The sequence below is a fragment of the Mesorhizobium alhagi CCNWXJ12-2 genome, from assembly GCF_000236565.1.
GTDB classification, from domain to species: domain Bacteria; phylum Pseudomonadota; class Alphaproteobacteria; order Rhizobiales; family Rhizobiaceae; genus Allomesorhizobium; species Allomesorhizobium alhagi.
In genome coordinates, this window is record NZ_AHAM01000297.1 from 1 (window position 1) to 57,375 (window position 57,375).

Consider the following 57,375-nt stretch of genomic DNA (forward strand, 5'->3'; position numbering starts at 1 on the left):
GGAGTTTGAACAATCAGGAGCGGCCCGGCGCAAGAAGGAAATGGTGAAGAACCCCCTCGACGAGATCAGCGGCATCGGGCCGGGCGGCAAGCGCGCTGCCTCCATTTCGGAACAGCCAAGGCGGTGAGCCGCGCCGCGGTGGACGATCTGATGGCCGTCGACGGAATTTCGGAATCGATTGCGAAGTTGGTCTACAATCACTTCCACGAAAATTGACACAATTGCGCTGGCTCATCACTTTTCGATGATTGACCCCGCACGGAGGCATCTGATTTGAGTATCTCTGGATCTGGAGAATTGCGGAAAGACATGGGCAAGCGCGCATTCAATCTTCCCAACATGCTGACCTATGCGCGAATCCTTGCCGTGCCTATGGTGGTGCTGTGCTTTTTCCTGGAAGGCCGGCTGCAGTCGAGCGACTTCGCGCGCTGGACCGCACTTGCGATTTTCATCGCCGCCAGCGTGACCGATTATCTCGACGGCTATCTCGCCCGCGCCTGGCAGCAGACTTCCAATATCGGGCGCATGCTCGATCCGATCGCCGACAAGCTTCTGGTCGCGACCTGCCTGCTGCTGCTTGCAGCCGACACCGACAGGACGATCGCCGGCTGGTCGCTGTGGGCGGCGATCATCATACTGTGCCGCGAAATTCTCGTGTCGGGGCTGCGTTAATACCTCGCTTCGCTGAAAGTCAGCGTACCGGTGACGCAGCTCGCCAAATGGAAGACAGCGATCCAGATGGTCGCCATCGCGTTCCTGCTGCTCGGCCCGGCGGGCGACAAGATGGTTCCCTACTGGACGCAGATCGGCATATTCCTGCTCTGGGTTTCCGCCATAGTGACGCTCTACTCCGGCTATGACTATTTTCGCGCCGGCGCCAAGCATATCATGGAAGAATGACAGAGCCCCTGTCTATTTCGCCTGGGTGCGGGAACGGATAGACGCGTCGTTTCGATCAGCTGCAAACTACGCGATCCACAATCTGACATTCCGGACAATCTGCACTATTTAAAGTGGGGCTACAAATGGAGGCCACCGTTGCTCGCTTTGAACACTCGCAATTCGGCGTCCAGCGTCGATCGAGAGACGGTCGCGGGTATACTCCGACGTCCTGTCGCGACGCCATCCCAGGATTTCCAAATCCGCTCGCGAGGTGACCGGTAAGGCGCCCTGACGGAGGCGACGTCTCATCTCCCCCGACCCATCAGCGCCGGATCGCAACCAACGAACGAGCCTTGGCGAGAGTCCGGGGTTTTTCCGCCGTCTTGACAAAGTCCGTAAGTTCTTGATGCTGCATGGGAGAATAGATGTTTGACAGCGCACGGAGTGTTTCATGGCCGACCTCAAGGAAATCGACCCAACCCAGGCACCAGCCGAGACGCCGGCGAAGGAACAGACACCAGAAGTGAAGGAAAAGGCGCCGAAGCCGAGGAAGAAAACCGGGCAGCAGCGACGCCCTCTACGACCTGGAGCCAAGTCGGCCCCACAGGCGTCTTCATCTAAAGCGGTCACTTCCCCTACAGCCCGGACAGCGCGGAAAATATACTCTGAGAAAGAGCGGGCCCAAAAGCTCGGCGAGATCGAAAAGCAGATCGGACGGGGAGAGAGCATCAAGGCCGCTGTACAGAAAGCCGGAATATCGGAACAGACATACTATCAGTGGAAGAAGGCTGCCGGGCAGACAACGCAGAGCGACGGGCTCAAGGATCTAGTGAAGCTTGAAGAAGAGAATGCCCGCCTAAAGAAGCTGCTCGCCGATCGGCTCCGGAACGAAAACGCCGAACTCAGGAAAAAGCTAGGGCTTGCTTGAGCCGGTCAGGACCCATCGCCAGGCCGCATCGGGCTGATGCTCTTGTGTGCCATGTTTCGGAGCCGCTCTCTAGTAGCCTCGCTCCGAGTTGGGGGGCAGCTCTCAGCTCGCGAGGCGACGAGCTATCCGTCATCGCAGCGGCAGTGCTCGGTGGCACCAGCCGGTTCGGCGTCATTGGCACGGTGATCGGCGCGCTGATGATCGGCCTGATCCTGATGGGGCAGGAGTTCAGTTAGCAACACATAGCCCGCGGCGGAATAGTCATCTTGGCGGTCGCGCTCAGCCAGTCGGCGAATGGCCCGAAGCGAGGTTGCAGTTCCAGACCGCAATCACGCGACTTGACCTTATACTGATTGGTCATCCCGCCCAGGACATTCCGAAACGGCACAATGCGCCATCGCCGGTCGCGGCGTTGACAAACGGGGCAGACAACAATCGCGTCCGCTATCTACATTGTCGCGGGATCGCCGCGGAGTGGAGAGCCAAACCTCTGGCGGCATCCAACATTACCAATGCAGCACACGTCAGTATGAAACACCCGCCAGAGCTATTCCTCAATTGACTGCAAACAGAGGAACTTGCCGTTGCGATCGGCTATTGCAACGAGCAATCAGCGGCAAAAATGTCGGCGTTGGGCAGAAGACGTTGACGGAGGGTGTCATGCTGCGAATCCTCGACGAAGCGCCCGTTTTCTTGAAGAAGGCAGTTCCCCGGCGCGATTCCCGATCTGAATGAGAACGGCGTCGATGACGCGATCGACATCGATACGGGTGTCTGTTCCGACACCAATGCGAACGGTGTATGCGATGTCGAGCCGCCGCGTTACAGATACTCCGCCAAGCTGATGCGGTCTCCAGCCCGAACCAAGCGACGGACGGCTGGTGAAGGGCCGCTACGCGACGACAATCAACATGCTGAATATTTCCGACGAGCCGGCGGGGATCACCAAGACACTGTCTCTGACCTACCCGCTGAGGAGCAGCGCCCCGACCGGGTGCCCGCATCGGCGGGACGCTGAAGCGCCACCAGGCGCTCAAGGTCGATTGCGCCGATGTGGAATGGCGCATCTTCCCGCCGGGCCTGCCCGCCTCCTATGTAGAGGGTTACGTGACGATCGAAAGCGCGCCGAGCCTCGATGTTAGGGCAGGATTTCGTCCCCATCGCAAACGACCCCCGTCATGGCCGACGTCTCACAGAACGCAACCGTACAATCGCAGGTGCCAGCGCGGAGGGTCGAAGGACAGCGGCCAACGCTCGTGCTCCGCTTACGCAATGCAGGACGATTGCGCGCGTTCTACTGATTGGCAGAGCCATGGCCGAACTCACAGACGGCCTCGCGCGGCGACAAAAGCGGAGCAACCAGGATGTCTAAGTTCAAAGAAGCCCTTGAGCGCGGCAAGGAAGCTCGCCGTCAGCATGTAGAACGCGGCCGCGATGAGAAGACGGAGCGAGATGCTCCGATGGCGAACTTCGACGCGCAAGCCAGGGCCTGGCTGAACGACGTCGTGGTTGCGTCATTGGAAGCGGCCAAGGCTGACGTGGCGGGCGAGGTGACCGTCGACATAGACACCCCGCCTCGCCGCCGGGTCAAATCGTCAATCCCATCCGTTCGGTTCCAAATCTACCGGAAGCGAGGATCGGACAAGAGGGTCAGAAGAACGTTCACGGTTAGCGTTCAGCTGGGTGGGGAGGTGTCAGTCTCTGCGCGCGGGATCGTGGCGAAAGAAGTAGGAAACATAGGGGATAGGTCTGACACGCGGTTCCGTAACTTGGTAGCCAAGTTAATCGAGGACGCCGCTAAGGGCACTTAGATGCCAAAACCCGAACCAAGCCAAACTGGCACATTCTTGCAACTAGCTTCTTCTGCCAAGAACCATCCATGCGGCGCGCGCGATTGCGCGATGATCAGGGTCCCGTCGAACGCCTGGTTTTCGGGCACCTCGAAAGCCATCAGCAGCGGATCGTGCGCAAGATGCATCCCGAGGCGGTCGACAAGCCGCTGCAGCACAACCCAGTTCGAAACCCCAACCCAGGGCAGCCGGACAAAAATGGCCGAAACCTTCATCCGTGCCGGGGACGTCGGACTCGAGCCCGAGGGCGTAGGACGATCTTGTTGATCTGGGTATGCGTGAGCGCTTCCGCGGCGACGAACTCATTGGCGGCGATGATTGTGGGCCGGGTGAAGGGTTTGTCGCGCATTGTCAGTTCCAGGGCATCGGCAAGTCGCTTCAAGGTCCATCAGACCCAGAAGTCCTTCTCGATGATCGTATTGGCGACGCCGCGGCCGGCGCGGGTCTCGCCGAAGAGCGCTGCTCGGTCGCTCGAGGGTAGAAGCGCGACCTTATCCATTCACTGCGTCCGAGGCGGTCCTGCCGATCGAAATGAGTGTGGGGCGCATCCACGCGGGGGCTTGGATAACGCGGGACGCTAGGACCCTCTTGTCGCTGGCGGACAGCCGACGCGTGGCAACCTGGGCTACGTCCGCGGCCCGGACGGGTCCGACGTGGCGAAGGGCTTGAACAACTGTTCCGGCAGGACTGCCCGGCGCGACCAGATGCTTGGGCGAGGCGTGACGCAAATCGACCACCCTCTTGCCCAGCACGATCCGCCGCGAGGGACCGTCCGTGAGATAGAGGCTCTTGGCGGGAACCTGCATTGAGAGACCAAGAGCGTTCGCAGCGTGCGCGCCGGCGATCTGCGCTTGCGAGCCAGTCTCCCGTGCCAGCGCGCGGGCAACATCATCGGGAGCGGGCGAAAGCGCACCGAGCTTCGGATGAAGCTTCGGATAGTCGTAAAGACCACGGGCCACGCGGCGCAGCTTTCCGTTCTTGACCAGACGGGAAAGGGCCTGATCGACTGCAGCGCGCGCCGCCAGGTCGAGAAAGTCGGTGGGCGTGAACACGCCGCCGCGCCCGCCAGCGCGGGCACGTCGCATGATCCGATCGGGAACCGATGTCGTAGCCGTTTTCATGTGTCAGAAAATAGCATATGTTTTTCTGACATTCAAGGCCGACTCGGATCGTTCGAGCTGTGGAGAGCACGAGCAGCGCTCACCTCAAAAGTTGCGGCGGTTGAAGCGGTAGAACATAATGTGAACGATCACTGCTACCGACCGCATTTTCAGCTCAACGCCAACAAGGGGGAGCAGGCTTGGACGAAGACCGAGACAACCTTCTTGAGCGAATTCGGGCCGAGGAGGTGCAACGACTCGGCCGCGAAATCGGCCAGACCACTTACCGTACGCTGATGTGGATCTCGATCCCTGTTGCACTTTTCATCGGCGGCATCGGGGCGGTGTCGGTGTTTAAGGCCGCCTATCGACCGGCGGGAATTCAAGTGCGCCTGCGTTGGCAAAAGCCTCCTAATTTCCCGTTCCCGGATGCACAGCTACGCCATTCAGCGCACTGTGAATCGGGGTGGCTCTCGGCGCCGATCGGCACAATGAATCACTGAAATTTCAATCTGTGGACCGTTGCCGAAAGTTGTCTCCTCGACATGTGGGCGTGAACCTTGATTTGCAGAGGCATTCTTGAAAACGGGTAGGGTCACGATCGGCGCCGAAGATGACCCCCGGGGCAATAGTCCCAGTAAGCTTAGACACTTGATGGCGGTCGACCCCATAGGCTCCGGTCGATGCTGGTTCACAGCATGCGCGCCAAAAGCTCGCGACTCGCGGGCAAGGCAGTCACGTTGGATACAGGCCTTGCATTGATGCATGACCCCGAAAACCGTGATCGGTTTTCGGATCATGCGCCAAGCGGGAGCGCGGCCGGTCGCTATTCGCTTGCTACATCCCCGATTCCGCCGCGATCAGCGCCTTGGCTTTTTCATAGAGAGCCTTGCCGTCGACGTCTTTCGCCTGCATGTCGGCGAACCACTGGTCGACGGTTGGCTGCGCGGCTGCCTTCCAGCGCTCGGTTTCGGCCTCATCCAGGGTGATGATGTTGTTGCCGAGATCGGTCGCGATCTTGAGGCCGCGCACATCGCCTTCGTCCATCACCTTGCCGAAGGCGCGGGCCACCTCGACCCCTGAATTGGCGTCGATCACGGCCTTCAAGTCGTCGGGCAGCGCGTCATACGCGCCCTGGTTCATCACGATCGCGAATGTCTGGGTGTAGAGTCCGTTATCGCCCGAAAAGCCCGTGTGGTTTTTGACCAGTTCGGCGACTTTCAGAGCCGGGGTTACCTCCCAGGGAATGGTCGTGCCATTGATGACGCCCTTGGAAAGCGCCTCGGTGACCTGCGGTACCGGCATGCCGACCGGTTCGGCCCCGAGCCGGCCAAGCATGTCGGAAATCACGCGCGAACCTCCGCGGATCTTCATGCCTTTCAGATCCTCGAGCTTGGTCACCGGCGTCGCGGTGTGGAACAGGCCGGGACCATGGGTGTGCACGGCGATCAAATGAACACCGGCGAACTCGTCCATGGCGTTTTCCTCGACATATTTCTGGAACGCCACCGAGCTTGCTTCGCCGGTCGTCACGAGGAAGGGCAGTTCGAAGACTTCCGACTTCGGGAACCGCCCGGGCGTGTAGCCGAGCACCGTCCAGATGACGTCGACCACTCCGTCCTTGGCCTGGTCATACAGCGCCGGCGGCGTGCCGCCGAGCTGCATAGCGGGATAGAGCTCGAATTTGAGCCGGCCGCCCGACTGTTCCTCGACGGCCTTGGCCCAGGGTGTGATTGCCTTGGCGGGAATGGTCGCCTGCGCCGGAAGCATCTGGTGGACGCGTAGCGTCACCTCCTGCGCGAGCGCTGCGCCCGAGAAAATCACGGCAGCAAGCGCGCTGCCGAGCATCATGCCTAGCTTGTTCATAGTCTCTCTCCCTTTCTTGCACGCTTCCCGTGCTTTGCCCGGTTGAACTCGAGGAATGCTCCGTTTTGTTGCGCCGCGCCAAAGTTACCTCTTTTTAATAGAGCAGGCGGACGAGAAACAGGCTGATGATGGGAAATGCCGCCAGTATCGCCGTGCGAATGAGGTCGCTTGCAACGAACGGAACGACGCCCCGGTAGGTCTGGCCAAGCGAAACCCCTTTCGCCATCGAGTTGATGACGAAAAGATTCATCCCCACTGGCGGCGTGATCAGGCCCACCTCCACCACGATGAGAATGAGAATGCCGAACCAGATGGCAAATTCCTCTGGCGGCAGGCCGAAATCAAGCGCCGTGACCATCGGGAAGATGATCGGCACGGTCAGAAGGATCATCGAAAGCGAGTCCATCACGCAGCCGAGGATAAGGTAGAGGATCAGGATTGCCACGAGCACTATCCAGGGATTGTAGCCCTGGGCGGTGACGAAATCGGCGGCGAACTGGGGCAGTTGCGACATGGCAAGGAACCCGTTCAGCGCGCCGGCGCCCAGGACGATCAGGAAGATCATGGCCGTGGACGAAGCCGTCGAAAGGATGGCCTCGATGAAGTTCTCGCGCGTCAGCCCGCGATTGAGAAGCGAGATGATGCCGGTGCCGGCGGCCCCGATCGCGGCCGCCTCGGTGGGGGTAAAGACGCCGGTGTAAATGCCGCCGATGACCACGATGAAGACAATCATGACCGGCCACACGCCGGCCAGTGCTTCGAAGCGCTCCCGGTAGGGAGTCCGCTCGCGATGGCCTGCCGCGTGGGGGTTCACGCGCACGTAAATGGCTATGGCGATCATGTAGCCGATGGCCGCGAGGATACCCGGCACGAACGCGGCAACGAAGAGCTTGGCGATGTTCTGCTCTGTCAGGATCGCATAGATCACCAGGATAACCGACGGCGGAATGAGGATGCCAAGCGTGCCGCCAGCAGCGAGCGTCGCGGTGGCCAGCGCGCCGGAATAGCCGTACTTCCTGAGTTCGGGCAGCGTGACCTGTCCCATCGTCGCGGCCGTCGCAAGCGATGAGCCGCAGATGGCGCCGAACCCGGCGCAGGCGCCAACCGCGGCCATGGCGACGCCGCCCTTGCGGTGGCCGAGCCAGGTGGCCGCCGCCTTGAACAGTGCGGCCGACATGCCGCCAAGCGAGGCGAACTGCCCCATCAGAAGGAAGAGCGGAACGACCGAGAGCGAGTAGTTGGCGAAGGTGCCGTGCGTCAGGTTCTTGAACTGGGCCATCACCGGGTTGAGGGAACCGGTGACGAGCCATGAACCGCCGATGCCGACGGCCAGCATAGCCAGCCCGATTGGAATGCGCAGGAAAATCAGCGCCAGAATAACCGGAAAGGCCCAGAATCCGAGTTCGATGTTGGTCAATGGACCATTCCCTGGGTCGGGTGGGGAGGATTGGCGGAAAGAGCCTCGCGAACGCTCCGCACCAGGACATAAACGGCGACGACCACGAAGACGGCGGCGCCGACCAGCCCCGCGGCATAGACCCACCAGAGCGGCATGCGCAAAAGCAGCGTCGTCTCGCCATAGTTGAACTTGTCGACCGTGCCGAGCCAATGCCGCCACGTGATAAAGGCGGCGATCACCAGCATCAGGGCGTCGGACACGACCATGATCCAGGCATTGGCGCGCGCGCTGAGGAAGTCGGTAAAGATGGAAACGACCGCGTGGCCGCGGGTCAGGTGCGTCCAGGGCAAGAAGGCGAAGATGGCGAAGCCGACGCCAGCCTCCACGAGTTCATAGTCCCCGGGGATGCCACTGAGCCCGGCCCAGACAAAGGCGCGGCCGACAACGCTCAGCACGGTAATGGCAACGATTGCCGTCAGCACCACGCCGCCGGCGATGGCCACATATCTGGCGAGCCGGTGCACAAACCGGCCCAGCTTCGTATCGTCCATTCTTGCGGTTTTCCTCCCAAGGATCGATGGCGCCTTTCATGCCGCGTCAAACAAAATGCGACCTGTCCAACTCCAAACCACCCGGCTTGCCTCTAAGCAAATCTCGGCTTGCGCTTTTCCAGAAAGGCCTTGAGCCCCTCCTCCGCATCGGGCCCGGTCTGGCTCAGGGCAGCCGCAAGGCTTTCGGCATAGAGACCGTCTTCGGTAGACATTTTGGAGATCCTGGCGATCGACTGAATGATCAGATAGTTGACCGCGCTGGAGTTCTGCGCCACTTGCAAGGCGAGTGCGACGGCTTTCGCCAAACCCTTGCCGGACGGCGCGAGATAGTGGGCGAGGCCGAGGCGGTAGCCCTCTTCGGCCGAATAGGTCCGGCCCGTAAGCATCATTTCCGTCAGCCTGTCGGCGCCAATGATGGCGCCAAGGCGAACGGTTGCGCCTCCGCCCACAAATATGCCCCGCTGGCCCTCAGGCATGCGAAACAACGTGCCCTCCTCGGCCACGCGAACATGGCAGGCGGAAGCGATCTCCAGCCCGCCGCCCATCACCGCTCCGTTCATGGCCGCGATCACCGGCACGCCGCCGAATTGGATCAGCCCCATTACCGAATGCCAGTTGCGGGAATGCCGCATCACCTCCTGCGGCGCGCGTTCGACCTGCTCGCTCAAATCGAGTCCGGAACAGAAGTGGCCGCCGTTGCCTGACAGCACGACCGCTCTGACACCCTCCGGCACATGCGCGAAAAACCTGCGCAGGGCTTCGATCATGGCATCGTTGACGGCGTTGCGCTTGGCTGGACGGTCGAATGTCAGGTAAGCCAGCGGGCCCTCGCGCCGCACGTCAAGAACCGCCTCCGCCATGCTCGCCATGCTCCCTTTCGTGTCAGCCGGAGTCGGCATTCGATACTCCATCCTCAGCAAAATGTTCTATCATATAACAATTGTGGACGCTATAGCGGTTGCACACTATGTGCAGGCCCCTCGCCTCTCCCTTGCTCCGCAGTGGGGACTTGGCGATAAGGAATGCCGCAACCGGCAAAGAGCAACGATGGACAATCCCGACCAGACGAGGCCCCCGAAACCACGGCGCCAGCGCTTCGACCCCAGTTCCGTCAACGAGATCATCGGATATCGGTTGCGCCGGACACAGCTCCGCATCTTCCAGCAATTCATCGCGCGTTTCGCGGAGTACGACCTGCGGCCGGCAGAATATTCGGTGCTGACGCTCATCGCGGCCAATCCGGGCAGCAAGCAGACCGAGATAGCCGAGGCGCTGGGGATCAAGCGGGCCAACTTCGTGGCGCTGATCAACGGGCTCGAAAAGCGCGGCCTAACCGAACGCCGCCAGCCGGCGGGCGACCGCCGCTCCAATGCGCTGTTCCTGACGCCCTCCGGAGAAAAATTCGTCGCCAAGGCCAATGCGGCGCAAGCCGATTTCGAGGCCGAATGCGTGGCGAAGCTCGGCGGGCGGAGGGCGCGGGACCAGTTAATGGCGCTACTCGACCTGCTGGCCGACTAACGAAAACGCCGCGATCACCTCGTCGGGGATCGGCTGCGACCTGAGCCTGTGCGGGTCCGCCTCGTCCTTGCCGACCCAGACGCGGGTTTCACGGCCTTCGACGGCGAGTTCACCGCCGTTGAAAAGCCTGTGCTCGACATCGAAGCTCGAGCGCCTGAACGCCTGGACGGCGCTCTCGATCCTCACCACATCCCCGAACCGCGCGGGCTTGATGAACTTGGCACTGGTGTCGACCATCGGGATGCCCACAATTCCGAAACGCCTGGTCCAGGCAATCTTCTTCATCCCGAGCGCGGCTTCGAAAAGGCGGGCCGTCGCGGCATCGAACATGCGGAAATAGTTTGGATAGAATACGATGCCTGCCGGGTCGCAGTCACCGAACTCGATCTCAACCTCATGCGTGTTGACCAGCATGGCGGCATTCTCCCACATCGCGTATTCCAACCGATAGCGGCCCGGAACGGTCCTATTTCGGCTGCATCCTGAGCGCGCCGTCGAGACGCACGATTTCGCCGTTCAGATAATCGTCCTCGACCATGGCCACGACCAGATGCGCGAATTCGGCGGGCGAGATCGGCGCGTGCGGGATAGGGGATCGCCCCTCCGAGCGCGCCCTGGGCCTCTTGCGGCAGCTCGGCAAGCAGCGGCGTTTTGAAAAGGCCCGGCGCGATCGTCAGTACGCGGATTCCAAAACGGGCGAGTTCGCGCGTCACCGGCAGCGTCAGCGCGGCTATGCCGCCTTTTGACGCGGCATAGCCGGCCTGCCCGATCTGACCTTCAAATGCCGTTACGGAAGCAGTGGACATTATTGCGCCGCGGGCGCCGCCGACACCCGGCTCAGCCGCACTCATTCCAGCGGCAGCAAGGCGCATCATGTTGAATGTCCCGGGCAGGTTGACTCGGATAACGCGCTCGAAAGCCTCGTGTGGCAAGGCCCCTCGCGCCACGGCGCGCGCCGCGGTGCCTATTGCGGCACAATTGACCAGAATGGCCGGGGCACTGTGCGCAGCACGGCTCGCGGCCAATGCCTCGGCCGCGCTCACCGGGTCCGCGACATCGCAATGGGCGAAAATGCCGCCGGCCTCGCGGGCGGCCGCCTCGCCTTTTTCGGCATCGATGTCGAGAATGGCGACGCGAGCACCCTTTTTCGCAAGCGCCCGCGCCGTGGCGGCGTCAAGCTTCGAGCCTTCGCCCGTCACCATCACCAACAACGCCTGATCCTGGACGTCCATGTCAGGCCTCCGAATTTTCGATGAGAAGGGCAATGCCCTGCCCGCCGCCGATGCAAGCCGAGGCAACGCCGTAACGGAGCTTTGAGCGTTTCAATTCGCGAGCCAGCGTCAAGGCGAGCCGGACGCCGGTCGCGCCCAGCGGGTGGCCAATAGCGATGGCGCCGCCATTGATGTTGAGCTTCGCCTCGTCGAGCTGGAGTTCGCGGACGCACGCGAGCACTTGCGCGCCGAACGCCTCGTTGATCTCGGTGCGGTCGATCTGGTCCAGTGTCAGGCCGGCCGTATCCAGCACGGCACGGATGGCCGGTGCGGGACCGATGCCCATAATGTGCGGCGGCACGCCGATCGAGACGCCGGCAAGAAGGCGGGCGAGCGGCGCCTTGTCCATGGACCTCACATAGTCCGAAGAGCCGACCAGCACCGCGGCCGCGCCATCGACGATGGCCGAGGAATTGCCGCCCGTCTGCACGCCGCCGAAGGCGGGGCGCAGCCCGACGAGCACTTCGTAGGGCGACGGGCGGAGGTGACTGTCGGCATCGACCGTTTCGACGCCCCTTGGCAGCTTGACGCCGCGTGCCTGCAATCCCGCCACCTCGAAGCGCTCGGATATGACTGGAACGATCTCGCCGGCGAAGAAGCCGGCATCGCGCGACGCGATCGCGCGCTCGAAACTGCGCGCGGCGAAGCGGTCCACCTCCTCGCGGGTGATGCCGTACTGCTTAGCCAGGTTTTCCGCAGTATCGCCCATGTTGACGCAGGCGGCCGGGTCGAAAAGCGCCTCCCAGAGGAAATCCTTGAACTCGACAGCGCCCATGGCGAAGCCATTGCGATGCGTATAGGCGGCGACCGGGTTGCGGCTCATCGACTCGGTACCCACTCCGAGCGCGAGATCGACACGGCCGAGCGAGACGGCGTCGGCCGCCTGCACCAGCACCTCGAGCCCAGTGCCGCAGATACGCTGGACCAAGTGCGCCGGGCGTTCGGTCGGTACGCCAGCGTAAAGCCCGATATGGCGCGGAGTGACATAGGCGTCGAAGGAGGCCTGGGCCATGGAGCCGGCAATGGTTGTGCCTATATCCGCGGGATCGACACTGGCCTTGGCGATCGCTGCACGGGCGGCCTTGATGCCGAGATCGATCGGGGAAACGGCCGAAAGCGCTCCGCGATAGTCGACAAAGGGAGTGCGCACGCCGTCTATCAGATAGGCGTCCTCGAAGGTGGCCCTCAGGCCCTTTTCCTTTGCGGTCACTCAGTGGGCCTTTCGTTCGAAGATCATGACGTGGTGGGGGACAGGTTCGGCATAGAGGTCCTCGACCAAACCAGCGCGCGCGGCCATCACGGCTCTAACGTTGATCGACCCCTTGTCGGTGACTTCGCCGGCGTCGATCGAAGGCGGCGCGGTCAGCAGGATCGCGCGGGCGATGTGGCTGGCGCTGCCTGTCGCCGTCGACGCCAGCGCGTCGAGTCTGGCCTGGAAGGCGGCGCGGACTGCCGGGTGCGCCACCACCTCGTCTGCGTCGGCGCCGATCTCGTGGCCGGCCACGTTCCGGCAAGCGTCAAGATCGGGAAAGATCAGCGCACCGATATGGTTGCGGTCGAGCCCGGTCAGCACGATGTCGCGAACGAGCGGAGCGCAGGCGGAGATGGCTCCCAGCCGGACGCCGCTCACATTGACCCAGGTTCCTGTCGAGAGCTTGAAATCTTCGGTGACGCGTCCATCGAAGACGAAGCCGCGCCCAATATCGTCCGGATCGGCGAACTTCAACGCATCGCCGATCTTGTAATAGCCTTCCTCGTCGAAGGACTCGGCGGTCTTGCCTGGTTGCTTCCAATAGCCAGGCGTGACGTTCGGGCCGCGCAAGCGCAGTTCCAGTTTTTCGCCGTTCGGCACGAGCTTGACCTCCAGCCCCGCGGCCGGCAACCCGACAAGCCCGGGCCTATCGACCGCCCATGTGGTGGTGAAGGCGAAGGGCGCGGTTTCGGTCGAGCCGTAGCCGGTGATGATCATGATACGTCCGCCGGTCGCCGCACGGGCCGCCTGATCGAGCCCGTCCCATGTGTGCTGGGACAGGCTTGCGCCGGCATACTGCATGAGCTTGAGGCGCTGGAAAAAATTGCTGCGAAGAGCATGGTTGGCGGCCAGGTGTTCGACCAGCAGCTCGTAGCCTTTGGGCACGTTGAAATAGAGTGTGGGCGAAATCTCCTCGAGATTGCGCACGGTGCGCTTGATACCCTCAGGCGTCGCCATACCGTCGTCGATATAGAAACTGCCGCCATTGTAGAGCGCTATACCGAGATTATGGCTGCCCCCAGCGACGTGATTCCACGGCATCCAGTCAAGCATGACCGGCGGCTCGTCGGCGAGAAATGCGAGCGCGGAACGGATCATCTCCTGATTGCAGGTGAGCATGCGCTGTGTGGTGATCACGCCCTTCGGCATTCCGGTCGAGCCGGAGGTGAAAAGAAATTTGGCGATGGTGTCGGGACCGATCGCTGCATTGGCGGCGGCGACCGCGTCGGTGGGAGCGGTCGCGGCGAGATCGTCGAAGAGCCGGATCGCGCGGCCGGCGGGCGGGCTCTTGCGGACCGTCAGCGGAGTTGCGGGATCGATCGCTGCGTCTATGGCGGAGGCGAACTTGGCGCCGTCGTTCACATAGACCATGCCCGGTTCGAGAAGGCCCACGATATGCCTGAGCTTGGCATGGTCCTTCGAAACAAGCGAATAAGCGGGCGAGATCGGCGCGTGCGGGATCCCAACGAGCATCGCAGCATAGCCCATAAGGGCATGCTCTATCTCATTGCCGGACAGTATGACCAACGGGTGCTCCGCCGAGAGGTCGGCGTCGAGCAGCGCCTGGGCGAGGCTGCGGATGACCCGGCTAGCCTCTGCATATGTGACCGCGCGCCAGGCGCCGTCCATGCCGCGGTCGGCGATGAAAATGGCGTCGGGAGTGTTTGCCGCCCATTCGTCAAGGCGGTCGGTCATGGTGCGCGGGTGCGGTCCAAGCGGATCGAGCGCCCGTATGCAGATCGTGCCATCCGGCCGCCTGATGGACTCGGCGCGCATCGTGCCCATGCGAACGGGGCGAAGGCGCAAACCCTGCTCCGTGTTCATATGCTCCTCCCATTGGTTATACGCTATAACAATATTAAGAGCCGGGCTCAAGAGGAACGGATCGGCGGCGAGTCGACATGCGGCGCGGCCTGCTGGAGGCGTTCGCCGCAAACGACGACATCGTGGTGATCGAGGCTGCGGGCAACGCAAGGTCGGCGGTGGCGGTGATCGAGCCGCAGGTGGAGAAGGTCGTCATCGCCAACCCAAAGCAAGCACGAGCGATCGTCCAAGCCAAAATCAAGACCGACTCGATCAACGCCGGCGTACCGGGGCAGCTTCATGCAGACAGATCGTCCGGTGGAGATCACGGCTGATGAACATCATCTGGTCGATCCGTCACAGCCGCCTTATCCCGTCCTGCCCGGCTGCCGACCTGTGCGACCTAAAATCGATGTTCGACATTCAACCCCATCGGCAGCCATTTCCCCCAACCGTCGTGATGCGAACCAGAAAGGCGTCCGAGCTGGAGCATGCCCGTCGCCTTGGTTGTCCATCGTCCCTCCGGACCTTCGTGACGACATAGCTCACTCGGACACGCGCGCGATGATCTGCTTGAAGAACTCGATGTTTTCCTCGTCGCGGCCCACAGGTTGATCGGTGTGGCTCGCCTTTACGATTACGACATTGCTGGCTGGATCGATGTAGATGAACTGGTGGTGCAGTCCCATCGCGGCATAGGCATCGTTATCCGGGAAGGTCCACCACTGGTACTGGTATCCGAAATCCTCGCCCGGTCCCGTTGGTTCGTAGCCCTCGTCGGGAACGGTGGCTTCCCTGACCCAGTCGGCGGGCACCACCTGCTTGCCATTGGCCACGCCGCCGTTAAGGAACATGAGGCCGAACCGGGCATGATCGCGAGCGGTGGCGTTGAAACCGGCACCGTAGAACTCGCGGCCAACCGAGTCCGGCCCGTCCATGATCCAGTACGCGTCGGTCTCCATGCCCGCCGGTTTCCAGAGCTTTTCAGACATATATTCGGCCCCGGTCTCCCCGACGGCCCGTTCGAGGATGCAGCCGAGCACACTTGTATCGAGTGTGGCGTAGTTGAACACCACGCCCGGCTTGTTGGGCCCGGGCTTCGATTCGTTGGCGGCATAGTCGCACCAACGGTACTTGTAGGCGACGAGGGAATTGTCATGCACAGTGGTGAGCTGGGTATCGCTGCCGAACTCGTATACCTCAAGCCAATTCACGCCTGAACGCATCCGCAACAGGTCACGGATGGTCGCGCCTTCGTAACCGCTTCCCTTTGTTTCCGGCAGGTAGTCGATCACCTGGTCATCGAGGCTCTTTATGGCCCCGTCCGCGAGCGCCAGGCCAATCAGAGTCGAGACGTAGGATTTTGCCACTGAGAACGTTAAGAAGCGGGTGTTCTCGTCGCTTCCGTTCCGATAGGATTCGAAGACAATGTTGCCATCCTTCACGACGACCAAGGCATTGGTGGCGGTCGCTTCGAGCGCCTCCTCGAGGCCCACAGTCCGTTCTCCGAGCGTGTAATCGCCTTCAATCGAAATCGGCTTGGCAGGCAGTTGCCACATCCGGCCGCCTGCTGCGACCGTCCGCGTCGCGAACATCTGGTCCATGTGCTGGAAGGTCAGATAGTTGAGCGCCGGATCGAACATATGCGCCCGGGCGTTGATCATCGTCGGCGTGAGCCAACGTGTGTCCTCGTCGGCCCAAGCAGCCATCGGCTGGTTGCTTGCCGCCAGAACCAAGGCAGCGATGCCCGCCAATTTGGAGAACCGTCTCTGCATAAATACCTCCCAATAGTTATGTAGTATAACTATTAATGCTACATAACGTTGAACCCGTCAAGCGGGCGAGGTTCAGCGAGAGAACGATTGGTTCGTCGACCTACGCTCGCCGTGACGAGTCACACGTGTATCGCAAAGACGGCAGTATCGGCCTTAGCCAGGATCATCCAAAAGTGTGTTGGCCTACCTAAACGGTTGAGGGCTGCCAACAGGACTTCCTCCCGGTTCGCATGCTAGCAATGGGCGGACAGGAGGGTGGAATGTCGTCCTTGCGCCTTGCCGCGATAGCGGCACTGGCAATTGCTCTCAACAGTCCGACGCTGACATCAGCCGCCGAGCAGGTGGGGCAGGCCGTTCTGATCAAGACCGCTGTAACGGGCGCGAACGGCCCGCTGTCCGTCAGAGCGCCGGTCCACAGGGACGAGCGAATTCGAACGTCCAATTCCGGACTTGGCCAGTTTGTATTTCGGGACGGCACGAAATTGGCGGTGGGATGGGGTTCATCCGTCGTCATCGACAAGTTCGTTTTCGATGACACAAAGTCAGTGAAGAAGCTGACGATCAAAGCCGCGAAGGGAACGTTCCGCTGGATCAGCGGAAACTCGAGTTCCTCGGCTTACGAAATCGTGACGCCTGCCGGGACCATTGGAGTTCGCGGCACTGCTTTCGACGTCTTTGTTGGAGCAAACGGGACAACGGCAGTCGTTCTGCTGAATGGCGCCGCCCGTTTTTGTGGCAGCAATGGATGTCGGCAACTTACGCGGCGATGCGACTGCGTCATTGCCACGCGGTCCGGCGGTGTGAGCGATCCCCGGCGGGTCAACCCCGGCATGCTCCGGACGCTTGGAAGCGCGCGCGCATTGCCATTCCTTTCCGGCAACCAGCAGCTTTCGGGCGGATTTCAAACGAGCAGCGGCAGCTGCGGGCTTTCAATGGCGACTCTGAGTGACCCACAAAGGAGCCAGCCACCAGCTCAGAATCCGACTAAGCCCGGAAAGCCAGACAAGCCCAGCAAACCCGACAAACCTGATAAGCCTGATAAGCCTGGTAAGCCCGACAAACCGAGCAAACCTGACAAGCCCGACAGACCGAGCAAACCTGACAAGCCAGATAGTCCTGGTAAACCGGGGAAGGGCAAGGGGAACAACGGCCACGGAAACGACCCTGATGGGCACGACTCCTCAAATCCCGGGAAGGGGAAAGCCGGCCGTGACAATACAGACCAGGACGGGAAGCCGGGCCGTGGTGGCAAGGGTCACGGCAAGGGCCGCCATTGATCGTTTTGAGACAAAGCCCGTGGAGACCGCGAAAGTCGTTCTCCAAAGGGCGCTGCTTCAATTCATCCGTGACCGGCTCCCGCACCGTGGATTGAGCAGGAATAGTCTGGCGGCCAGCGCCTGACCGGAGCTTCGTTCCACAGGCTCCGTTACAATTCTTTTTCGGCAAGTTCACGAACTTCGTCGCGAACGGATCGACAAATCTCCAGCGCCGCCGACCCATAGCCGACCGCCTGCCAAGCGAACCGTTCGCGGATCCGGATGAGCGGCAGCTCAAATTTATTCAGCGTGCGTGCGACGTCGGTGTAAGAATGCTGGTCAAATGCACCAACGCTCTGCAGACAATGCTTTCACTTTCCACATCCAATCTTCCAGCGCACGCTGCCGATCTTGACGACGATGCGTTGCTCGACATCGTGCAGCGGCAAACGGCTGGCTATTTCTGGGAAGGCGCGCATCCGGTCAGCGGACTTGCCCGGGATCGCCAGAAGACGACGGGCGACCCCGCCAACGATCTCGTGGCGATCGGCGGCTCGGGCTTCGGCATCATGGCCGTCATCGTTGCGGTCGATCGGGGTTGGGTCGATCGCGGCGCAGCGTTGTTCCGGTTGCATGGGATGCTCGATTTGTTGGAACGTTCGCCGCGTTACCACGGCATGCTTCCGCACTTCATCAACGGCCGCACTGGCGAGACCATTCCCTTCCGCCGAAAAGATGACGGCGCCGACCTGGTCGAGACAACGTTCCTGTTTCAAGGACTGATTTGCGCTCGCGAGTATTTTGCCGAGAACGCGCCCGAAGAGCATCGTCTGCAGGATCGCGTGAACGCGCTCCTTTCAAAGGCCGAATGGGGCTGGTTCACACGCGGGAACCGGGAACTCATGTGGCACTGGAGCCCCAAGCATGGCTTGGCGATGAACAGTCCGATCGAGGGTTGGAACGAATGCCTGCTCAGTTTCGTACTGGCTGCGGGATCGCCGCACCACGCCATTGATCCGGAAATCTACCACCAGGGCTTTGCCGCCGGCCCGGGCTTTCGAAACGGGCGCGAGTACTATGGCATTTCATTGCCGCTCGGCATGAATTTCGGCGGTCCGCTTTTCTTCGCCCACTATTCCTTCTGCGGGCTTGATCCGCGTGGGCTCATCGATCGTCATACCGATTATTGGGACCAGAACGTTCGGCACACGCAGATCAATCATCGGCATTGCGTCCTCAATCCCCACAGTCACCACGGCTATGGACCCGATTGCTGGGGCCTGACCGCGAGCCATGGGCCTTGCGGCTACGTCGCTCACGCGCCAGACAGGGATTTGGGCGTTGTTGCGCCGAGCGCCGCACTGTCGAGCTTTCCTTATGCGCCTGCAGAGGCCATGCACGCGCTGCGCGGCTTCCTCACCAAGCCCCGAAACCGCATGTGGGGACGTTTTGGCTTTGTCGACGCGTTTTGCGAAAGTCGCAATTGGTATTCCCGAACCTACCTCGCGATCAATCAAGGTCCGATCGTGGTGATGATGGAGAACCATCGAACCGCGCTCCTGTGGAGGCTATTCATGGGTGCTCCGGAGGTTCGCCGTGGCCTGGCTCGGCTCGGCTTCACCAGCCCACATCTCAATCGTGATTTGGCTCGGGCAGGACCGCAGTGATTTGATACTCTTGCGGTACGCACCTCGTTAGCAGGCAGACGTGGGCGCCGAGGACCCAGGCTGTGGCGGAGGAGATCGTGCGCTCAATCCCTGGCCAGGCCACGGCAACGGCCCGGCCAGGAAAATGCCCTTGCTGACATCCCTGCTCCGCTCCGCAGCCGACCCATCAGCGCAAAATCGGCTCACCGTTGAGACCAGACGCGATCTGCGGGACCATTTCCTCCAGGATGGTATGACGCGGTTGGCGCTCCTTAAAGGCGGGAACGGAACGCATGAGGTCACGTTCTCCAACCATGGAAACTGCCGGGCCTGTCGAGGACGCCGGGCACAATGGAAAGCAAAGCCGCAATGTCCTATCGGTATTTCTCGCATGAAATCGATTCCGAAACCCATTACTGCGTCAAATGCGGACGTTTCCTGATGGAGCTTCAGGAGAGCAAGCAATGGGTCGGAAACGAAGTCCTCCCCGCCTGCGTTGAAGCCTCGAATGTTTGCGCAATCAGCCACATCGTACGGAACCCACAGGTTGATGGCGTCCAAGGAGGTTCTCCCATGCGGCCGCGTTCCAACCTGCGATAGGTCGCCGTCCGCGAGTGACCGACTTTCAGGCGTGCACATAACAGGCGCGAACCCGTTGATTGCGATTCTCTCGCATTTTCAAGCTCTTCTACAGATTACGTGAAGTAATGATCGTTATTGATGGCGTTTATTGCGCAATGATTCTGCCGATTGTCAGATCGACGCAAATAGATTATCCTGGGTTATATGGCTGCATGTTCTGCCAGCATGCCTGCTATTAGGAAATGAAATTGAGCAACCGGTGGGTTTCGACTCCGGCCGGTAGAGCATGTCTTGATTATCTAGGGCCGGGGGGCTTTCAACGTGTCAAGCGTCAGCTTCGATACGCGTCCAGGAGTCTCTTCATGTCCCTAAAACCAAAATCATCCTCCGCCGCGGCGCTATTTGCCGCGAAAGTCACCAATCTTGAATCCACGCCTGCCGTCGTCTCGAACGCGATCAAGACGACTCCGGGCCACGGCGTCGCCGGACGTCATGCCACCCGCGAACTGCTCGATGCCCTGTCCGGGCACAAGGACCCGGGCATGTTCGGCCGCATGTTCCCAAAACTTGCCCCGCTCAATGTTGCAGACGCGAAGCTTCAGGTTCTCGCAGATGCGATGAAGGACACGGATCCGGGCAGCCAGACCGGCAACAATCCCAACATTCCGTCCGGCTTTACCTATTTCGGCCAGTTCGTCGACCATGACATCACGCTCGATCTGACGTCGCTGGGTGACAAGGAAAAGGATCCACTGGGCATCGAGAACTTCCGCACCCCGAGCGTCGACCTCGATTGCGTCTACGGCCTTGGCCCGGATGGCAGCCCGCATCTTTATGCGCGCAACCCAGCCGCAGGGAACAAGCACGGACCCAAGCTGCTGATCGGCAAGAACATCACTGTCGGCTTCGGCGGCGTCACGGGAGACTTCCGCAACGACCTGCCGCGCAGCCCTGAGGGCTTTGCCCTCATCGGCGACCACCGCAACGACGAGAACCTGCTCGTCGCGCAGACGCACCTGGCCTTCCTGAAGTTCCACAACGCCATCTGCGACATGCTGGCCGGTTCCGCGAACCCGCCTGCCGACATCTTCAAGGAAGCCCGCAGACTTGCCACCTGGCACTACCAATGGATGGTGCTGCACGATTGGGTGGAGCGCCTGACCGAAAAGGGGACTGTGGCCAAAATTCTCCACAACGGCCGCAAGCACTACCGCTTCAAGAAGGTGCCCTATATGCCGGTCGAATTCTCGGCCGCTGCCTACCGCCTTGGGCACAGTATGGTCCGCGAGAAATATCCTCACAACAAGGTGTTCACGCTTGCAGACTTCAGCCAGCTGTTCGACTTCAGCGGCCTGTCAGGGTCCATCATCGGCGATCTCGCACCGAATCCGCCGACCGGACCCGTTCCGGTTTCGGCCTTGCCCAGCAACTGGATCATCGACTGGCGGCGGTTTTACGAGTTGGGCGACAGCGGTGGCGCCCCCGTCAACATGACCCCAACGAGGAAGATTGATCCGCAACTGGCACCGGTCCTGCACAGCCTGCCCGGCGGCGGTGGCAATCTCGCCTTCCGCAACTTGAAGCGGGGCGTCAATCTCGGTCTGCCGTCAGGCCAGGACGTCGCCGAACACATGAAGATCAAGAACCCGCTCTCTCCCGACGAAATTGCATCCGACAGCAACGGATCGACGGACGGGCAGGCGGCGAAGTCGCAAGGACTGCACACGAAAACGCCGCTTTGGTACTACATCCTCAAGGAAGCCAAGGTACGGCACGACGGCCTCAGGCTCGGTCCCGTGGGGTCGGTCATCGTGTCGGAGGTCTTTGTGGGCCTCGTGCACGGCGACCAGAACTCGTTCCTTTGGAGGGAAAAGAACTGGAAGCCGTCGCTACCTTCGGCATCACCCGGCGACTTCAAGATGGCCGACATGCTCCGGTTCGTGAATGACATCAATCCGATAGGAGACTGACACGTCGGCCGATGGTTGCGGCGCTTCTCGCCGCCGCAGCCATTCCGGACCGCCACCGCGCAATGCACGAGGCGCCGATGAAGCAGCGGCGAAACCAGTTCCACCCCCTGCGCAAGCGAGATGAGGAGAGCGATGCCGAGAAACATCGTTATTTTCGCTGACGGAACGGGACAACGCGGCGGAATTTTCTTCGACGAGAACCGCAGCAACATCTACAAGCTTTACCGAGCCACCCGATGCGGGCCGGAATCTTCGGTCAATCCCGCCGAACAGCTGACCTTTTACGACCCCGGCATCGGCACGGAACCGGTCGAAGGCAATTTCTTCTTCAGGCTGTACCGTCGCCTCCACAACCTCGTCAGCCAGGCAACTGGACTGGGTCTGACGCTGAACATGATCGAGTGCTATGCCGCCATCATCAGGATGTGGAAGCCCGGAGACAGGATATTCCTGTTCGGTTTCAGCCGCGGGGCCTACACGGTCCGCGCGATTGGCGGCGTTCTTTCCTATTGCGGCGTCCCTACACATATGGATGACGGATCGCCTCTACTTCGCGACGAAGCCTCGACGATCCGGATCGCGAAAGCGGCAATCAAGGACGTCTACCAGTTCACCAGTTCCAGAAGGCGCGACACTGCCACTGCCAAACAGCTGATGCGCATGAAACAGCGCGATCTGCTCGCCGCCCGGTTCAGGGAGAAATTCGGTTCCGGTGACGGGGAGGTGTCGAACACGGTTCCGCACTTCATAGGCGTCTTCGACACGGTTGCTTCACTGGCCAATCCTCAGGCTGTCGCGATGTTCGCCGCCTTGCTGGCCTTAGTGCTTGTGGCCGTTTCCTGGGCGCTGTCGTACCTTGCCTTCTCGTTTCTTTGGTGGGCTGGTGTTCTGGGAGCCGTTGCGGTTGTCCTTGCCGCCGCCTGGTATGCAGGCGAACACCTGAAGGCTCCCGGCCCCTTGCCGGGCTACGGCGCCCGACAGACCCGGCACTGGACCGAATTCCGCATGCGGTTCCACGACCTGAAATTATCGCCGAGCGTCCCCTATGCCCGCCATGCGATATCGATCGACGAGAACCGTGCCGAATTCGACCGGGTGCGGTGGTTCGGCGACCCGGGGGTTGACGAAAACGGGGTCAACAAGTTCGAGCAGGTCTGGTTCGCTGGCAACCATTCCGATGTCGGGGGCAGCTACCCGGAGAACGATTCGCGTCTTTCCGACACGGCGCTCCAATGGATGCTGGACGCCGCGACAAGCGTCGGGCTGGTGCACGATCAATCCTGGCTGAGGCTTTTCCAGGATGCCGCCGGGCCGCAGCATGACGAGAAAAGGATTGGCGTGTACCGGCACACCCGAACGCTGGTCCGCAAAGTTCCCCCGGACGCCGTACTGCACCAATCCGTGTTTGACCGCTTCGAGGTGCCCGAAGTGCTGCAGTACAACATGCTCAAGCCGTATCGGCCCGAAGCTTTGCGGGATCATGGGCTGGTGAAGCATTATTTCGAAGGTTCAAAATTGCCAATTTCCGAAGACAATCCCCAAAGATTGGAGTCGGTTCGCAGACGCCCGGACAAGGAGATCGATGGCTTCCGTTAAAAGCGATGCGGGATTGCCAACTCACCTGGATTGAGAACCTGCCCGACTGCTTCCCACGTGTGGTTTGCCAATTCGACGCCAAACAACCTCGAATTCATTGTTATTCATCCCGCGACTATGGTATTTTGCAGGTTCCGCTCAATTGGGTTGGTTGGGGGGCGGAGTATGTCATGAAGTACTACTGCGCTTTCTTGTTTGGCCTTCTTATATGGGCCCCGCCAGCTATCGCTGGCCCGTTGCACGACGCGGCAACACAAGGTGACGTCGCCCAAGCAACTCGGTTGCTTGGAGGCGGAGCCGATCCCGCGAAGCCGGACACTGCGGGCGAACCACCCTTGCTGCTTGCCGCGCTGAAGGGACATGCGAACGTTGTCGCTCTGCTTCTCGAACACGGGGCGGACATCAACGTTCGTAACAAGAAAGGGCTGACCGCGCTGCACGCGGCGGCATACGCCGGAAACCTTCAGGTGACAGAGCTGCTTTTGTCCAAAGGCGCTTTGGTCAACGACAGCAACAACCTCTTCAAGATGTCGCCGCTGCATGCGGCGGCGGAAGAAGGGCACGCAGACGTCGTCAAAGTCCTGCTGGAAACCAAGGCGGATATCGAGGCCAAGGAGCGGAACGGCTATACGCCGCTTACCCAGGCAGGCTGGCGAGAACATTGGGATGCCGCGCACCTGCTGATGAAAGCAGGTGCAGAATGCCAGAAGGCCGATCTGGTCGGCGACTGGCTCTACAAGGAATGCTCCAAGCGGCAGTGACTCTCGTCGGATCGATGGCGATGGCCGCCTCCCTGGAGCAAAGGAGGAATGGAATGAACATGATAGGGAAAGCCACTGTCCGGGCGGCTGGCGTCGCCTTCGCGCTTCTGGCGTTCACGCCTTTGTCGCACGCCCAAGACGCGGAAGTCGTGAACACCGGCTACTTCGGTGACGTCGCCATAAGAGGCTACGATCCGGTGGCGTACTTTACCGAGAACAAGGCCGTTGAAGGGTCCGAGAAGTTCTCCCACAACTGGCTGGGCGCTACCTGGCATTTTGCCAGCGCGCAGAACCGTGACCTCTTCGTCCGGGAACCCCTGAAATACGCCCCTCAATATGGGGGCCTTTGCGCAGACGGGGTTTCGCTCGGAACCGTCACCACCAACATCGATCCAAAAGCCTGGCGCATCATCGATGGCAAGCTGTACCTAAATTACGATCCAGGTGCGGCCGACGGTTTCGCGAAGAACCCCACGAAGGTCATCGACTCACAAAAATACTGGCCAGAGGTGAAACAGACCCTGGTGACCGAGAAGCGTCAGCTGGCCAGGCGGTGACTGCTGTTCTTCTTCCTGCTCAGGGCTTTTGCGGGGAGAAGAATTTCAGGGCTTGCGGCGACACGTGGACGTAGGCGAGGTTGCCATCGCGGTCATCCCGATTGCGGTAAACATGCCCGCACGTCCACCTGTCCATGAAGTATCCGGCAAAATTCTCGCAGAGCTGACCGGCGCGCACTTCCACGACGCCGGTGATGTTGGTGTGCTCGCTTCGGTAGGCAGTGTTTCCGGCGCTGTCGAAATACTGGAAGAACTCGGTCCCGTTCTTGTGCTTGCCGACCCAACTCCGGTTTGCGACGATTTCCTTTAGCTGCTCTCCCTGGAGCTGGTCAGCATCACGGCCCTCGAAGCCGAACGGCCATTGCATAATACCGGCCCGACGGAGGCCGTCCAGATGGTACTTCCGATCCTCTTCGCGCCAGTAGTCGTAGAGATAGCCGTAATAAGTGAGATTTGTGTCCGGGAACAGCGCCAGCAGTTCGGCAGCTGACAAGGCCGCCTTCTTCAGATCGCCTTGATGCGCGTATGCGGCCGCCCGATACTCTGCAATCGGCTCGTTGTCGGGCAGATCCCCGGGAGCCGATTCCAGGAGTTCGATAGCCCGTTCGTTCTCGCGCGCCGTATACAGCGTCACCCCTGCCAGCAGCTGGAAATTGGCCGATGGCGCCGGGTCGAACCGCATTGCTTTTTCGATCTCCCGCTTTGCCGCCTCGCGGTCTCCCGTATGGGCCAGGACCAAGGCCAGGTTGCCGATCGCCTCCGGATCGTTCGGTTGCGCGGTGACGGCGCGTTTTGCGGAGTCGATCGCTTCGACCGGCCGACCGTCCACAAGCTGGATCAGGGCCAGCACTGTATGCGCACGCGCATTCTTGGGATCGAGTCTAAGGGCCTGCCCGGCAGCGTCGTAGGCGATCTTTCGCGCCACCGCCGCCGACCAGATCAGATTGTAGTCGTTTCGCCATACGTCAACGGCCACTCTGGCGATCCCCGCATGGGCCGATGCGAAGCGGGGGTCGAGATCGATCGCCCGCTGATAGAAGGAAAGGCTGCGGCGGTAAGTATGGACATCGCTGTACAGGAACCCTTCCGTCTCAGCCCGCAGATAGTAGTCGTAGGCTTCGAGGTTCTCGGTGGGAAGTTGGGCCAGCAGTTCGCTTTCGCCCTCGCTAAGTTCCACGGCAAGGGCCGAGATGATGTGCCTGACGACGTCGTCCCTGACCACAAATATATCCGCATGCTGACGGTCGTAACGTTCCGCCCACATGGAGGATCCTGTGATCGCATCGATGAGGCTGACATTGATCCGAACCCTGGAGTCGGTCCTCTGCAATGTTCCTTCAAGGACGAAATGCACGCCAAGTTCGGTTGCCACCTCCCGAATGTTCCGGGCGGTGTCGCCGAGGGCGAACACGGAATGGCGGGCTATGACGAACAGTCCGCCTACCTTGGACAATTCCGTTATAAGATCATCCGTCATTCCCATGGCCAGATGATCCTGCTCTTCCTTGCCGCCGACGTTGATGAAGGGAAGGACCGCGATCGATGGTTTGTCCGGAAGGGGATATGCGAAGCGTTCCAACGGCGGCGGCGCTTCGGCTTCCCGAGATCCCCAGAACCAGACTCCTGCCACCGTCGCAACAAGCAGCACGATTGCCGTGGCGACCGCCGCCGCCAACTTGCCCTTTACAGGCCGGGCGGGCGAAACGAGCGATGTAACGAGTGCCCCTGCCTTCTCGTCAAGCGCCACTTTGAAGATGGCAAGGGGTTCGGCGATGTTCTTTACCTGCTTGACTCCCAAAGGCTGGATCGACAGGTCGAGCTTGCCTCTAACGTGTTCAAGGGTTGATCCCGCCACGCAGATGCCGCCCGGTTCGGCGAATTCCTGCAGGCGCGAGGCAATGTTCACGCTGTCGCCGTAGATGTCTCCGTCCTTAAGGACGATGTCCCCGACATTGATCCCGATCCGGTAGCGAAACTGCCTGTCCGGTTCCCTCCCTGCGTTGTCCCGCTCCAGATCGGTCTGGACTTCGACCGCAAACCGTATGGCATCGACGACACTGGAGAACTCAACCAGGGCACCGTCGCCCGTGGTCTTGACGATGCGGCCGCTATATTGGCGGGCTCGGGGGGCAAAGATCGTATGGCGATGCCGATCGAACGCGGCCAGCGTTGCTTGCTCGTCCGCGCCCATTAGGCGGGAATACCCAACCATGTCGAATGCAAGGACCGCGGCCAACCGGCGTTCCATGCTGAACTCCCCATGAGGTGCAAAGTTTAGCCGAGCGAGGAAACGAAATCCATCAAATGCAGGTAATCATGGCGCACGCACCAACTTGGGTCAGATAAATCCGGTTCGCTCCGCGAGCAATCGATTGATTACTGCCCGTGCACGGCGGAGTCTTCGATCGAAATTCAGATGGCGCTTTGGATCTTGGGCGATTGTGTCAAGATAGGCTCAAAACCAGAGACCTTATGTTCATTTTTCAACCAGTATCGCGGTACTGGTCGAAACTGTATACAGGGCCCCTTGCGAAAGACAGGTTATTGCGTTCGCTCGGAGAGACACAACAATCTTGATGTAGCGGGCGTGAATGCGACGCGCCTCAAACAGCGCCCCGCAGCGCGTTGCCGATGCCGAGAAGCGCCGTCCACGATGGCATCGTGCGACTGATGATGTCACGATTGAGGGGAGGCCGTCACAGCCGCCCTTCGGCGGCGTCAGATCATTCGGCAGCTATCGCGAGCGCCCTGTCCCCGGCGATTCGACTGGCCTGACAAACGGATATCTTGCTCGCCTCAAGCTCTCCGGGAGGATCATTCAGCGTGGCGCCGGCCCAGCGATACCGGCCCATTCAGCCTTGCGCAGCCGAAGACCGCACAGCTGCTGCAGGAACGGCAAATGGGTGTGCCGTCAGAGCGGATACCAACGACGCATATTCTGAACCCCCCAGCCGGAGGCTTTTGCGGCCATGCCGAGAACGATCGTTTTTGTTCTCGCGGTTTCGCGCGCCCACGGCCCGCCAGTCGCCTCCCGCAGTGCCGCTTGCATCGGACCTCAGGTTGGCGCCAGCCGAAAGCGGAATATGTTGGCCAAACCGTTTCGCCAGAGGTCCGGCCAACAATGCTTTGCCTCGCTTCATCGATCACGCCCCGTCTGAGAGCCTGCAACTGTACCTTGCAGCAGGGCGACAGCTTTCTCGGACATGCCAGCCGAAAGTTCCAGAACCGCACCGCGATCTTCCTCCATGTACAGGTCAGTTCACCGCCGTCAGCCGCGCAACGCGAACGGTAGCTGGCCAGGCCCTTCCAGAATACCCGAGGGGAATGCGAGCGGCTTCAGCAAGCGCAACGCCGCTGCGCAAGCTAATCTGAGTTGAGGCTTCGATATTCAGGATTAACAGGGTTGCATCCTGCCCAATAAGCAATATCTACCCGCCGGGCGATCTTCTTTGCGAAAAACGAGAGAATTCTGACAATGACCAACGATTTTAACAACACCGAAACCATCGAACTGACCGCAGATGTGATTGCAGCTTACGTCTCAAACAATCCGGTTCCATTGTCTGAGTTGCCTTCCCTGATTGCGCAGGTTCACCAATCCTTGGCCGGCCTCTCGACTGCTTCAGCGACAACACCGACGGAAGTCCTCACACCCGCCGTTCCCATCAAAAAATCGGTTACCCCAGATTACATCGTTTGCCTCGATGACGGGAAGAAGTTCAAATCCTTGAAGCGGCATTTGAAGACAACGTTTGGGATGACACCTGAGGAATACAGGGCGAAGTGGAACTTGCCTGCCGACTACCCGATGGTAGCACCTGCTTACTCAGCTCAACGATCGACGCTTGCCAAGAAACTGGGGCTCGGCCGCAAGCAATTGGAACCGGTAAGGCGCACACAGAAGAAGGCGGCCTAGTCGGCACAAAGGAAGGGGCGGGTTGTTCACCCGCCTCTGGAGCGCGGCTATATGTCACCGTGCCGGTGGTTGGCTATTGCAACCAGGGGGCCACGCGGCCCATCAGTCGTACGGATCAATGAAGTTCGATGTGACGCGCTGGGCTCGGCACGGCGCGCTCAGTTTTTGCTGAAGCCTCAGGGCCTTGACGATCGCCCGATCGCCGCCGCGTGGCTCTGAAGCACCGTGACCTCGCAGCAGGCATGCACCACCCGAGTTCGATCGCCATGTTCCTTGATCATGACCAGATGTGTTGCGTTCAAGGAAACGGCCTGTCCGTCGGAGTCGGCAAGCTGGCTCCACATCATTTCGTGCCCGTATGATGATCCCTCGTCACAACCCTGCCCCGGCGAACCTTGAACGGCAATTTTCAACCGCTACCGTCGACACGCCGCGGAAATCCGCATCCATGGGATATCACTGATCAGTTGGTCCTGGCGTCCTGCACCATGTCGAGAAATTGCTGCAGGTTCTCGATCATCGCCTCGGCGCCATCTTCGTTGACAGCAAATTCAAAGGCCAATTCACCGCTTTCAACAGTGAGCAGAGCAACCATGGTCCGACCATCTTCGGACATGGCCATGTCGAGCGCGAAGCCGGTAACTGGCATTGGGGTATCACTCATCGTGGGTTTCCTTTGCGCCTCGCCTGAAGAAGAAATTCAGGGCGGATGACGTCAAGCAAACTCCCATCGCCGATCCTCGGAATGTTTCCCGGACGAATCCCGGAACGTTGACGCACGATCAAATTGATATCGACTTCTCCGCGTGCCCGTCAACGCTGATCTTGATCTGCTATGACGTTCCGGCGGGGGCCTCAGTGGAGACCCGCCACGGCAGCGCACGGCATCAGAAGGTAGATCACTGCATCAGCAGAAAACCTACGAGTTCAGCCGGTCCCAGTTGTAGTTGTCCCGCGCCTGGTACCCACACTTGAGGCAGGTCGCATACAGCCCGGTCGTGACCGCGTCCTCCGTCCTTAGCCAATTGTCCTTACTGGCCTCGGCGTGCCGCGGTACCCCACAAACCCCGCGGCAGAGAATTCGCACCCGTCGGTGTGGCAGCACGTTTCGGGCATATTCAGGAATGGCCACCCTTTGCTCTCCGTTGTTCGCGCAAGGTCCGCACAAACCACAAAGATTGGGGCATTGCCATGGCCACGATGCTGCAGCCGGCGCTACGCACCCTGGCTGCGCCGAGAGACCATGGGAGAAGGAGGGCAGATGCCGAGCCGCTGACCCCGAAGCATCGCCCATAGCGAGCTACTGTCCTGAGGCGCGGCGCGTTTCAGATGCGAGGTTGTCGATGTGATAGCCGCTGCACGGTCCCTCACCGTCATGCCTCTTCGCCGCTCATGTCCGGGAGCGGAGGACGGCGGCGATCCGTTCGACCCCGCCAACGGTCGTTGCCGCTCTGCGGTCGCCATCGTCCTGAAGACGGCACGAGCCAGAGAGGATGGCTGAGCGGTATGGATCGAAAGATCGTCCAGCGCAAAACTTAGGTCCAGCCGGGATGAATGTAGCGATCGTCGATTTCGACACGTCGACGATCGCAACGAACGGCGGGGCTACTGGGAGTGGCCGAAAATCGTCTAGGCAGCTTTGATAGCTGCGTCCGCCTCGGTGTGACTATTGGCAGCGAACTGATTGGCGCTTTCCAGCTTGATCAGCGAGTTCATCGAGTTCATCGTGTCTGTGATTTGCCGGGGGCTCCCTCGATAAGGTTCGAAGCAGCAGCGTTTGGCGTTCAGCCAGATCGGCAAATTCTGGTGCGCTGAAGACATTCGGCGAGGGCCTTCTGCTCCAGCTTGACTGTCGCGGTCTCGACCGGCTGGAGCGCGATGGCCGTCTCTGAAATGAGTTCGATGAAATCAGCCTTGGGAAACCCGGCCCTGATGCGCCTAGATGCGCCGGCTCCCGGCCAGCCATGGCATGCGGGTGAGGCTGGCGCTCCGGCTGCATTAAAAGCTGCAGAGTGATATGTTTGGTGGATAAATTCGTTCGCCAGACGGGAATGGGGAAATGGCCGACCAAACGAGCGAGCTCATCGAGCATTTCAATGCCATCGGTGAGGATGGGACGGTGCACCAGGTTTTCTGCCACCATGCCATCATCGCCAAGATTTTTATTGGCTCCTCTGTAGTGGCAAGACATCAAAAGCTGATGCTGTCGGACGGCCGTGCCGTGAACAGCGTCACCAACCGAATATTTACGATCGCGAATACAGACGAGGTCATCATCCGAGTGCCTGAGAGAGGATTTGACGAGCTTTGAGCTGCATCGCACGGTCGCTAACGCCGTCGAGCACCGCGTCAGCGAGGCCGCGGACGCGCCTCACCGCACTACGGTAGTCTAGTTGGCTACGGCGGATTGAGCACCTGGATGCAGTGTCGCCTTCGTATTTCGACGAGTTCACCTGGCGGGCGACGAGATCGCCAGTCGATCGGTGTGGCCAAATGGCGCCACAACTCGCGCAAGCTCCGCTAGCCCCAAGAAAGCCCGGCAAGAGGGCGGGTTCCTGCCGGGCTCTCCTCGCGAGGCCAGTCCTGAGCCCGGCAGATGCGGGTGACGTGCTGGCTAAAGATCGGACGAGGTACTCGGAGGCAGCCTTCTCGGCCGAGGTAATGGAATGTGGCCTTTGGGGCCACTTTCCTATTTCCCCACGGCGACGCGGAAATTTGGTCAATCCAACAGAATTCTATCAGGATCGCGCTTATACACCCGACGCTGGTCGAATCTCGGCGTCTGCATCCAGGACGCTTTGTCGCCGGTGACAGCCTCGCTCGCCGTCAAGATGGCCGAGTTTTCAGTTTCTACCAGCGCGCGGGAATGGTCGCACTGAGGGACCTGATCAGATCGCAGATCGCAGAAGGCGGCGAAGAGCCAAGCCGGTATCGATGGCCTCCAGAGCGCGTAGGCCAGCAAGGCAACGAGCAACGCTACACCCACAATTGGCTTCCCCCGTCCGTCAGGGCAACAAGCGCCCCTGCGCCGAGTATCGCGATGCGCATCAAGCCTTCGACCAGGCTCTGTATGCCGGGCTTGCTCCGGACATCAACGGCGAGGGTGATTACTGTTGCTGTCGCCCCGCTGAGTACCGTGACCGTTGCAACTGAAAGGAAAACGAGCTGCGATTCCATTGGGACCTCCTGTTTCAATAGGAGGATTTTCTCATCGACTTTGATGGTGTGGATAAAATCGACGCAATAATCGACGAAACCGCAATGTCTGGGACCTGCGGCGCAAAATCTATTCACGCCCTCAACGACGCAAACATTGGCCAACGACACCGGTAGGCAGGAAAACCCATTTGGCATGAACCAACAGCAGAATCGCTGCCGCAACAAATGGTTCGGGAGAATTGTTGATGCAACGGAATGGATCAGCGGCCCAGGGCTTTGCGTTCATTAGCTTTTCCGGAGCTCTAAAGAGCGCGGCTATTAGGCAGCAAGCTTCGTGCGAAGAAATTGAGCAGGGGCCATGTTCATCCGCGCACCCATCCTGGCCCGCGTTCTCGTTGGTCGCGTCCCCAAGGATACAGGATGGCCGCGCGGTCTGATCTGGTTAGAGGCGGCCCGTCCAACCGAGGCGCACCATGATGGCGCGGCGAGCAGCGTCCTTGCCGGCAAAGAATAGACTTGTGCGCGGCCACCGCATCGACAAGGCCGCGGTCGGCGATTGACGCCGCCTCCAAACCGGCGTCGCCGAGCCGCGCAAGGTCGTGCCAATGGCGGGCAAATCGCTCTCCGCGTAGGCGGCCTGCGCACAGTAGACATGGACAGCCGTCGCCTTTTCCCAGAAGGTGCGTTCCGCGCGCATCAAACGTGGCGGAGCGATTGGGAAAGGCAGACCGTTCAAGATCTCGGCTGCGGCGCACAAGACGTCGAACGAGGCACATGGCTCGCCAGTAGAACGTGCACCGAACTTGAGCATGACGATTGGACTGACACAGCCGGTGCCGGTCGCGATGGCGTTGTGAGCGATGAGTATCCTGTCTCCGTCAGCAGAAGTCTTCGCACGTGTTGCAGTCTCGTCGAGCCCACGCTAGATTACCGGCAACCCCTGATCGATAACCCACTGCGGCAACCGGTTCGTATCTCGCTCGTCCAGCGTTTCTCTTCACTGCGCGTGCCGGGAAGGCTATGTTGGGCGCCGCCGACAAGTTAGGGCGCCAGAGCGCGGATGTATGCGGCTTTCGGCTACGACCGGCTGGCTTTGAAAACGTTTTTCATGATCCGGCTGCCTGATAATCGAAGACGGTGACGGTGATCCAATCCGTCCTGGTTCCGCAATTAACCCATCCAACCGTCGTCCCCTTGATGCGGCACAGTACGTCGTCACTCGTCGTCGATGTCGGGGCACTGCGGGGGAGCCCTGCCGATCTTGCCGACAATTCTCGGGTAATTGGCTTCGGGCAGCGCCTGCCCTGTCCCAATAACTTCAGCGCGGAAGCGCCACTCGTCACCGTAGTCGTACAAGAAGGTCATTGCCGAGCCCACCTTCTGGAAGGCTGTGGTGACACGCGTGCCCTTCACGCTGCGAAAGCCGCCCCCCGCTATGTCGGCGAAGAGCTCGAACCGCTGGGGCGAATCGAACAGCTTTCCCGTCAGCTTTGAATAGAAGCCGTAGGTGTGGTCCATGTCGAATCCAAATGCCGCGCAGATGGCTTCGGCCAGATCCGCTAGCGTGCTCGAACTCGACACCTCAATGTCCCGATAAAGCCGTGCGCGAAGAGAGGCTCGGAAGATCAAGGTCGCGGGCTCAGTCATGGCGGATTTTCAGGTGCTGACGGTTTGAAGGATGATTTTGAAGGGGTTCGCGCCAAGCCGAGACGAGCCGTGCCGAAGACGGTTCGAATGTCGGGTTCGCTTCGGGCGGCGATAGCCGTTGGTGATCTTCCGTTGAACGACGGCCGGTCTGAGAGCGCGTCCGAAGGGGTGTTCGTCCGTGGAAGCGCAGTCGTGCTCGCTGACGGTTTCGGCAGCAAGATCACTCGACAGGCTGGCGCAGCAGCCAGGTCAATTTCAATGTCGTGATGGATGAATTGATCCCCTTCCCGACTTCGAAAAACACTTCGGTATGCACATCTGCAGAAAGTGGCATGTGCGCGAATGTCTACTCGCTGCCCGATACAACTGCTTCTTGCCCCTTGATGTGAAGGAAGGTCGCATCGAAGTCGCCGACCATAACCAGCTTGGCCCATTCGCGAACGTGCAGGCGATTGTCGGTTAGTGAGATCAGGCCGGCCGTCCGAAGTTCCTGAAGCGTGCGGTTAACATGGACCACTGAAAAGCCCAGTGCATCTGCGAACTCCTTTTGCGTAATCGGAAGTTCGCAAGTGAGATCATCCCGGACCAATCCGACGGCTTTCAAACGGAGGACGATCTCGCACAACAGGTGCGCCATTCGGGCAGGAGCATTTCGCTGCCCAATGTTGGTCATCCACTCGCGGGCGATTGAAGCGTCGATAAGGGTAGCGCGCCAAAGTGCGGAGGCGACCCGATGGTGACGTTCGCACAACGCCCGAATGTCGACATGCTTTACAAAACCCAGTTTGCAAGGCGTCATCGTGGCAAGGCCGTTGTCCATGATAGTGAGATGCAGGCTCTGGAGGTCAGGAAAATCGCCCGCTAGATACAACCCGGTGATCTGGCGTTTGCCATCGCCGGTCACCTTGTATGCATAAACGAAGCCTTCCACCAGCACGAACGAGCGCGAAGGATGATCGTGTTCCCGCACAATGTCCCGGTCTGCTTCGAAGTTCGACTCCTGGATCGGAAGCGCCGCGAGTGTTCTCCTATCCTCCTCCGAAAGTGAGGCAATGCTCTCCAGCCTCCGGAGCAGCATCGTATGTGACACACTCAATCCGGTAGGTTGTGAGCGGCGGGGGGCGTTCATGCGCCCATCCTTATGCAAATGGCAAATTCATGGCAAATTCAGCCCCAAACAGCCAGAGCCGTAGGTTGTTCCGCCGAAGGAGATCACATTGGACGAGCGGCGACATTCCAGACACGTCTGGCTGGACATAGCGGCATGTGAAAACGCGATAGGCCCAGAGGCAGAAATCTGCCGCTTTGACCGAAATCTATATACATCCCAAGGCGCATCGGAAACTCCCTTTAACGTTGGCAGATCGATGGAATTCCAGCTCTATTCTTATCGGTCGCAGCAGCTATCGTGCTGAGCGCTGCTACTGCCACAGCGATCACGTTACAGTGGATACGCGCAACCCGCCGCAAGAAGCTTTTGTGCACGATGTCTTTGCGGCACCATCGTTCCGGCTTAGGACGCGACCTGAATCCCATAGCCCGTGGAATCCGGACGGCGGCTCTTACCCCCCTGTAACCCGGAGTTTGCCAAACTCTAATCTGGCGTGCTCCAAAATCTAGCCAGACTCCCGCGAAGCTTTAGCCGGCTAGCTTCATAAAGCTGTCATCGGACTGTCACACTTCCGAATGCGCTCCGGCAAGTCGTTGATCCTGGAAGCCTAAGCGACGCCGCCGCATTCGGCAGTTTCCGACTTTTCCGGCCGGAATGGAAGCGGGATTGTCCCGTTTTCTAATCGGCGCCGCCTATGGCGTCACGACAAGCAGGAGTTGAGATGTCCCCCGTTCCATATGTCCCGGCAGCATCGCCAGGCGCGCCTATGACGAGCGCGCGATGAACTCGTTTCTCATGCAAGCCCTTCAGGATCCGCTGGCGGCTCAGGCGATCAGGTTCGCGCTGAACCTCGTCGGAATGATGCTCCTTATCTTCGCCATGTATTACCGGCGCTACCGGGACAAGGAGCTGGTGACGGCGGCCGCGCTGTTCAACATCTTCGTTTTTGCGGTGCTTACCGTCCTCTCGTCTGTGAACTTCAGCGTTGCTGCGGGCTTTGGCCTGTTCGCCATCCTGGCGCTCTTCACACTGCGCTCGGAGCCGCTCAGCAAAACCGAGATGACCTATTTCTTCGGCAGCGTCGCCATCGCAGTCATCTCTTCTGTGCAGGGAACGACGCTGCCCTTTGCGGCGATGATCGTTCTGTTCGTGCTCGTCGGCGCCTATGTGGTCGATCATCCCAAGATGCTGCAATCCGTCAGCGGGGCGAAGGTCACGCTCGACAAGATCCACCTGACGCTGCTGTCGGACCCCGAAACCATGCGCGCCGAACTTTCGGAGCGGCTTGGTGTCACGGTGCTGTCCTATCAGGTTCTCCAACTCGACTACATCACGGAAATGGCGAGGCTCAATGTCTTCTATCGCAAACACTGACGTGCGGCTGGAGCGGGTTTTCGACCCGATCAGCCTCGCTACCCTCAACGCAAAGGCCGAGATGCTGGAGCGTCTGGACAATAAGTATGTCGTCGGCGCGGGCATATTGCATCGCGCGGCCGCGGAACTGGCGCGGCATTTCGATATTCTGGAAATCGAGGGCCGCCGGGCTTTCACCTACGAAACCTGCTATTTCGACAATTCGGACCGGCGCAGCTATTTCGATCACCATCAGGGTCGGCGGCAGCGCGCGAAAGTCCGGGTCCGGAAATATGTCGATGCAGGGCTTTGCTTCGTCGAGGTGAAGCTCAAGGACAAGCGCGGCGCTACGATCAAGAAACGGCTACCTTATGAAATCGGCAAGTTCGGAGTTCTCGACGAGACGGCGCTCGCCTACGTCGATGGTGTTTATTTCGACCAGTATCGCCATGAGTTTCCTTACGCGCTCGAGCGCGTCCTCGACATGAGCTATGTCCGCATGACGCTCGTGGCGAAGGAAGGCGGCGAGCGTATGACCATCGACAGCGGGATACGATTTTTCGCTCCCGGCTCCTCGCATGCGATCAACGACGACCACTTCATCCTCGAAACGAAATCTGCCAATGCCAACGGGATAGCCGATCGCATCCTGCGCGCGATGCACCAGCATCCCACCAAGCACTGCTCGAAATATTGCACCGGCATTGCCATCCTCAATCAGGCGCCGAGGCACAACAAGTTCCTTCCCGCCCTGCGCAAGCTCGGCAGCGTGCCCGCGCCGCAAACGGCTAAGGCCTTGCCCGGGCGAGAGATCGAGGCAGCCGCATGACCCGCCGCACAGGATTTGACTCAATGACCCAACGAAACAGATTTGGCCGCTTGTTTTGCGCATTCACGCTGACCGGGGCGCTGCTGGCTTCGACTGCGTCGATCGGGTCAGCCCAGCCGAGGCTGGAAGCACTGGACAGCATGGAAATCACTGCGGAAGGCGCAAACGGCGTCAGGATCGAGGAGTTTTCCGGCCTGTCCTGGGACGAGGATGAGCAACTTCTCTACGCCGTCTCCGACGGCGGCGTCCTTCATCATTTTCGCGTTCGGCTGGACGGGTCGCGCATCGCAGAGATCCAATCCGTCTTCTCCGCTCTGCTCGCAACGAAGACGAGCAAGGCCTCCGGCAAGCCTGTCACCAACGCGGAGGGTCTTACCACCGTCAATGACGACAATGGCCAACGGTCCGACAGCGAGCTTCTGATCGCGTTTGAAGACGGGCCTTCGATCGCCCGCTTTACGCCGCGCGGCGAGTGGATCGCCAATTCCGTCCTGCCCGCCCCGCTTACGAATGAGACGCAATACAGCAAGAAGAACAGCCGCCTGGAAGCGGTTGCGGTAGATGGCCGTCATGGCGTGCTGACCGCGCCGGAACGGCCCCTGAAAGATCAGCCTGAAGACCGTCACACGCTCTATGCGGCAGATGGAACGACCTGGTCGTTCAAGGCTTTCCAGTCCGACAGCAGGCTCAAGGCGATCCAGACGTTGCCCGATGGCAACCTCCTCATCCTGGAGCGGACGCGCGAGGAAAAGGGCGGCGCACCGACGGCGCGGCTGCGCTATCTCGACTTTGGCCAGTGCACCGCGAAACGGGAGTGCCAGCTTGCCGAGCTTTCAGCCGAGCCCGACGCGATGCTGGTCGACAATTTCGAAGGAATGGCCCGCCTGTCGGACGATCTGTTTCTCATCGTCGCCGACAAGACAAGGAAGGACGCCGAACCGACGACCTTCGTCCTATTCCAGGTCAAGGCGACGCCATGAATCGCAGCAATCCGGCCGCGATTCTCACCAATTTCTAACCTGAATGTTTCGCATCCTTCGTGCCATAGTCGCTGACCGGGCGAAACCGACCGCCGACTGCATGATGGCTACGGCCACGGGCGCCTAATGGATTTCGTGAACCCGACCGGTTTCGGGTTCTCAACACCGATGGGCACCGATGGGCATCAGGTCTCGCATTCTCGTTTTTCAGCTCATCGTCGTGGCGTCGGTCTTGATGATGGCCGCTATCGTCTACATCACCATCCGCTCGACGACCTATTACATGGAGCGCGTTCAGTGGGCCAATAACCAGTTGGAAGCCGTCACGGCGCTCACCGTCAATGCCAATCGGTATTCCGAGCAGATCGCCGAATTCCTGTTGATCGGCGAACCGGAGCGCGCCGACTACGAGAGCGCCAGCGCCGAACTGGAGGCGGGATTCGATGCGCTCGAGAAGCTGACCTTAGGCGAGGCCGAGTTCCTGGGGCGCAACAGCGAACAAGAGAATGACGGCGACGAAATCTTCCGAATCATGCGGATGCGCGCTCTCTACGGAGAAATCAGCAAGGCGACCGCCAGGGCAGTCGATCTGCGCAACCAGGGGCGGCAGGAAGACGCGGTCATGGTGTTTCGCCGCGACATCGAGAACCGTTTCGACGCCGAGTTCGAAAATATCCTGGAGGCCGCGAGGCGCGATGAAGCGGAAGAGGTCGCGCGGGCGGAACTGCAGGCCGAGGCATTGTGGCGGCGCCTGACGTGGATCACCGCCGGGCTTGCGCTGGCGGCCGTGGTCCTCTGCTTCGTCGCTGCTTTCCTTCTCGCCCGATCGTTGATGCGCCCGATTGGGCTTCTGACGCAAGGCGCCGAGGCGATCGGGCGGGGTGAACTCGACCACCGGATCGGCTACGACAGCAGCGACGAACTCGGCGTGCTTGCGCGGCGCTTCAACGCGATGGCAGCCAATCAGGAAGATCAGCGCAAGCGGCTGCTGGAGGCGCGAGCGGATCTCGAGCGGCAAGTCACCGCGCGTACAGCTGAACTCGCCGCGGCAAACCAGCGGCTGACGGATCTCGACCGGTTGCGGGTTCAGTTTCTCGCCGACATAAGCCATGAACTGCGCACCCCACTGACCGCTCTTCGAGGGGAGGCGGAGATTCCGCTGCGTCATGGTTCGAAGCCCGAAGCGGTCTACCGCGACGCACTTGAGCGGATCGTCACCCAAAGCCTGGAGATGAGCCGGCTCGTCGACGATCTGGTTTTCCTGTCCCGCTCGGAAACCGATACGATCCGCTTCGAGCCCCGCCGGACGGACCTCGTGACCATCGTCAACGATGCGGTTCATGACGGCGAAATCCTGGCGCGCGCCAACGCTATTGCGATCAAGGCGGACTACAGGACCGATCCGATCTGGGTCACCGCCGACGCGCAGCAGCTTAAGCAGGCGCTCGTCATACTTCTGGACAACGCCATAAAATACTCTCCGCGCGGCCGCCCCGTGAACTTAAGCATGACCGCTTCGGACGGATATGCCCACATTACGATACGCGATAAGGGGCTGGGCATTCCGGCCGAGGAAATACCAAAGGTATTCGAGCGGTTTTACCGCGGCCGAAGCCCGAAGACGTCGCGCCAGCCCGGCAGCGGCCTCGGCCTGGCGATCGCGAAATGGCTCATCGAAAAGCATCAGGGCGAGATCACGCTCACCAGCGAGGTCGGGTCATTTACGGAGGTCGTGGTCCGCATTCCAAGCGCCGATGCAAACGAAGCTTCGGATGACAATTTCGGCGCCGGCGCGACCGCTTCGAGGAAAAAACCTCGCGTGAAAACCAGCGCGGCATAAACAGCGGGGAAGCGCTCCCGCCCACGACAGGATCCCGACGGAGGTGAAGTCAATGCCAAGAATTCTGCTGGTGGAGGACGACGACCGTATTGTGGGCTTTATCAAGCGAGGGCTCGAAGCGGAGGGTTACCTGGTCGACCTTGCAAACAATGGCGAGGATGCACTGGCGATGGTGCGTGAGACGTCCTATTCGCTGATCGTTCTCGACCGCCTGCTTCCCGGAATCGACGGTCTTGAGGTCTGCCGCATGCTGCAACGCGAACGGCGCGAGAATCTCGTCCTGATGCTCACCGCAAAAGACAGCCTGCAGGACAAGGTCGAAGGGCTGAAGGGCGGCGCCGACGACTATCTCACCAAGCCCTTCGCCTTCGACGAGCTGATCGCCCGCATCGAAGCCCTGCTTCGGCGCGGGCCGGCCACGACTTCGGATCCGCTGCTGAAGGTCGGCGACCTCGCGCTCGACCCCGTCGCCAAAAAGGTCTGGCGCGGCGAGCGCGAAATCAGTCTGACGGCCAAGGAGTTCAGGCTTCTGAACTATATGATGCTGCATCCTGGAGCCGTCATCAGCCGCACACGGCTGCTCAACAATGTCTGGGACCTGAGCTTTGACCCTGAAACAAAGGTGGTCGACGTCTACATACGCTACCTCCGCCGCAAGATCGACGGCGCGGAAGAACACCCGCTTATCAAGACGGTGCGCGGCTTCGGCTACGTCATTTCGGCTTGAAGCGCGACACGCGACTTCGAACACCCAGCAGCTCAATCTGATTCATGTTTATATTGTTGCATGGCTAACAAGATAAATTGAAAGTAAGAGAGCGGTGAAGGTCCGGTTAAAAGTTGGATAGAGGCGATTTATTCCGAGATTGTTTCCGCATTTCTACGTTATTTTACGGTGGTCGCACAGGAGCGACTGCATTGTGTGACGATAAACGGAGAAAGCATCATGAAACCCAGTCATAAAATCGGCCGCATGGTTGCCTTTGCAATCGCCGCAGCGACCGGAACAGCGGTATCAGGGGGCGCGCAAGCGGCCGTCAAGCCGCACACAATCGAGACCGGCGGCATCAGGAGCATCGTTGGCGCGAAGCAGGCGGCGCCGAAGACGCTGCCTGGAACGGTTCAGGCTCAGGAGAAGTTGCTGCAGTTCGCCGGCAACAGCTCGTCAAACTCGAGTTCGAACGGTTCGTCGAATTCCAGCTCAAACGGCTCCTCGAACTCGAGCTCCAACAGTTCGTCCAATTCGAGCTCGAACAGTTCGTCGAACTCGAATTCCAACAGCTCCTCCAATTCGAGCTCCAACAGTTCGTCGAACTCGAGCTCAAACAGTTCGTCCAATTCGAATTCGAACAGTTCGTCGAACTCCAATTCCAACAGCTCGTCCGATTGGGGCTCGAACAGATCGTCGAATTCAAGTTCCAACCGGTCGGCCCGGACGCTGGTCGACCTCCTGCGTCAACGCTAGAGGTGGCCAGGAAACGAGTGGCCGGCCCTCGCCGGCCCCTCGTCGCACCGGCAACCCACGGTGAGTAAGCCGGTGTCCGGCTATCAGTCCCTAGTTCCAGATGACAGCATGCTGACACGCTTCAACAAGCCCTCGCCCAAGATCAGCTTTCTTTGCCAGTCCTCCGATGTCGGCGTTATCGCCGAACCGCGGCCGGCCAAATCCGCTCTCCCCGACTGGTTCCGCAAGATCGCGCCGATCGATCTGGAGCATGTCGGCGCGCGCGACAACGGCATCACGATCAAGCGCTGTATGCCGTTTCTGGATGCGCTTTCCACCGGCTGGATACTGCCGCTCGCCGCGGAGGTGCGGCTGGAGATCAAGGATGGCGGGGAAACCGTCGACTACGGCTGGGAGTTCGACCGCACGATGGTCAGCAATCACAGCCAGCACCAGATCACGGGCCATCCCAGCACGCCGCGGCCACCTTGCAAATTCCACAATTACTGGGCGATCCGAACGGCGCCGGGGTGGAGCTGCCTGTTCGTGCCTCCGCTCAACCGGCCCAACGGGGTCTTCGAGGCTGTCGCCGGCATCGTCGACACCGACAGCTATTCGGCGCACATCCACTTCCCCTTCTTCCCGATCGGCCCAGACGGCGTGCACATTATCGAGAAGGGCACGCCGCTGGTGCAGGTTTTCCCGTTTCGCCGCGCCGACGCCGCGATCGAAGGCGAGGTGCGCGCCGAGACAATGGAAGAGGCAAACGAGCGGAAACGCGTCTATCGCAACACAATCGCCGGCTCGGGCTGGTATCGAAAGTTCGCCCGCGCGAAACGCTGAGTCCAACACCAGAGAACCTGAATTCCCGGGCTGTTGCTGAGTTGACCAAATGACGGCCGTCGGCATGCGCGACCGTCATGGCGCCTGAGTACGACAACGGATCATCTCGGGTTCGTCGTCACCGTGCGTCAGAGATCCGAATGCGCGTCGCGTGAAAGCCGGCAGGCCGTCGCGTCGGCCTCCCAGAGGCGCGCCGTATCAGGCCAGTTGGGACGGCGTGGATGAGCAAGCTGGCAGGTGCCATGATTTTAGCTCTGGTTCGAATTCAGATTCGGTCGGGACCTAGCCACCGAGCTATCGGTTCCTTTCTTCGTGAAATTTTTCGTTACAAGTTCGAAGAATAGGATTAAGCTGTTTGATTGCACTGCCTTGGCAGGCGATCCCACCCCCGCACCCATGCCTGCTAAGCATCGCCTCCTGCTGCCGGCGGGAGCAGTTCCGCCGGCCCTTTCTCATCATTCCTCTTGCTGCGTCAGCTTCGCCAGTTCGGCCATGAAGCCCGGCTAACTTCCCTCGCAGGATGAGCCATACTGTAGACGGTCGTCCTGATCCTCGTCGGGCAACTTGATTGCCGCTTCAAGTAACCGGCCGCGGTCATCCACGCCGAAGGCCAGCGTCGAAGCCGTGGCGATGCTGCCCGGCAAAGGCTGCGTCGGCATAGGCGCGTTGATTCCGGTGCGGTCGCAATGACGGCAAGCATATTTGAACCGCACATTCTGCAAAACCTTTGCCTTCACCTCGACATGAAGTTGCTCGGTAACGGTCTCACCAATGCGGTGCATCCGGGCAACAGCAAGGACAGACCTTCTGATCGTCGGGAAGGTCATACTCGACGCGCTCGGGCGGCAGGTTTTCCGGCAAGGCCTTGCGGCCGCGCTTCTTTCCCGTCGCCCCTTCGGTTGCCGGCAAGCCTGTGTCCGGCAGGGCAACGACATCGCTGTCTTCGTTGTTGGCGGCGTCCTCATCCGCGGCTGTTCGGCTTCTTGAAGAGGCGGTCAATGTGTTTTTTACTGCGTGGCGCAAAACGATGCAGTCGTGCAAGCGCCAGAGAAATTCCTTCGAAAGGGCTTGTTCAATGGGCAAGAAGCCAAAAATCCTCACGCCCGACCGTACCGACAGCTTCCATCGGCATGAGGTTTGCCAAAGGGCGCTGGCACCCTCATTCCAAAATCTGTGCGAGCAGGCACAAGCGGCGGGCTGGGAGGAACGCGAGGCGGCATACGCACTGATGGTGCTTGCCGCCGCTAAGCTTAAGCATGCCACGACAGAAGCGGAGACGATCTCGGAAGTCACAGACGTCCCAGGCGAGATTGGCGGCACAGGCCCCGGGCCCGTGGAAGGCGACTAAGCTCTTTTTGAGCGACATGCCTGCCGTCGCCGGCAGCGACAATGATGTCTGGATTTCGCACCGATGTTGCCGGCGAGAATGGCGACGTGCTGGATTCGATGTCTCCGTCGCTTCCGTCGAGGGAGCGACCAGACCTGATCAAAGTCGCCGTGAGAGGTCGGCACCGGAGCATCAGTGCAGGGCAAACCCGGAGGACGGGGTGATACGGGCAGGCCCGCTCGCGCGCCAAAACGGCCCCGATCTTGCGCAAGAAGGCAGTCTGCAGTTCGAAGAGCTCGGACGGCGACAAGTCGTAATCTGCCTTGCACCTCACTCCACAAAACAGTCATATTCGTGCCGCCAGAGATGAGAAAAGTGACTCTGGCCGGTCAACAGAGAGGCAGATCGCTTATGTCAAATGAACTCGACGATCTCAGCCGGCGTGTCGCTGCTGGCAAGCTGAACCGGCGTGATTTTCTCGGCCGAGCCGCCGCCCTCGGCGTCACTGCCACCTTCGCCAATTCGCTGCTTGCCTCCACGGCCCGCGCGGCGGGCCCGGTGAAAGGCGGCATTCTTCGCGCCGGCATGCAGGGCGGCGCCGCTACCGACAGCCTCGACCCGGCGTCATGGTCGAGCCAAGTTCCTTATTTCTTCGGTCGCCAATGGGCCGAACAGCTGGTGCAAATTTCCGCCGACGGCGAGGTGAAGCCGGCGCTCGCCGAAGAATGGAGCGCATCCGACGACGCCAAGGTCTGGACCTTCAAGATCCGCAAGGACGTGCAGTTCCACAACGGCAAGGAGTTGACGCCCGCCGACGTCGTCGCGACGATGGAGCGTCACTCCGACGAGAATTCAAAGTCCGGCGCGCTCGGCATCATGGGCGGCATCGACACCATTAAGGCGGACGGCGACACCGTCGTCTTCTCGCTGAGGGACGCCAATGCCGACCTGCCCTTCCTGCTCGACGACTATCATCTGATGATCCAGCCAAACGGCGGTAAGGACAGCCCGGCCGAAGGCATCGGCACCGGCCCCTACAAGATCACCGTGAACGAGGCCGGCTTGCGCCTCGGAGGCGAGAAGTTCGCCAATTACTGGCGCGACGACCGCGGCTTTGCCGACCAGATCGAAATCATCGTCATCAACGACGCGACGGCGCGCACCTCCGCCATCCAGGGCGGGCAGGTCGACATCATCAACCGCGTCGAGCCCAAGATCGTCGACCTCATCAAGCGCATGCCGGGCGTGACGATCCAGAACGTCGCCGGCAAGGGCCATTATGTCTTCATCGCCCACTGCAACACCGCGCCGTTCGATAACAACGACCTGCGGCTGGCGCTGAAATTTGCGCTCGACCGCGATGAGATGGTTCAGAAGATCCTGATGGGCTATGGCACGGTCGGCAACGACACGCCGATCAACAAGGGCTACCCGCTCTTCACCGAGGCCGAGCAGCGCACCTACGATCCCGAAAAAGCCTCCTTCCACTACAAGAAATCGGGGCATTCGGGCCCGATCCTGCTGCGCACTTCGGACGTTGCCTTCCCCGGCGCCGTGGACGCCACCCAGCTCTACCAGCAGAGCGCCGCAAAGGCCGGCATAACCATTGAGGTCAAGCGCGAGCCCGGCGACGGCTACTGGTCGGAAGTCTGGAACAAACAGCCCTTCTCCGCTTCCTACTGGGGCGGCCGGCCGACCCAAGACCAGATGTATTCCACGGCCTATTATTCCAAGGCCGACTGGAACGACACGCGCTTCTTCCGCGAGGATTTTGACAAGATGCTGTTTCAGGCGCGCGCCGAACTGGACGCCGACAAGCGCAAGAAGATCTACGCCGACATGGGCACGATCGTGCGCGACGAGGGAGGCGCCATCGTGCCGATGTTCAACGACTTCATTGACGCCACCAGCGCCAAGGTCGGCGGCTGGAGCCCGGACGGCAATCAGGAGATGATGGGCGGTTACGCCCTGTCCAAGTGTTGGCTAGTGGCCTGAGCCCGGCCTTTCGTTGGAATCGGCACCACCTGCCGGCTCCTAGGATTTCATGCTTTGTCGTGCCGATGGCGTTGAGACGTGGCATGGGCCCCGGGGCGGGCCATTTGATCGCAGACCTGATCACCGGATCCGCTCCGACATGAAAATCAGCCATCTTCGGATCGTTCCTTCATGATCTGAGGGCTCTGAACGCACCGTACGAGCGCCAGCAATCCACGAGGCGGTCAGGCATAGTGGTCGATGGACCGGATATCCTTTCGTCGTGCTCGCACGGCGGGCCGAGGGCCGGTCTCGGGCCAAGCATATTGCAGAGGTCGGTAGCGCGGTCCGAGAAACTCGCGGATCACTGATGCCATCTGTTTGAAGGGAACCAAGAGTTTCATGACGCCTCGCTTTGCCTCTTCGCCAGCTTGGCTATTTCGCTGGTTGGCCCTGATCAATGCGAACGACGTCATGATACGGCAGGCTAACCAACTTCGTCTGTGGACTTTCCCACGCAGCGAAAACACTCGCCAAGTCTTCCGGACAAATGCGGGTCCGGCAAGCGCAGATCGGGCAGCGTGGCGCTGCTCACGGTTTGCCGCTATTCTGCCGCTCCAATCCGAGGTCGAGGATGCTGTCTCCCACCCTTCAGCCAGGTCCCGAGCCGCTCCATGTCAGCCTTGTGGCTATCCCCGAGGCCGTGGTGTCGACGCTCAGCGGCATTTTTGACGTGATGAATGCCTTTTCGATGGTTTCCGTACTGGATCGCCCTCCCCTCCAGGCTCCTCCATTCCATCTGGAGATCGTGGGCCAGCAGAGCGGCCCTCTCCAGCTGGCGAGTCGGGTACCCGTCATCGTGGAGCGACCCGTCGCCGAAATCGCGGCCACCGATATTGTCATCGTCCCGTCGGTACTGCTCGGTCCTGACGGCTGGACAAAGGGGCGGTATCCGGACCTGGTCGACTGGCTGGGCACCATGCATGATCGTGGCGCTCTCCTGTGCTCCGCCTGCTCCGGCATCTTCCTGATCGCAGAGACAGGGCTGTTCGACGGTGCCGATGCGACCGTTCATTTCGGATACGCTCGCGCTTTCGAAACAGCCTTTCCGCAAGTTCCCATCCATCCTGAACGGGTTCTGGTCGTTTCGGGCAAGCGTGACGAACTGATCACGTCGGGCGCTTCCATGACCTGGCACGATCTCGTCCTTTACCTCATCGCGCGACACGCGGGCGCAACGGCTGCCCAGACCGTGGCACGTATCTTCGCGCTGCAATGGCACCAGGATGGGCTTGCCCCCTACATGGTCTTCGACGGCCGCAAGGATCATGGGGACGCGGCGATCCAGGCGGCCCAGGACTGGTTGGCCACGCATTTCTCGGTGACCAACCCGCTGGACGAGATGATCAAGCGGACCGGGCTCACCGAGCGGACCTTCAAGCGACGATTTACGCGTGCGACGGGCTTAAGCCCGATTACGTACGTCCAGCGTGTGAGGATCGAGGAAGCCAAGCGTAGGCTGGAGCGGACCGAGGCTTCGGTCGACGAAATCAGCTGGCAGGTCGGCTACGAAGAACCGGCATTCTTCCGCCGTCTCTTCAGGCGCGTAACAGGGTTGGCACCGGGGGCTTACCGCCGGCGGTTCGGAATTCCAGACTATGCGCAGACCCGAGTGAAGAATTAATCAACAAACCCTTTTTGCAATTTCACCCTCAGCACCCACTCTGAGCCCAATGTTTGCGTCCAGTCTCCTTGCCGGATCCGCGGCGGCCGGTGTTCCAGTCGTGTTCTTGCGACTCGTCCGTAACCGTAACAAAACAAGTTCCACCTCGACATCTTCCTGTTACGGTTTGATAGTAATGAGGCAAGCATTCATCTGATGAGGAGGCTAGGATGACGCTCCAGCGCGAGTTGTCACTGGAAGATCTTTTAATCGACCCGATTATCGGCCTTGTCATGGTCCGGGACGGGTTCGCCCCCGAAGATATTCGTCGTCTGTTGGGCGATGTCGCAGTTCGCGCCGCCGCGGCATCACCACGCCAAACGCAACCTGACACTCCGCGTGTTGTCCAGCAGGGTTGCAAATGGCCCAACGCCGCTTAGCGGTGTCCGTCACGCCTCGTTCCCGGCCGTTGCGGACATCGCATCATCACGGGTGGCGTTGGACACAATCTACCTCAGGAGGCTCCTTGAGGCGGCGTGCACGTGTTGTGTTTCGATTTCGTCCTCGGCGTTGTCAACCAAACGTTGCACGGTTAGTGTATTTTGACGCTGCGCAACACGGCACAGCGCATCGTGCGGCTGTACGCAGAAACTGGAATCGGGGATCCAGTGCCGGTATCAACGGTCGAAGACAAACTTGTCGACTCCATCTACGCCACCGTTTTCGGCGAGGGGACATGGCAGGACTTTCTGGCGAAGTTGAGCCTGATCCTTCCGGACGGTCGGTCCACCCTCTTTTACCACGACAGTAGACGGAGCAAGGGCGCCTTCAACCTCAACTCCGGCTTCGATGCCGCCGAGGTCGCCAAGTACGGAGAGTATTACTCCAGCATCAACCCGTGGATGCCGGCGGCGGCGGTGAGGAAAGTGGGTGTGGGCGTGGTGGCCGAGCAGATGTTGCCCCGCGATCGCCTGGTGAAGACGGAGTTCTACAACGACTTCTGGTCAAAGGTGGGTGGGGAGTCCGCAGTCGGAGTGACAATAGTCAGAGAAGAAGGACGCTCTTTCCTCCTGTCGACGCTGACGTCATGTCCGGATCCGGAAGCAAACAGGCACGCCGCCGACACGCTGACAAAGCTCGCGCCGCACCTCAATCGCGCATTCAAGCACTTCAGATCCGAGCCAGGCCAAAAGACCGTAGCGGAAATCGGAAGCTCGCTTTTCGATGCCATCGATATCGGCATGGTGGTCGTTGGAGATCGCGGCCTTGTCAAATCCGCTTCGCCAGTTGGCCAAAATATGATCAACACCGGTCGGTGCCTGCGGGTAAACCTGCTTGGAAAAATCAAGGTCTGCCAGCAGAGGGCGGATTATCTGCTCAGCCAGATGCTCGACAGGTCCTACCAGGGATCGCGAGTGGCGTGCTGTATGGTCGATTCCTTCAAGCTGACCTTCATACAAGTCGCCAAAGACCCCCTGTCGCTGTACTTCCAAGGGCCGACGATCGTTATCCTGGTGGAACAGGGGAATACGATGCCGAGGGTGAATGGCGACTATTTTTCCAAGGCGTACAGGCTTACTGCAGCGGAGACTCGGGCGCTCGCGGGCATCATGGCTGGCAACAGCGTCGACGAAATTGCCAATGCTGCCGCGCTTTCGCGGGAAACAATCCGGTCACAAATGAAGAGCCTATACGCAAAGACGGGAACGAGGGGCCAGCTCGAGCTGCTCCGTCTTGCCAAGACATCCCTCCTGCCTGTTTGACCTGGCGAGCGGGATTCTCCAGCTGTTCGATGCTGCAAGCCGAGCGTTGCCGCACAGAATGTTTGAACTGCCTGCCCTTGGGTATCGGAATTTCCGTCGACCCGGACAGGAAGCGGGTAACGGCTTGGCTGCGGCGGCATCCGGGAATGCGGATTTTTCACTCAGCGACGCACGTCAATGACGACTGGCCGGCGAGTGCGAGTTCACCCTGCGGGGTGAAGCGCTTTCTCGCCGAGCGTGTCATACCAGCATCGGCTCCTGCCGGAGCCGATTGTATCTGAGACCCGGCGGCGACGCCGTGTATGTTGGCGGGAGCCGTATCAAAGCCCCACACGGCTTCCGCCCTTTTCACCAGATCAAGCCCTGTGCCGTCCTTCGTCAACAGCGGAGCAAGGCTGCTTCGGGCCATTTCAGAAGATTGGGCGTTGGATTGGTCCTATTTGCCCGGTTCATGACGACCGCGCATTTCAGGGGATTGGTAAATGGCGATTAGCCGACCGGGCGAAGCGGGATACATATGAAAATGAGCGAAGGGAGTAGAGAGACTGGCGGGCCTGGGGGAAGCTGGCTCGCTATGGCGGGTGCATTGCTCATGTCGGCCGCCACGGCATTGGCATTGTGGTGGCTGTTGACTGCGTAGCAATTTGTCAGTGAGCCGCTTATGCAGCCGGCGCGATTATCCATGCATGTCGATCGGCGTGGGGTTTTGCACCGCTCGACACGGCAGCATGCTGCCCTACGCACTGAACGGCAGGTAGCCCAAATTCGTCCAGGATGACGAGATCGGAATGGACAAAGCGCGCAGCGATCTGTCCGAATCTGCCTTGCACCTTCCCCAGCTCGAGCGCATTGACCAGTTCGACTGTCGAGAAGCAGCGGACGCGTCTGAGATGGTGGAGACCTGCAGGTTTCTCGACGCTGCGGAGTCGGGAGGCGGCAGCGTGAACTGATCGACGAGCAACCGAAGCCTGGAGGTTGCGTGTGGGATGATCCAGCCGCGTTCCAGCACGTGCAGAAGGGGCGAGAAATCAATCCTCCTGCGCCGGATCGCGGCCTGCGCGCTCGATGTGCCGGCGCAGAAGCGCCTCGGCATAGCCGAGATCGCCTTCGGCGAGCGCGTCGAGGATGGCGATGTGCTCGCCGCAGGCACGTTGGATGCGGGCCTCGCTCAACTCGTCGAAATCGGCGTACTCGGTCATTCGCCTCAGATTGTTCTGCTGGCGGATGGCCTGCAGCAGGAAGCGGTTCCCCGACCACGCGACGAGCGCCTCGTGATATGCCGCGTTCACGCGAAACCAGCGCTCGCGCGTGATCGAGGCGGCAGCGGCGTTGAGGATCTCCTTCTGCGCCCCACGGAGCGCGGCAAGTGCTGCCGGATCGACGCGGAATCCGGGCTGGCGCATCGCCCCGCATTCGATCACCAGCCGGAACTGATAGCTCTCGGCCACCGCGTCCGATCGCGATCGTTGCGACGACAGATTGCGGCCGCTGATCAACCGGCCCTGCCGCCCCTCGACTGCGCCATCTCCAGGAACTGCTGCAGGTTCTCCACCATCGCCTCGGCCCCGTCCTCATTGATGGCAAACTCGAAGGTCAGCTCTCCGGTCTCAACTGTGAGCACCGCAACCATCATTTCGCCATCTTCGGACATCGCGACGTCCATGGCGAAGCCGGTGACCGGCATAGGCGTATCGCTCATCGTCGGATCATCCTTTCAGCTTCGCCGAATGTGAACTTCGGGACTGACGCTCGAACCAGTCAATTCACAATTATGAGAGACGTGATTGTTTAACGATTGCGCTTCACGGTTCCGGTCGGCGGCCGGCTGTCATCATCGATCAGGATGCCAGCCTCTTCGGCTGCCTCGCGAAACGCCTTGCGAGCTGCCGCAGCCTTGCGCTGGCCTTCTAGCACTTCAAGGCATGCCTTGCGAGCGACGCGCGCCTTGGCGGTGTCGATCTTCATAGGCCATTCGTTGAGCAGCCATTCGGCTGCCTTGCGGGCGCTGCCTATGTGCTGAACCTGGCCCGCGCGCGCGCTGTGGACCTTCACAGCTGGGTCGAAAACCCCGTCGTCCAGCTTAACCATACTCAACACTCCAAAGGCAATGCGCATCAACGCTGCTTCGACTGGCCGGTTCCCAGGGAGGAGGCTGTCGGTCTATCGGAGCGGCTGCAGAAGGGGAAAGACCGGGCGCTCCCCTGGCCCGTAGTTTAACCAGGCCGCCTTGCAAAGCCCGTTCACCACCAACTCGAAATTCTCGGGGTTCTTGTCGGGCAACACTTTGCGACGGTATTCCCGGTGGGTAGGTCGGGATTGACCTGGAGCACCTCCTGCCACGCTGCGCGGGCCTCATTGAACCGGCCCAGATGGCCATAACTGGCAGCCAGAAGCGCGCGGGCCGTACCCGACCTTGGCGGTCAGGATGGCGGCCAGCTTGCGAGGATCGCTCATCGGGCCATCTTCTCGTCTCCAAAACAACAGGAAGCATGTGATCGCCGCACCAGCCATTTCGCCCCAGCCCATTTTCGGTTGTTCTCTTCCTAGCCGGGAAAGCCGCTGAGCAGTCGGTGGATCCGGCGACAAATTTTCCGCTTGGCATGCGGCCCTCCGTATCGCGCGAAATATTCCGGCTTCAGCCGGTTAAGGAAGAACATTTCGAGCCTGCGCCCGCGCTTGGTGTCGATAGCCCCTCGCGGGTCCAGTTCGAATAGCGTCTTGACGTTCCCAGCTACGGTTTCCGAAACATTGATCCGTCCGGGAGCGCAGTTCTCGTCCATGAGCGCGCCGTGTTCACCGCATCGCTCCGGATAGCGAAGGTGAACTTCCTCCGGCCGACAACGCCCGATATGACCGGTCCGGCATGAATCCCGACACGCAACTCCAGTGCCGGCAACCGCATCTTCCCGCGCTGCGCCTTTATGCGAGCCGCAACGGCGTGGATTTCCAGCGCCGCGAGGCAGGTCGCAATTGGGTGCCGGCGATTGGCCGCAGGCACTCCGGCAACGGCCATGTAAGCATCGCCGATCGTCTTGAGTTTTTCCCTGCCATAGCGAGTCACGTCTCGTCAAACGTGGTGAAATATTGGTCCAAGGGCCCGATGAGCGCGGCGGGCTCCATGCGTTCGGCCAGAAGGTAAAGCCCTTGAAGTCCGCAAACAGATCGTCGCCAATGGATCATATTTCGGCTGCACGTTTGCCGCTCTTCTCGAGCTCGCCGGCAATCGACGCTGGGAGGATGATGAGCAGCTCCTCAGTACGCGCGCCTTCTCGGCCACCAAGTCCACAGGCGCATGATCCAGCTCTTTCAATGCTTGGTCGAACTCGACGAGTTTTCGGCGCAGCTCCAATTGGGTCAGCACCTGGCGCGGAAGGCGGCGCAGTGACTCAGCCTGTTCAAGGGCCAGCTGGCGCGGCACGAAAATCCATCCCGGTGGTTGGCAGGCGAGGATGTGTTTGTATCGTGCCAAGTCGATTCGAGCCGCGAGCCGGAAATGATGACGACAGCAACGCCACTGGCCGGCACCATCGGCTGAGTACACGCGGGCACTCTCCGAACTTCCTTTTGTGCGGTTGACCAGCCAATCGGCCTCCCTCTGGACGCCGCGTCGGGGCGACGATCTATCGGCTGGGGCACGATCGTCGTCCCGGACCGTGGTGCGTCTGACGGCTTTGGTCGCCCGCGCCCTCCGGCATGGGGTGTCGGGACTCAAAAGTTGATCCGCGTCCGCGGAGTATTCGTCGGCGTAGGTCCCGTCGGCCGGTCAAAGCTGCGGCCCCGAACCGACCCCAGGGAATGGGAACGAAACGGAGCCGCATCGACTGGAGGTCGATGATCAATGCTATCGCATTTTTATACGGATTGCCAGATCGGGATCGGTGCCGTTCGTTAATGAGACGTTTATGCCGGTGTCGGGTTTGTGCCATATTTGCCACATGGCGGCCACAAGAGGCGGTGCCTAGCCGTCTCTCTGCCTAATTCCGATTGTGCGCCGAACGCCGATGCGTAATGTCATCTCAGAGAGAGGGGCGATTCATCGCAGCTTTTTCAAAGCCGGGCTGGGCGGGGACGTTCCTTTCTAAAGCCCATCCCATTTGATAATATTGACGGAGGTCAGAAAATGAACATCAAGAGCCTTCTTCTCGGCTCAGCTGCGGCTCTCGTCGCAGTTTCCGGCGCACGCGCGGCCGATGCGGTCGTGATCGCTGAACCGGAGCCCATGGAATATGTGCGCGTCTGCGACGTGTACGGCACGGGCTTCTTCTACATCCCCGGCACCGAAACCTGCCTGCGCGTCGGCGGCTACATCCGCTACGACATCGGCATCGGCGCTCTCGGCCATCAGGACGTGCTGGACAAGAAAGACCTGTCGGACGGCGTCATTGACACAAACGATACCTACTACAAGCGCGCCCGCTTCCAGCTGCGCGTCGACAGCCGTTCGGAAACCGAACTCGGCACGCTCCGCACCTACGCCGCGATCAATTTCCAGTACACGACGGCCTCTAATGCCGCCGACGTCGATGGAGACGGCTTTATCGATGGCGGCATCACCGATGCAGGCTTCGCTACGGAGTTCGAGCATGCCTATATCGAACTCGGCGGCTTCCGCGTCGGCAAGACCGACTCGCTGTTCTCGACCTTCACCGGCTATGCCGGCGGCGTGATCAACGACGATATCGTCAGCTACGGCCCGTTCGGCACGCACCAGATCGCCTACACCTTCACCGGCGGCAACGGCTTCTCGGCCGCGGTCGCTCTCGAAGTGGGCGACGGTGATGAAGGCTTCCTCTCCAACGACTACACGCTGGACAGCTATGTCCCGCATGTCGTCGCCGGCGTTGCCTGGACGCAGGGCTGGGGCGGCATCTCGGCTGTCGCGGGCTATGACTCGGTCTGGGAAGAGTGGGCCGGCAAGGTTCGCTTGGACGTGAACGCGACCGAACAGCTCGCTCTCTTCATCATGGCCGGTTATGCGTCCGGTGCGGATGACGACTTCCTTGGCGTTCCGGATCTCGACAGCCCGAACTACTACGGTAGCTGGGGTGGCGACTGGGCTGTCTGGGGTGGTGGTACCTACACCGTTTCCGAGCAGACCAAGATCAATGTCCAGCTTTCCTATGACGAGCAGGAAAACTTCGCTGCCGTGGCGAACGTGAACTACGAGCTCGTTCCGGGCCTCGTGATCACGCCTGAAATCGTCTATGTCGACAACTTCGACGACGACATCGACGATGATAGCGACGAGATCGGCGGCTTCCTCCGCTTCCAGCGCACGTTCTAAATCGACCTGGCCGATCAGAAAACCCGGCGGGCAACCGCCGGGTTTTTTTGTTTCGTAAAGTGGCGAATCGAAGTGTGCAGGCGGGCCATTACTCCCCGGTCGCCAGGTGCGCCTGCGCCGCCTCAATCACCGCATCGCGAAGCTCCTGCTTCAACAACTCTATCGGAATTTGCCCATCGAGTTCGCTATTGGGGCGGATGAGCCATAGCCAGGCCAAGCGCTGATTTGAGAACAAGTTGAGCACGTCGACAATACCGGTCGCAGGACGGCCATCGACGAACTGGGCTAGTGGAAACACGTGCTTGCGCCCGCCACTTCGGAGCGCAATCACGTAGTTTCGGCGCTGCCAGCGGTTTAACGACGACCGTGATATGCCGAAGGTCCGCTCAAGAAATGTTGGCCCAGCGACCGGTCCGGCCCAATTTGTGGTAACCTGGCCAGACAAGTCAGCTATTCCGCGCCTGCCCACGGGCGATAGCGTGGCCGTCGTCGGCGATGAGGCGGCTTTCCTATGCGACCGGACAGGTACGTCGGCAGTCAGCCGCGTCACGAGTTCAGCGACCGCCCCTTCAATTTCACTCACCCGAGTGGCGAGGTGGATCTGTTGATCCAACGCCAACTCCGATACGGCCGCCGCGACCATTCCCGCAACAAGCCCGCCAGCCTCAATCGCCGGTTTCCTGAGGCCGTGGTCATACTCGACCAATGCGCGCTCAACAGCAGCTGCCACGAAGCTCGCCAGATTGTGATTCATTAGCGGGTGCTCACCAAGGAACGTAGCTTCATCCACCGGTCGGGCGGAGTCTCTGACAGGTCTAATGGCGTGTGTGTTCGACGGTGGCAAGGCCAATCTCAGCGTCCGAGCGGCACAAAGCGATCATTCTTGGCCCGGTTCAGATTACTCGGTTGCTGCCGATTCGGAATGCAATCTCGTAGCGCTTCGCTGCGAGGGTTTCTGCGCGGTATGGCTTTAGCGCCATCAATCTTTTCCAGGCGTTCCAGCTCCGCAGCCGCGCGCTGGCGGTCAAGGATTTCCGCCAATAGAACGTGGCGCACATCAGACCAGCTCAGCAAAGGTCGTTCGACCTCTGCTGAAGCGTGGAAGTGATGGTGGACCAGCGCGTCTTACAGCGCGATCTGGGAGAGTGCTTCCACTTTGATAGCCGCGCCGCAGCGCCTGCCCTGGGTTGGACTGGCTTCAACTTTGTCGCTCACCGCAACGAGCGCACGGACAACGATCGCCTCGATAGTGCACCCCGCCGTCATTGCTGTGCGCAAATCGGCGCGCATGTCGTCGGCATGTCGGCAGGCTGAGCTTGTAGGTGACGGAACTTCCCGTCGGCAGGTTTGCCGCGGCGTTGATTGCGCCGGCATTGGTTGCGCGGGTGCCGTGTTGCGGCATCATAGTACGCTTCGCCGCGCCCTTAAGGTTTGGCACGAGATCGGATCGCTTCCCCCGTTTTCTGATCGGCCTGCAGTCAAGTGGCGTTTGGGTGCGCCTGCAGCAACGAGCGACCCCAATCTTCTGAAGATGCCCAAGCCTGATCGTCGTTCCGCGCCCGGGCATTCAGCCTAATTGATGATCATCTTAGACTATATATGTTTCGACCAACGCGGTTCTTTATGCGATCTTAAAATAGGATGCGGCTGAGTGCTGGCTTGTGTTCTGGCCAGCGTGCTGAGAGGCGCGCGGAGATGGCAATTGGCGATGATGGAATGCCGCAGGCGGTGGCCCGATGTCGCTCTCTTCACCCCTACTTTCTTTGGCGAGCCCTAAAAGACCTTGAGAACGAAATCTACGCCATCCAACGGGCGAACGAGCCAATACCGATTGAGATGATCCGCTTGAGGGCGATCTTGCTGAGGGCTGGAGGAAAAAAAGGCGGATCACTCAGCGTCGATCTCAGCCGACCCTCCAAGTAGCCTTCCCCGAAATTGTGCGACGTCGAAGAAAGCGGGCTTGGATGTGTTTGACTTGTGGACCGGCATCGGGCCTTGGAGGTCTGCGTGTGGCGATTGCCTGGGGCGAGAACCTTCGCATCTTCGCCTGGAATTCGGGATTTCCAGGAGGCAACGGAGTTTTGGGACCTGTGCTTCCAGGCATTGTCGCACGATGAGCAGCAAGCTGTCGCAGCCTGCTTATTGGAGCTCGGACGTTCGTGAGCCCCGACGCGACGCCCCAAATGGGGTGCGCCACCCTGTCGCGCAATCATTTGATCTCTCCTGATCCGACCCTGGCAATGAAGGAGCAAGGCCTGCGCTCGGCAGATTCTCACCGGGTGCTTTTCCATTCATTTGGTGATCTGGGGCGGAGGTAGCCTACCTCATCGACCAGATTACCAAGCCCGTGGATCGAACGTCCAGTCTCTGGTGCCCGGTCGGCGCGATGGCTTAAGTGACGTCTAATAAAATCTCTACAGGTCGAATTAGTTTTCGGTTAGCCTTCGCCGCCGATCATGGCGCAGCTTGGAGAGGTGCGGGGCATGCAAGGTTCATTTATTCATGAGACGTCTGATCCTTATCGTATGTGTGCTGTTTGCTTGGGGAGTTAGGGAAACACGCGCGGACTCATTTCTGTGCGTCGGCCAGCTTGCCACCGGATTCGATTGGTTGGATGGGCGCTGGACCGTGAGCCGGTTCGATCTTGCCGACAAGATTTTCGTGCTCGAGCCCTCAGGGTCCCTTCGCGATTACACCGTGACGCAGCTCGGGCATCAGGCGCCCAGCCACTACTGCCCTGTTCAGAAAAGGGCAGACTCAACTCTGTTGCTCATCTGTGGCGGCTTAGCGAACGGCTTCACATTCTCGTCGAAGACACTCCGATTCCAGGAAAATTACGGAATTGGCTTCACCAATGCCGGAGACAGCCGCGCCAACACGCCTCACCTGGTGATCGGCAAATGCACCAAGCTCACGCTGCGTGGCGCCGTCAACTGAGGGTTCGCCCTTTTTTGCTTCGTCATCCTGATGGTGCCGCACGGCACCGCAAGGCGAGCCTTATGACATTCGACGCCGGCTTGCAGCGGAGACCGAGGCGCTCCTGGTCGCGGGCGCGGTTCCTCTCGCCATGACATCCTATGATATTTTCATCTCATTGCGTCCCAAGGGTGATCGTAACGATCGTGACATCGAGCTCTCTATGCTCGCCGCGAGACAAAGCCGAATCGACCGCACCCTTTGACGCTCAGCAGCGGCGTTGCGCCCACCTGGCGTTCGCGCCTGTAGGAGGATTTTCGGACGTTCAGGTGGCCACATACGCCACAGCGCCATTGCCGCCATGCAAGGGCGGTCGAACGGAACCACCGTGAATGCCGTCGTGACTACTGCGATTGGTGTAGCGCAACCGGCAGGCTTAACGGCCGACTTCAGTCGGAAAATCTCGTATTCGGCCAGCGCGGCGGACTACACCGCGATGCAGCAGCCTCTGTTGTCCGACAAAAAGGCCGGCATGTTCTGGCTCGCCGGCCCTCGACGACGGAGTTGGCGCTCGCCTACTGCGCCGGATACATCGACCTGCCACGTTCGACTACGAGCGGGATGTCAGCGGCAAGCATCAGGCCGGCCGCGACAAGCTCCTCGCTCCTGGCCGTGAGTTCCTTCACATAGGCGTCGGCGTCGGCATAGCGGTCGGCCAGCGGCTTTTTTTTTTTTTTTTTTTTTTTTTTTTTTTTTTTTTTGT

General features: G+C 60.3%; 48 protein-coding genes and 9 pseudogenes. 29 read left to right on the forward strand and 28 right to left on the reverse strand.

All coding sequences use genetic code 11. From position 1 onward, the window contains the following. From MAXJ12_RS39360 to MAXJ12_RS30720, 5 genes and pseudogenes are all read left to right on the forward strand, one after another. Positions 1–216 (forward strand): annotated as a pseudogene (locus MAXJ12_RS39360) (helix-hairpin-helix domain-containing protein); the annotation flags it as partial. A 93-nt stretch (positions 217–309) separates the two neighbouring features. Beyond that, a pseudogene (gene pgsA, locus MAXJ12_RS30710) lies at positions 310–900 on the forward strand (CDP-diacylglycerol--glycerol-3-phosphate 3-phosphatidyltransferase). 433 nt (positions 901–1,333) lie between these two features. Then, on the forward strand, positions 1,334–1,810 hold the full coding sequence (locus MAXJ12_RS30715; RefSeq protein ID WP_008840079.1) for a transposase: 477 nt from the start codon (positions 1,334–1,336) through the stop codon (positions 1,808–1,810). 113 nt (positions 1,811–1,923) lie between these two features. Next, positions 1,924–2,046, forward strand: a pseudogene (locus MAXJ12_RS40270) (ABC transporter permease); the annotation flags it as partial. Positions 2,047–3,174: 1,128 nt separating this feature from the next. Continuing rightward, positions 3,175–3,621 carry a hypothetical protein gene (locus MAXJ12_RS30720; RefSeq protein ID WP_008840082.1) on the forward strand — a complete coding sequence of 149 codons (447 nt, stop codon included), beginning with the start codon at positions 3,175–3,177 and terminating at the stop codon, positions 3,619–3,621. On the opposite strand, the gene MAXJ12_RS30725 is transcribed toward MAXJ12_RS30720, so the two are convergent. Both MAXJ12_RS30725 and MAXJ12_RS30730 read right to left on the reverse strand, forming a co-directional pair. Beyond that, positions 3,618–3,875, reverse strand: a complete 258-nt coding sequence (locus MAXJ12_RS30725; protein WP_008840083.1) for a hypothetical protein — start codon at positions 3,873–3,875, stop codon at positions 3,618–3,620. The genes MAXJ12_RS30720 and MAXJ12_RS30725 overlap by 4 nt on opposite strands. A 276-nt stretch (positions 3,876–4,151) precedes the next feature. Then, a complete protein-coding gene (locus MAXJ12_RS30730) occupies positions 4,152–4,745 on the reverse strand; it encodes a DUF6088 family protein (RefSeq protein WP_040588983.1) in 594 nt (197 codons plus the stop codon). Positions 4,746–5,053: 308 nt separating this feature from the next. On the opposite strand from MAXJ12_RS30730, the pseudogene MAXJ12_RS37315 reads away from it, so the two are divergent. Next, positions 5,054–5,162, forward strand: a pseudogene (locus tag MAXJ12_RS37315) (glutaredoxin); the annotation flags it as partial. Between the two features lie 435 nt (positions 5,163–5,597). Here the strand turns inward: MAXJ12_RS37315 and MAXJ12_RS30740 are convergent. The 4 genes from MAXJ12_RS30740 to MAXJ12_RS30755 form a co-directional block, all read right to left on the reverse strand. Further along, positions 5,598–6,626 carry a TRAP transporter substrate-binding protein gene (locus MAXJ12_RS30740; RefSeq protein ID WP_008840087.1) on the reverse strand — a complete coding sequence of 343 codons (1,029 nt, stop codon included), beginning with the start codon at positions 6,624–6,626 and terminating at the stop codon, positions 5,598–5,600. Between the two features lie 94 nt (positions 6,627–6,720). Further along, positions 6,721–8,043 carry a TRAP transporter large permease gene (locus MAXJ12_RS30745; protein WP_008840088.1) on the reverse strand — a complete coding sequence of 441 codons (1,323 nt, stop codon included), beginning with the start codon at positions 8,041–8,043 and terminating at the stop codon, positions 6,721–6,723. Beyond that, entirely contained in the window at positions 8,040–8,576 is a 537-nt protein-coding gene (locus MAXJ12_RS30750; RefSeq protein WP_008840089.1) for a TRAP transporter small permease, read from the reverse strand. The genes MAXJ12_RS30745 and MAXJ12_RS30750 overlap by 4 nt, the downstream gene beginning before the upstream one ends. Positions 8,577–8,668: 92 nt before the next feature. Then, entirely contained in the window at positions 8,669–9,475 is an 807-nt protein-coding gene (locus MAXJ12_RS30755) for a crotonase/enoyl-CoA hydratase family protein (RefSeq protein WP_244421665.1), read from the reverse strand. 148 nt (positions 9,476–9,623) lie between these two features. Here MAXJ12_RS30755 and MAXJ12_RS30760 point away from each other — a divergent pair, with 148 nt between their 5' ends. Further along, on the forward strand, positions 9,624–10,094 hold the full coding sequence (locus MAXJ12_RS30760; protein ID WP_008840091.1) for a MarR family winged helix-turn-helix transcriptional regulator: 471 nt from the start codon (positions 9,624–9,626) through the stop codon (positions 10,092–10,094). Here MAXJ12_RS30760 and MAXJ12_RS30765 read toward each other — a convergent pair. From MAXJ12_RS30765 to MAXJ12_RS30780, 4 genes and pseudogenes are all read right to left on the reverse strand, one after another. After that, positions 10,071–10,526, reverse strand: coding sequence for an acyl-CoA thioesterase (locus MAXJ12_RS30765; RefSeq protein WP_008840092.1), 456 nt, complete (start codon positions 10,524–10,526; stop codon positions 10,071–10,073). The genes MAXJ12_RS30760 and MAXJ12_RS30765 overlap by 24 nt on opposite strands. A gap of 34 nt (positions 10,527–10,560) precedes the next feature. Further along, a pseudogene (locus MAXJ12_RS36120) lies at positions 10,561–11,326 on the reverse strand (SDR family NAD(P)-dependent oxidoreductase). A gap of 1 nt (position 11,327) precedes the next feature. Further along, positions 11,328–12,575: a thiolase family protein gene (locus MAXJ12_RS30775; RefSeq protein WP_008840094.1), complete on the reverse strand. Its 1,248-nt coding sequence runs from the start codon at positions 12,573–12,575 to the stop codon at positions 11,328–11,330. After that, positions 12,576–14,441, reverse strand: coding sequence for a feruloyl-CoA synthase (locus tag MAXJ12_RS30780; protein ID WP_008840095.1), 1,866 nt, complete (start codon positions 14,439–14,441; stop codon positions 12,576–12,578). 77 nt (positions 14,442–14,518) lie between these two features. Between MAXJ12_RS30780 and MAXJ12_RS30785 the strand changes: the two genes are divergently transcribed. Next, complete coding sequence (locus MAXJ12_RS30785; protein WP_008840096.1) at positions 14,519–14,755, forward strand: IS110 family transposase; 237 nt, start codon at positions 14,519–14,521, stop codon at positions 14,753–14,755. Positions 14,756–14,965: 210 nt separating this feature from the next. On the opposite strand, the gene MAXJ12_RS30795 is transcribed toward MAXJ12_RS30785, so the two are convergent. Further along, positions 14,966–16,195, reverse strand: a complete 1,230-nt coding sequence (locus MAXJ12_RS30795; RefSeq protein WP_008840097.1) for a serine hydrolase domain-containing protein — start codon at positions 16,193–16,195, stop codon at positions 14,966–14,968. 260 nt (positions 16,196–16,455) lie between these two features. On the opposite strand from MAXJ12_RS30795, the gene MAXJ12_RS36125 reads away from it, so the two are divergent. From MAXJ12_RS36125 to MAXJ12_RS30830, 6 genes are all read left to right on the forward strand, one after another. After that, complete coding sequence (locus MAXJ12_RS36125; protein WP_085984140.1) at positions 16,456–17,472, forward strand: FecR family protein; 1,017 nt, start codon at positions 16,456–16,458, stop codon at positions 17,470–17,472. A 344-nt stretch (positions 17,473–17,816) separates the two neighbouring features. Beyond that, positions 17,817–19,118, forward strand: a complete 1,302-nt coding sequence (locus MAXJ12_RS30805) for a glucoamylase family protein (RefSeq protein WP_040589006.1) — start codon at positions 17,817–17,819, stop codon at positions 19,116–19,118. 923 nt (positions 19,119–20,041) lie between these two features. Further along, complete coding sequence (locus MAXJ12_RS30815; RefSeq protein WP_008840103.1) at positions 20,042–21,649, forward strand: peroxidase family protein; 1,608 nt, start codon at positions 20,042–20,044, stop codon at positions 21,647–21,649. 132 nt (positions 21,650–21,781) lie between these two features. Next, positions 21,782–23,245, forward strand: a complete 1,464-nt coding sequence (locus MAXJ12_RS30820) for a DUF2235 domain-containing protein (protein ID WP_008840105.1) — start codon at positions 21,782–21,784, stop codon at positions 23,243–23,245. Between the two features lie 170 nt (positions 23,246–23,415). Then, entirely contained in the window at positions 23,416–24,006 is a 591-nt protein-coding gene (locus MAXJ12_RS30825; RefSeq protein WP_040588986.1) for an ankyrin repeat domain-containing protein, read from the forward strand. Positions 24,007–24,059: 53 nt separating this feature from the next. Further along, entirely contained in the window at positions 24,060–24,563 is a 504-nt protein-coding gene (locus MAXJ12_RS30830; protein WP_040589015.1) for a YHS domain-containing (seleno)protein, read from the forward strand. 19 nt (positions 24,564–24,582) lie between these two features. On the opposite strand, the gene MAXJ12_RS30835 is transcribed toward MAXJ12_RS30830, so the two are convergent. After that, complete coding sequence (locus tag MAXJ12_RS30835) at positions 24,583–26,811, reverse strand: adenylate/guanylate cyclase domain-containing protein (RefSeq protein WP_008840108.1); 2,229 nt, start codon at positions 26,809–26,811, stop codon at positions 24,583–24,585. Between the two features lie 1,227 nt (positions 26,812–28,038). Between MAXJ12_RS30835 and MAXJ12_RS30840 the strand changes: the two genes are divergently transcribed. Next, positions 28,039–28,479 (forward strand): Ros/MucR family transcriptional regulator, encoded by a 441-nt coding sequence (locus MAXJ12_RS30840; RefSeq protein WP_008840109.1) that lies wholly within the window; start codon positions 28,039–28,041, stop codon positions 28,477–28,479. Positions 28,480–28,942: 463 nt separating this feature from the next. Here the strand turns inward: MAXJ12_RS30840 and MAXJ12_RS30845 are convergent, their stop codons facing one another. Next, positions 28,943–29,143, reverse strand: a complete 201-nt coding sequence (locus MAXJ12_RS30845) for a hypothetical protein (RefSeq protein ID WP_139044136.1) — start codon at positions 29,141–29,143, stop codon at positions 28,943–28,945. A gap of 1,395 nt (positions 29,144–30,538) precedes the next feature. On the opposite strand from MAXJ12_RS30845, the gene MAXJ12_RS30850 reads away from it, so the two are divergent. Further along, positions 30,539–30,790, forward strand: coding sequence for a hypothetical protein (locus MAXJ12_RS30850; RefSeq protein WP_008840113.1), 252 nt, complete (start codon positions 30,539–30,541; stop codon positions 30,788–30,790). A 665-nt stretch (positions 30,791–31,455) separates the two neighbouring features. Here MAXJ12_RS30850 and MAXJ12_RS30860 read toward each other — a convergent pair. The 5 genes and pseudogenes from MAXJ12_RS30860 to MAXJ12_RS30875 form a co-directional block, all read right to left on the reverse strand. Then, complete coding sequence (locus MAXJ12_RS30860; protein WP_008840115.1) at positions 31,456–31,656, reverse strand: hypothetical protein; 201 nt, start codon at positions 31,654–31,656, stop codon at positions 31,456–31,458. Positions 31,657–32,080: 424 nt separating this feature from the next. Continuing rightward, positions 32,081–32,335 (reverse strand): hypothetical protein, encoded by a 255-nt coding sequence (locus MAXJ12_RS34765; RefSeq protein WP_050898952.1) that lies wholly within the window; start codon positions 32,333–32,335, stop codon positions 32,081–32,083. 518 nt (positions 32,336–32,853) lie between these two features. Beyond that, positions 32,854–33,285, reverse strand: a complete 432-nt coding sequence (locus tag MAXJ12_RS30870) for an IS1096 element passenger TnpR family protein (RefSeq protein WP_008840117.1) — start codon at positions 33,283–33,285, stop codon at positions 32,854–32,856. Positions 33,286–33,294: 9 nt separating this feature from the next. Then, positions 33,295–33,444 (reverse strand): annotated as a pseudogene (locus MAXJ12_RS40275) (IS66 family transposase); the annotation flags it as partial. A 187-nt stretch (positions 33,445–33,631) separates the two neighbouring features. Beyond that, positions 33,632–34,414, reverse strand: coding sequence for a Crp/Fnr family transcriptional regulator (locus tag MAXJ12_RS30875; protein WP_139044137.1), 783 nt, complete (start codon positions 34,412–34,414; stop codon positions 33,632–33,634). Between the two features lie 762 nt (positions 34,415–35,176). Between MAXJ12_RS30875 and MAXJ12_RS30880 the strand changes: the two genes are divergently transcribed. From MAXJ12_RS30880 to MAXJ12_RS30900, 5 genes are all read left to right on the forward strand, one after another. After that, positions 35,177–35,770: a DUF4956 domain-containing protein gene (locus tag MAXJ12_RS30880; RefSeq protein WP_008840120.1), complete on the forward strand. Its 594-nt coding sequence runs from the start codon at positions 35,177–35,179 to the stop codon at positions 35,768–35,770. Further along, positions 35,748–36,578, forward strand: coding sequence for a polyphosphate polymerase domain-containing protein (locus MAXJ12_RS30885; RefSeq protein WP_008840121.1), 831 nt, complete (start codon positions 35,748–35,750; stop codon positions 36,576–36,578). The genes MAXJ12_RS30880 and MAXJ12_RS30885 overlap by 23 nt, the downstream gene beginning before the upstream one ends. Before the next feature lie 23 nt (positions 36,579–36,601). Further along, on the forward strand, positions 36,602–37,558 hold the full coding sequence (locus MAXJ12_RS30890) for an esterase-like activity of phytase family protein (RefSeq protein WP_139044138.1): 957 nt from the start codon (positions 36,602–36,604) through the stop codon (positions 37,556–37,558). 178 nt (positions 37,559–37,736) lie between these two features. Further along, positions 37,737–39,398, forward strand: coding sequence for a sensor histidine kinase (locus MAXJ12_RS30895; protein WP_008840123.1), 1,662 nt, complete (start codon positions 37,737–37,739; stop codon positions 39,396–39,398). Between the two features lie 52 nt (positions 39,399–39,450). Beyond that, entirely contained in the window at positions 39,451–40,125 is a 675-nt protein-coding gene (locus MAXJ12_RS30900) for a response regulator transcription factor (RefSeq protein WP_008840124.1), read from the forward strand. Positions 40,126–40,526: 401 nt separating this feature from the next. On the opposite strand, the gene MAXJ12_RS37935 is transcribed toward MAXJ12_RS30900, so the two are convergent. Then, positions 40,527–40,820, reverse strand: a complete 294-nt coding sequence (locus MAXJ12_RS37935) for a hypothetical protein (protein ID WP_008840125.1) — start codon at positions 40,818–40,820, stop codon at positions 40,527–40,529. 151 nt (positions 40,821–40,971) lie between these two features. On the opposite strand from MAXJ12_RS37935, the gene MAXJ12_RS30910 reads away from it, so the two are divergent. After that, on the forward strand, positions 40,972–41,685 hold the full coding sequence (locus MAXJ12_RS30910; RefSeq protein WP_008840126.1) for a DUF6065 family protein: 714 nt from the start codon (positions 40,972–40,974) through the stop codon (positions 41,683–41,685). Positions 41,686–42,284: 599 nt separating this feature from the next. Here the strand turns inward: MAXJ12_RS30910 and MAXJ12_RS36135 are convergent. Further along, a pseudogene (locus MAXJ12_RS36135) lies at positions 42,285–42,733 on the reverse strand (transposase); the annotation flags it as partial. A 27-nt stretch (positions 42,734–42,760) separates the two neighbouring features. Between MAXJ12_RS36135 and MAXJ12_RS36140 the strand changes: the two are divergent. The 5 genes from MAXJ12_RS36140 (at position 42,761) to MAXJ12_RS30945 (ending at position 48,412) form a co-directional block, all read left to right on the forward strand. Next, complete coding sequence (locus MAXJ12_RS36140; RefSeq protein ID WP_008840129.1) at positions 42,761–43,033, forward strand: hypothetical protein; 273 nt, start codon at positions 42,761–42,763, stop codon at positions 43,031–43,033. Positions 43,034–43,423: 390 nt separating this feature from the next. Further along, complete coding sequence (locus MAXJ12_RS30925) at positions 43,424–45,007, forward strand: ABC transporter substrate-binding protein (protein ID WP_008840130.1); 1,584 nt, start codon at positions 43,424–43,426, stop codon at positions 45,005–45,007. Between the two features lie 613 nt (positions 45,008–45,620). Beyond that, on the forward strand, positions 45,621–46,670 hold the full coding sequence (locus MAXJ12_RS30935; protein ID WP_008840131.1) for a GlxA family transcriptional regulator: 1,050 nt from the start codon (positions 45,621–45,623) through the stop codon (positions 46,668–46,670). A 209-nt stretch (positions 46,671–46,879) separates the two neighbouring features. Further along, positions 46,880–47,089, forward strand: a complete 210-nt coding sequence (locus tag MAXJ12_RS30940; protein WP_040588993.1) for a hypothetical protein — start codon at positions 46,880–46,882, stop codon at positions 47,087–47,089. A gap of 162 nt (positions 47,090–47,251) precedes the next feature. Continuing rightward, positions 47,252–48,412 (forward strand): helix-turn-helix transcriptional regulator, encoded by a 1,161-nt coding sequence (locus tag MAXJ12_RS30945; RefSeq protein ID WP_244421666.1) that lies wholly within the window; start codon positions 47,252–47,254, stop codon positions 48,410–48,412. Positions 48,413–49,154: 742 nt separating this feature from the next. Here MAXJ12_RS30945 and MAXJ12_RS39365 read toward each other — a convergent pair. From MAXJ12_RS39365 to MAXJ12_RS40280, 6 genes and pseudogenes are all read right to left on the reverse strand, one after another. Continuing rightward, positions 49,155–49,308: pseudogene (locus tag MAXJ12_RS39365) on the reverse strand (ATP-binding protein); the annotation flags it as partial. A 132-nt stretch (positions 49,309–49,440) separates the two neighbouring features. Beyond that, positions 49,441–49,908 (reverse strand): GntR family transcriptional regulator, encoded by a 468-nt coding sequence (locus MAXJ12_RS30955; RefSeq protein WP_008840134.1) that lies wholly within the window; start codon positions 49,906–49,908, stop codon positions 49,441–49,443. Next, a complete protein-coding gene (locus MAXJ12_RS30960; RefSeq protein WP_008840135.1) occupies positions 49,905–50,111 on the reverse strand; it encodes a hypothetical protein in 207 nt (68 codons plus the stop codon). Before MAXJ12_RS30960 ends, MAXJ12_RS30955 begins: the two co-directional genes overlap by 4 nt. Positions 50,112–50,200: 89 nt before the next feature. Beyond that, positions 50,201–50,500: a DUF982 domain-containing protein gene (locus tag MAXJ12_RS30965; protein ID WP_008840136.1), complete on the reverse strand. Its 300-nt coding sequence runs from the start codon at positions 50,498–50,500 to the stop codon at positions 50,201–50,203. A gap of 72 nt (positions 50,501–50,572) precedes the next feature. Continuing rightward, positions 50,573–50,814: pseudogene (locus tag MAXJ12_RS39370) on the reverse strand (tetratricopeptide repeat protein); the annotation flags it as partial. Positions 50,815–51,143: 329 nt separating this feature from the next. Continuing rightward, the gene (locus tag MAXJ12_RS40280) at positions 51,144–51,425 is read right to left on the reverse strand and encodes an adenylate/guanylate cyclase domain-containing protein (RefSeq protein WP_085984141.1); all 282 of its coding nucleotides are present in this window, start codon (positions 51,423–51,425) and stop codon (positions 51,144–51,146) included. A 1,107-nt stretch (positions 51,426–52,532) separates the two neighbouring features. Between MAXJ12_RS40280 and MAXJ12_RS30980 the strand changes: the two genes are divergently transcribed. Beyond that, positions 52,533–53,696, forward strand: a complete 1,164-nt coding sequence (locus tag MAXJ12_RS30980; RefSeq protein WP_008840140.1) for a porin — start codon at positions 52,533–52,535, stop codon at positions 53,694–53,696. 88 nt (positions 53,697–53,784) lie between these two features. On the opposite strand, the gene MAXJ12_RS30985 is transcribed toward MAXJ12_RS30980, so the two are convergent. Continuing rightward, positions 53,785–54,450 carry an antitoxin Xre/MbcA/ParS-like domain-containing protein gene (locus tag MAXJ12_RS30985; protein WP_008840141.1) on the reverse strand — a complete coding sequence of 222 codons (666 nt, stop codon included), beginning with the start codon at positions 54,448–54,450 and terminating at the stop codon, positions 53,785–53,787. Positions 54,451–56,198: 1,748 nt separating this feature from the next. Between MAXJ12_RS30985 and MAXJ12_RS30995 the strand changes: the two genes are divergently transcribed. Beyond that, a complete protein-coding gene (locus tag MAXJ12_RS30995; RefSeq protein ID WP_008840144.1) occupies positions 56,199–56,633 on the forward strand; it encodes a hypothetical protein in 435 nt (144 codons plus the stop codon). A gap of 554 nt (positions 56,634–57,187) precedes the next feature. Here the strand turns inward: MAXJ12_RS30995 and MAXJ12_RS37940 are convergent. Continuing rightward, positions 57,188–57,375 (reverse strand): hypothetical protein (locus MAXJ12_RS37940; protein WP_008840145.1); only part of this gene is annotated, 188 nt, incomplete at its 5' end.

Coding starts and splice junctions, on each gene's coding strand:
- MAXJ12_RS30715 (WP_008840079.1), top strand. CDS start 1,334: ATGGCCGACCTCAAGGAAATCGACCCAACCCAGGCACCAGCCGAGACG.
- MAXJ12_RS30720 (WP_008840082.1), top strand. CDS start 3,175: ATGTCTAAGTTCAAAGAAGCCCTTGAGCGCGGCAAGGAAGCTCGCCGT.
- MAXJ12_RS30725 (WP_008840083.1), bottom strand. CDS start 3,875: ATGAAGGTTTCGGCCATTTTTGTCCGGCTGCCCTGGGTTGGGGTTTCG.
- MAXJ12_RS30730 (WP_040588983.1), bottom strand. CDS start 4,745: ATGCGACGTGCCCGCGCTGGCGGGCGCGGCGGCGTGTTCACGCCCACC.
- MAXJ12_RS30740 (WP_008840087.1), bottom strand. CDS start 6,626: ATGAACAAGCTAGGCATGATGCTCGGCAGCGCGCTTGCTGCCGTGATT.
- MAXJ12_RS30750 (WP_008840089.1), bottom strand. CDS start 8,576: ATGGACGATACGAAGCTGGGCCGGTTTGTGCACCGGCTCGCCAGATAT.
- MAXJ12_RS30755 (WP_244421665.1), bottom strand. CDS start 9,475: ATGCCGACTCCGGCTGACACGAAAGGGAGCATGGCGAGCATGGCGGAG.
- MAXJ12_RS30760 (WP_008840091.1), top strand. CDS start 9,624: ATGGACAATCCCGACCAGACGAGGCCCCCGAAACCACGGCGCCAGCGC.
- MAXJ12_RS30765 (WP_008840092.1), bottom strand. CDS start 10,526: ATGTGGGAGAATGCCGCCATGCTGGTCAACACGCATGAGGTTGAGATC.
- MAXJ12_RS30780 (WP_008840095.1), bottom strand. CDS start 14,441: ATGAACACGGAGCAGGGTTTGCGCCTTCGCCCCGTTCGCATGGGCACG.
- MAXJ12_RS30785 (WP_008840096.1), top strand. CDS start 14,519: ATGCGGCGCGGCCTGCTGGAGGCGTTCGCCGCAAACGACGACATCGTG.
- MAXJ12_RS30795 (WP_008840097.1), bottom strand. CDS start 16,195: ATGCAGAGACGGTTCTCCAAATTGGCGGGCATCGCTGCCTTGGTTCTG.
- MAXJ12_RS36125 (WP_085984140.1), top strand. CDS start 16,456: ATGTCGTCCTTGCGCCTTGCCGCGATAGCGGCACTGGCAATTGCTCTC.
- MAXJ12_RS30805 (WP_040589006.1), top strand. CDS start 17,817: ATGCTTTCACTTTCCACATCCAATCTTCCAGCGCACGCTGCCGATCTT.
- MAXJ12_RS30815 (WP_008840103.1), top strand. CDS start 20,042: ATGTCCCTAAAACCAAAATCATCCTCCGCCGCGGCGCTATTTGCCGCG.
- MAXJ12_RS30820 (WP_008840105.1), top strand. CDS start 21,782: ATGCCGAGAAACATCGTTATTTTCGCTGACGGAACGGGACAACGCGGC.
- MAXJ12_RS30825 (WP_040588986.1), top strand. CDS start 23,416: ATGAAGTACTACTGCGCTTTCTTGTTTGGCCTTCTTATATGGGCCCCG.
- MAXJ12_RS30830 (WP_040589015.1), top strand. CDS start 24,060: ATGAACATGATAGGGAAAGCCACTGTCCGGGCGGCTGGCGTCGCCTTC.
- MAXJ12_RS30835 (WP_008840108.1), bottom strand. CDS start 26,811: ATGGAACGCCGGTTGGCCGCGGTCCTTGCATTCGACATGGTTGGGTAT.
- MAXJ12_RS30840 (WP_008840109.1), top strand. CDS start 28,039: ATGACCAACGATTTTAACAACACCGAAACCATCGAACTGACCGCAGAT.
- MAXJ12_RS30845 (WP_139044136.1), bottom strand. CDS start 29,143: ATGAGTGATACCCCAATGCCAGTTACCGGCTTCGCGCTCGACATGGCC.
- MAXJ12_RS30850 (WP_008840113.1), top strand. CDS start 30,539: ATGGCCGACCAAACGAGCGAGCTCATCGAGCATTTCAATGCCATCGGT.
- MAXJ12_RS30860 (WP_008840115.1), bottom strand. CDS start 31,656: ATGGAATCGCAGCTCGTTTTCCTTTCAGTTGCAACGGTCACGGTACTC.
- MAXJ12_RS34765 (WP_050898952.1), bottom strand. CDS start 32,335: ATGCGCGCGGAACGCACCTTCTGGGAAAAGGCGACGGCTGTCCATGTC.
- MAXJ12_RS30870 (WP_008840117.1), bottom strand. CDS start 33,285: ATGACTGAGCCCGCGACCTTGATCTTCCGAGCCTCTCTTCGCGCACGG.
- MAXJ12_RS30875 (WP_139044137.1), bottom strand. CDS start 34,414: ATGAACGCCCCCCGCCGCTCACAACCTACCGGATTGAGTGTGTCACAT.
- MAXJ12_RS30880 (WP_008840120.1), top strand. CDS start 35,177: ATGAACTCGTTTCTCATGCAAGCCCTTCAGGATCCGCTGGCGGCTCAG.
- MAXJ12_RS30885 (WP_008840121.1), top strand. CDS start 35,748: ATGTCTTCTATCGCAAACACTGACGTGCGGCTGGAGCGGGTTTTCGAC.
- MAXJ12_RS30890 (WP_139044138.1), top strand. CDS start 36,602: ATGACCCAACGAAACAGATTTGGCCGCTTGTTTTGCGCATTCACGCTG.
- MAXJ12_RS30895 (WP_008840123.1), top strand. CDS start 37,737: ATGGGCATCAGGTCTCGCATTCTCGTTTTTCAGCTCATCGTCGTGGCG.
- MAXJ12_RS30900 (WP_008840124.1), top strand. CDS start 39,451: ATGCCAAGAATTCTGCTGGTGGAGGACGACGACCGTATTGTGGGCTTT.
- MAXJ12_RS30910 (WP_008840126.1), top strand. CDS start 40,972: ATGCTGACACGCTTCAACAAGCCCTCGCCCAAGATCAGCTTTCTTTGC.
- MAXJ12_RS36140 (WP_008840129.1), top strand. CDS start 42,761: ATGGGCAAGAAGCCAAAAATCCTCACGCCCGACCGTACCGACAGCTTC.
- MAXJ12_RS30925 (WP_008840130.1), top strand. CDS start 43,424: ATGTCAAATGAACTCGACGATCTCAGCCGGCGTGTCGCTGCTGGCAAG.
- MAXJ12_RS30935 (WP_008840131.1), top strand. CDS start 45,621: ATGCTGTCTCCCACCCTTCAGCCAGGTCCCGAGCCGCTCCATGTCAGC.
- MAXJ12_RS30940 (WP_040588993.1), top strand. CDS start 46,880: ATGACGCTCCAGCGCGAGTTGTCACTGGAAGATCTTTTAATCGACCCG.
- MAXJ12_RS30960 (WP_008840135.1), bottom strand. CDS start 50,111: ATGAGCGATACGCCTATGCCGGTCACCGGCTTCGCCATGGACGTCGCG.
- MAXJ12_RS30965 (WP_008840136.1), bottom strand. CDS start 50,500: ATGGTTAAGCTGGACGACGGGGTTTTCGACCCAGCTGTGAAGGTCCAC.
- MAXJ12_RS40280 (WP_085984141.1), bottom strand. CDS start 51,425: ATGGCCGTTGCCGGAGTGCCTGCGGCCAATCGCCGGCACCCAATTGCG.
- MAXJ12_RS30980 (WP_008840140.1), top strand. CDS start 52,533: ATGAACATCAAGAGCCTTCTTCTCGGCTCAGCTGCGGCTCTCGTCGCA.
- MAXJ12_RS30985 (WP_008840141.1), bottom strand. CDS start 54,450: ATGAATCACAATCTGGCGAGCTTCGTGGCAGCTGCTGTTGAGCGCGCA.
- MAXJ12_RS30995 (WP_008840144.1), top strand. CDS start 56,199: ATGAGACGTCTGATCCTTATCGTATGTGTGCTGTTTGCTTGGGGAGTT.